The organism is Mucilaginibacter inviolabilis, assembly GCF_011089895.1.
GTDB lineage: Bacteria > Bacteroidota > Bacteroidia > Sphingobacteriales > Sphingobacteriaceae > Mucilaginibacter > Mucilaginibacter inviolabilis.
Window position 1 is genome coordinate 922024 of record NZ_JAANAT010000001.1, and the last position, 57671, is coordinate 979694.

The window sequence follows — 57671 nt, forward strand, 5'->3', positions numbered from 1 at the left end:
ACCTCGTATCATAGCGCTAGATGAGTTCTGGAGTGTAGCTCAATATAGTTTCGAACTGTTTAAGTAAAACCAGATTTGCAAATGTGCGGATATGCAGATGTGCAAATAAAACCGGATGTGCAAATATGCGGATATGCAGATGTGCAAATGAAGGTAATGATTGATGATTTGATTTCTTGATCTGGTGCGTTTACGTATTCAATCTCATTAGCGCATCTAACCTCATCTGCACATCTGCATATCCGCACATTTGCACATCTTCTACATATCGTCTCAATTAATCGTCAATTTAACGCTTTTTGTGGTGGGGTATCTGTTTTAAGGCGGAAAATGCAAATATTTACGGCTCTATAATTCCATATTGTATAAACCATTTATAAAAACATGAAAAGGTTCCCATTAGTTGCTTGCCTTGCATTGGCCGGTTTTTTGGCCAGGGCACAGGCTACCAAAGCTCCTGCTTATCCGCTTATCACACACAATCCTTATTTCAGTATCTGGTCGTTCACCGATAACCTGAATGAATCTACCACTCATCACTGGACAGGTAAAGATCAATCAATGCTGGGTTTGATTAAAGTTGATGGCACCGTTTACCGTTTTATGGGCAAAGAGCCGGTTGAATATAAAACTGTACTGGCTGCAGCTGATGAAAAACCTTATGCCTGTAAGTTTACAGAGACAGAACCTTCCAAAGATTGGGCGTCTGCCAAATTTGATGATAGCAGCTGGAAAACGGGGACTGCTCCATTTAGTAATGATAAACAGGCTGCCAAAACCTTATGGACAGGTCGTGATATCTGGGTACGCCGCACTTTTACCCTGAACGATTTGAATTTTAATAAACTTTGGCTAAGGCTGCACCACGATGACGAAGCCGAGGTTTACATCAATGGTAAAAAAGTAAACGAACAAGGGGGCGCCAATGGCGATCTGCAATATTTTATACTTTCTGACGATGCAGTAAGCGCATTGAAAAAAGGCGAAAATGTATTGGCTTTACATTGTACCAACACCGGTGGCGGTGCCTGGCTTGATGCCGGTTTGGCCGATGAGCTTAAACCAACAGGCCATACTGCTTTGGAACTGGCAAAACAAACCAGCGTAACCATAAATGCTACCCAAACTATTTACAATTTTAAATGCGGGAAGGCCGATCTGCAGCTTACCTTCACCTCGCCATTGCTGATGAGTGATCTTAATCTTTTATCACGTCCGGTGTCTTATATCAGCTATAAAGTAAAATCAAATGATGGGGCATCACATGATGTAAAAGTTTACTTTGGTGCATCGGCAGATATTGCACGCAATACAGCACAACAACCGGTAACCACGCAACAATACACATCGGGTACGCTGTCGGTTTTAAAAGCAGGCACCATAGAGCAGCCCATATTGCAAAAGAAAGGCGACGATCTGCGTATCGACTGGGGATATATGTATGTGGCCGTACCAAAAGCAGCCAATGCACAACAATATGTAAGCACCGGTAAACAAGCTGTCGATTCATTTTTTAGCGGCGACAGCAAATCAACGGTAAAAGAGGGAAGCAACCTGGTTTTAAATACCGTGATACCTTTTGGTAAAGTGGGTAAAACAGCCGTGGCTAAATTTGTGGAGCTGGGCTATGATGATATTACACCGGTACAATACTTTCATACCAATTTAAAACCATGGTGGCAAAACGCGCAAACTAAAACCATAGAACAGGTACTGGCAAAAGCTGCCGTGGAATATCCTGGTATTCTGCAAAAATGTGCTGCATTTAATACCTCTATGTATAAAGATGCTCAAAATGCTGGTGGTACTAATTACGCTAAACTGTGTGTACTGGCTTACAGACAATCTATTGCTGCTCATGTACTGGTAAAAAGCCCGCAAGGTGAAATCTTATTTCTGTCGAAAGAGAATTTCAGTAATGGCTCCATCAATACTGTTGATATTACTTATCCCTCGTCGCCCTTATATTTGCTTTACAACCCTAAATTGATGGAAGGTATGATGAATGGGATCTTCTATTTTAGCGAAAGCGGTAAATTTGCCCATGATTTTGCTGCCCACGATCTGGGCACCTATCCTTTAGCCAATGGTCAAACTTATGGGGAAGGTATGCCTGTAGAAGAGTCTGGTAATATGCTGGCATTAACTTTGGCTATAGCGAAAGCGAATGGCAATAACCCTGCTTATGCCAAAAAGCACTGGAAAATATTAACCACCTGGACAAATTACCTGGCTAAAGAAGGCTTAGATCCTGCCAATCAGCTTTGTACCGATGATTTTGCCGGTCACCTGGCCCGTAACGCCAATTTATCGGCCAAAGCTATTGTGGGGGTAGGTTGTTATGCCCGCCTGGCTGATTTGCTTGGTCAGAAGGACGTGGCTGCAAAATACAGGGCAATGGCTAAAGATATGGTAAGCAAATGGATGAAAATGGCCGACGCCGGCGATCATTATTCGCTGGTGTTTGATAAAAAAGATACCTGGAGTCAGAAATATAATATTATCTGGGATAAGATACTGGGCTTAAATCTGTTCCCGCAATCGGTTTATGACCGGGAGGTAAAGTTTTATCTAACCAAACAAAATCAGTACGGATTGCCATTGGATAGCCGTAAAACCTACACCAAAAGCGACTGGATCATCTGGACAGCTACTTTAGCCAAAAACAAAGCCGATTTTGAGGCGTTGGCTAACCCGGTTTACAAATATGCTATGGAAACACCAACCCGTGTACCCCTGAGCGACTGGCACGAAACTACCAATGGTAAACAGGTAGGTTTCCAGGCACGTAGCGTAGTGGGTGGCTATTTTATGAAGCTTTTACAACAAAAATGGAGCGCTAAATAAACCCCACAAAAGCCCTCTCGAAAGGAAGGGCTTTAAATAAAAAAACACACGTCATTGCGAGGAACGAAGCAATCTCTATGCTGTACAGAGCCAACATCCAAAGTTGACCAGCCTTAGTAGAGATTGCTTCGTGCCTCGCAATGACGCTTTTTAGTTTTGCCCTATGTTCATCGTTACATCCCTGCGGGTACACTCCAGGTATCCGCATTAAAGCCGGGATTGATCTCAAAGCTATCGTATTGAATAACCAGTTTTTTGATGCCTGATGTAACCACTTCATGAAAAGGGATCAGGATACCTTGTACCGGGCGCAGATCTGACAGGACAGATATGGATGTTCTGCCCGATGTTTTATTGGCCTCGGCCACTAGTTGGGTTTGATCGTTAATGGCAAAAATATAATCGTTACCGTCAAGCCTGCATAAAACCGAATAAGTGTTATTATTCTTCAATTTTTGCATACTCACTACCTGCATCTGGTTGATGGCCGGTTTGCGTAACCCCAGCAAACCCGAATAGAAAGTACTCTTCATTTCCGCTATCCTTGCAGAAGGCATAGCCGCTTTTCTGCCGTTAAGCCATTGCCAGCCGTTGCCATTTTCTTCCTGTTCAACAGAAATCATCTTACCGTTTTCCCAAAGTTCTATCCGGATTTTGTTGCCGGGTATATCCAAATAAGATATTGCTTTTACGCCCATAATAGTAGCCGAATAGCGCATGGTTTTAATCACATCGAGCTTAGTGCCGCCATGTATGCTGTTGGCCTTTAAAAGCAATGCTTTTGCTTCGGTGTTACCTGTTGCATCGGTAGTTGTGGCAATACTTGTTTTACCGGGTTGATTCATCGTATTTGTAGTTTTGGCAGGTTTGTCATCATCGCCCTTCATAAAATATATCCCTCCATCAATCGCTGCCATAGGCTTTCTTCCGCCCGTTTGACAAAAAAAGTTATGTATTTCTGTCCTTCCGTCACTGTAGGTGAGGGTAAGCGTACCATTATCTATTTTATAAATACCGCTACCGCTGCTGTTTTTGGTGCTTCCGCCACCTACATTATCGCCCGAAACTATAGTCGCAGCCGATTTGGAATTACTAAAATGTCCTTTTCCATCAAAAATTAAACCATTATTGCTGGATACCCCAACAGCAACCATGCCCGAGCCTGCTCCACCGGCACCTGCCACATGTTTCATTTCATAATATCCCGGGGGAATAGCCGATCCGCTGAGCTTAAATAATACTGAACCGCCACCATGAAGGTCACCGTCCTGTATGTCAAACTGGTCAGTTCCGCGGGTATAATTCACCGTTACTTTTGATCCGCTTACCTGGTAATGTCCACTCACCCTGGTTTTCCAGTCGGGTTTATTTAATTCGTTATTAAACGAACCGTCAGGCCTAAACAATATCACCATATCCGTTCTGTTCATGCCGCCGCCGATAAGCGGACTAACCGAAAATCGCATACCTGCATACACACCATTAAGTGTAGGAGTTTGCGCCACAAGATTAAAAACGATAAGGAGGCTGAATGATAACAGCCAGGCGGCTCTTCTCATAAGGGTTAATTTTTTAGTTAAACCCCTTAAATATCAACTTGTTTCTGCAAATAATTAAATTAACAGGTAATTAAGCCCGGCTTAAAATATCTGCTTTTTGCAAATACTAAAATTTGTATACTTTTATTGTTCAATGGAAACCAAAAATAATAAAAAAACCATCAGGGCCTGGGCCTTTTTTGATTGGGCCAATTCTGCTTACAACCTCGTTATCACTTCTACCATTTTTCCGGCTTATTATGTGGCTATTACCAAGGCCAATGGCGGTAGGGTAACGTTCTTTGGCAAAAGTTTTATCAATACCGCATTGTCTGATTATGCCTTATCGGCCGCATACCTGATCATTGTTTTGCTGCTGCCCATACTATCGTCCATTGCCGATTATAAGGGGAATAAAAAGATATTCATGCAGTTTTTTACAGCTGTAGGCGCCCTGGCGTGTGGCGTACTTTATTTTTTCGATGCCAGTCATATCGAACTGGGTATTATAGCCTTCGCACTGGCGGCTATTGGCTACAGCGGTGGTTTTGTGTTTTATAACTCTTACCTGCCCGAAATTGCTACAGTTGACATGCAGGATAACGTAAGCGCCAAAGGATTTACCTATGGCTATATCGGCAGTGTATTGCTGCAGCTTATTTGCTTTGTGTTTGTACTGAAACCAGAACTGTTTGGTATTGTTGATCAAACCTTCCCGGCCCGTTTATCTTTCCTGCTGGTAGGCGTATGGTGGATGGGGTTCGCCCTTATTCCGTTTATTGTATTACCCAAGGGAAGCCCCAATGCGGTAAGTCACGATCATAATATCATCAAAGGAGGCTTTATAGAACTGGGCAAAGTTTGGCGAAAAGTAAAAACCATGCCTTTGCTCAAAAGATACCTGCCTGCGTTTTTCTTTTACTCCATGGGGGTACAAACTATTATGCTGGTGGCTACAGGCTTTGCGGCTAAAGAACTGCATATGCCTACTTCGGCATTGATCACTACCATTTTAATAATTCAGCTGGTAGCCATTGGCGGGGCAACATTAATGTCGAGGCTTTCCGGGAGATATGGAAATGTAAAGGTGCTTATAGGGGTGGTGATCATCTGGATAGGTGTATGCGCCGCAGCTTATTTAACTACTACAGCTACTGAGTTTTATGTGGTGGCAGCAGTAGTAGGTTTGGTAATGGGCGGTATCCAGTCCATGTCGCGTTCCACCTATTCTAAATATTTACCCGAAAACATTACCGACACTGCATCGTTCTTCAGTTTTTACGATGTTACCGAAAAGCTGGCGATAGTGGGCGGGGTGTTTAGCTTTGGCTTTTTTGAGGAGTTGACCGGCAGCCCGCGTAATTCGGTATTGGTATTGGCCATATTTTTTATAATAGGTTTAATATTATTGTTTTCTTTGTTGTCGGCAGAAAAAAAAGTTAAGCAAAATGCGGAGCTAAGCGCTGTGTAATTGTGTAATAGATGAAGATTGAGTTATTTGTACCCTGTTTTATAGATCAGTTATTCCCTGATACCGCTTTTAATACCGTAAAAGTATTGGAAAAAGCAGGGTGTAAAGTAAGCTTTAATCCTAACCAAACCTGTTGTGGTCAACCAGCCTTTAACGCCGGTTTCTGGGACGAAGCCAAAGCAGTGGGCAGCAAATTCCTGAATGATTTTTCGGACGACAGTGTGATCGTAACGCCATCGGCTTCTTGTACAGGCATGGTGAAAAATTACTATAATGACCTGTTCACCAATACTGCTGTACATAATAAATGCCGGGCCGTACAGGGCAATATCTACGAACTCTCTGATTTCCTGGTAAACATCCTGCAGTTTGATTATTTTGGCGCTGAGCTCGATGGTAAAGCCGTTTACCATGACAGCTGTGCCGGACTGCGTGAATGCAAAATCAAAGACGAACCCCGCCAGCTACTCTCTAAAGTGCTTGGCCTGGAACTGCTCGATCTGAAAGATAACGAAACCTGCTGTGGCTTTGGCGGCACCTTTGCCGTTAAATTCGATGGTATATCTACCGCAATGGCTCAACAAAAAGTTGATAATGCACTGGCCGTAGGGGCGGAGTATATAATCTCTACCGATGCTTCCTGCTTGCTGCACCTGCAAAGCTATATCGACAAAAATAGTCTTCCCATACAAACCATGCACTTGGCCGATGTACTCACATTGGGCTGGGGGAATGTGTGATTTGGGCTAGGGAGGTGAGATTTTGCTAATTTGTATGGTGATTTATATTTGTGATGAAGAAAAGGATAATATTTTGGTTAATTGGATGGGCAATAATCTATGCTGTCTTTTTTCAGGTTTTACCTTACCTCACTGATAGATATCATGGATGTTATATACATCAGGATGTTTACGCCCAAAGTATTAAATCAGTTGTTTTCAAGAAATTTATTGATCATGCCAATCACAATGAAAAAACAATTGTTTATTTAGAAAACAACCGGGAAAAATCAATGATTTTTACTCCTGAATTTTATGGGATGTATGATTTTATAGATGTTACTGATTCAATCATCAAAAACATAAATTCGGTTAATTACAGGGTCAAAAATAAGACTACAGGAAAAGATACTACCATGAAGTTTGATACCACCTGTAAAGACAGTCTAAATAAAAAATAAAAAGCGTTGACCACTTTTATCTCCTCTAAATCTACTTAAAAGAGAGGTTATCTACAAACAACTTAAAGCTCGAGAAACCCCGAGAGGACAGGAATGATAGGGCTCATAAATCATATTGAAACAATTCCCGGTTTAAATAGTCATAATTACATGAAAAATTTAGTTGCAATTATGACGATCAGCCTTGCATTTGCCGGTGTGGTAAATGCAGCTAATTTAAGCCCCTTAAAAGTTACCGCAAGGCATATCGGTTTAAGGGATAGTATTACCCGCAAAAGAATATTCATGGCGGAGTTTCCTGTTCGTAATGTTTCGAGTGTTGATGTCCGCGAAATCACCTTTAAACCCAGACAAAAAACGGGCAGGCACCAGCACCCTATACCGGTGATGGGGTATGTTGTTTCGGGCACGGTATTGTTTGAAGCGGAAGGGCAGTCGGCCAGGGTTTTACATGCCGGAGATGCTTTTTATGAACCTGCCAATACCACTATCGAACATTTTGACAACCAATCAGATACTGAGCCGCTTAAATTTGTTGCCTACTATTTATTTAATGGCGAGAAAGAGCTAATAAAAATGCTACCCGAAAAGCCGGTAAGGCAATAAATAAATCACCTTAAATTTCGTATCTTTACATCATCATATTAAACGGCCCGTTGCTCTTTTATCAGAGTAACGGGCTGTTTAGTTAAGGCCAAATCAAGACCTGAAATCGATCTTTTTTTAATTAGTTATTTGATTTTCAATTATTTAAAACTTTTTAAAGTTTTTAAAACCTATCAAAATGGCATTGGAATTTGTTAAAAAGTGTTAAAATCGATGGTTTTGAATCAAATTTTAAGCGTTTTTAGGCCGATTTTGATCAGAAAAGTGTTAAAATTTAGGGTTTAAAAAGTTTTTAAAAGGGGTATGGGGATTTTGAAAATCCTAAATCAAAATAAAATCTTAAATTAGCGCCACAAAAATAAAGATCACTTTGTAGGTGATCGGCAAACGTAATTTTATAAAAATTTAAATCATAGTTGTAGATGATTAGTATTACACTCCCTGACGGATCCGTTCGCCAGTATGACAAAGGAATTACTTCCGCACAGATCGCACAGTCGATCTCCGAAGGATTAGCACGTAACGTATTAGCCGCCGAAGTTGATGGACAGGTTTGGGATGCCAGCCGCCCCATTGAACAGGACGCGCACGTTAAATTATTAACCTGGAACGATGCTTCGGGTAAATCAACCTTCTGGCATTCATCGGCCCACTTAATGGCCGAAGCACTGGAAGCACTGTACCCGGGCACCAAATTTGGTATCGGTCCGGCTATCGAAACCGGTTTCTATTATGACGTTGACTTTGGCGACCGTGAATTTTCTTCAGACGAGTTTAAACAGATTGAGGATAAGATCATTGAGCTAGCCAAAACCAAAGAAGAATATATCCGCAAGCCGGTAAGCAAAGCCGACGCGATTGAATATTTTACCGAGAAAGGCGATGAGTATAAGCTTGATCTGATCAAGGATCTGGCTGATGGTTCCATCACTTTTTATACTCAAGGCAACTTTACCGATTTATGCCGTGGGCCGCATATCCCTAACACAGGCTTTATTAAGGCTGTTAAACTGATGAGTGTTGCTGGTGCCTACTGGCGCGGTGATGAAACACGTAAACAGCTTACACGTATTTATGCAGTTACCTTTCCTAAAGCCAGTGAGCTGACCGACTATCTGCACATGATCGAAGAAGCTAAAAAGCGCGATCACCGCAAATTGGGTAAAGAGCTGGAACTGTTCACTTTCTCTGAAAAAGTGGGTATGGGTCTGCCTTTGTGGTTACCAAAAGGTACTGCCTTGCGCGAACGCCTGACTAACTTTTTACAAAAAGCACAGGTTAGGGCAGGGTATGAACAGGTAATTACACCGCACATTGGACATAAAAACCTGTATGTAACATCAGGTCACTACGAAAAGTATGGCGCCGATTCATTTCAGCCGATAAAAACACCGCAGGAAGGAGAGGAGTTCTTTTTAAAACCAATGAACTGTCCGCACCATTGCGAAATATACAAAAGTAAGCCTCGCTCCTACAAGGATCTACCGGTTCGTTTGGCAGAGTTTGGTACTGTTTACCGGTACGAACAAAGCGGCGAGCTGCATGGCTTAACCCGTGTGCGTGGCTTTACCCAGGACGACGCACACTTATTTTGCCGTCCCGATCAGGTAAAAGACGAGTTTAAAAAAGTGATCGATCTGGTATTATATGTATTTAAAGCTCTTGGCTTTGAGAACTATACTGCACAGGTGTCACTTCGCGATCCTGAAAATAAAGGAAAATATATCGGTACAGATGAAAATTGGGCTTTGGCAGAATCTGCTATCATTGAAGCTGCTGAGGAAAAAGGTTTGATCACTGTACATGAATTGGGTGAGGCCGCTTTTTATGGCCCCAAGCTTGATTTTATGGTGAAAGATGCCCTGGGGCGTAAATGGCAATTGGGTACCATACAGGTTGATTATAACCTTCCTGAGCGCTTTGAACTGGAGTACACTGGCAGTGATAATCAGAAACACCGCCCGGTAATGATCCACAGGGCGCCGTTTGGCTCATTGGAGCGTTTTATAGCGGTACTGATTGAGCATTGTGCTGGTAATTTCCCGCTTTGGCTATCACCCGAGCAGTTTATTATTTTACCCATATCAGAAAAATTTGAGGAATATGCAAAAAAACTTTCTGATGTGTTAAAAGATTCCGATATTTGCGGGCTGATTGATTTTAGAGACGAGAAAATAGGGCGTAAGATACGTGATGCTGAAGTCAAAAAGATCCCTTATATGCTGATTGTGGGTGAAAAAGAAGCTGCCGAAGGCTTGGTTTCTGTAAGGAAACATGGTCAGGGCGATTTAGGAAGTATGAGCATAGAAGATTTTAAAGAACAAATAACTAAAGAAATAAAAGTATAACTTGGCATTAAACAAACCCTTCAATAGAGGACCAAGGCTTCCTTTTAAGAAAAAAGAAGCTGAACACAACATTAATCAATTCATCAGGGCTCAGGAAGTTCGTCTGGTAGGCGACAATGTTGAGCAGGGAGTTTACTCCTTAAGAGACGCACTGGCCATTGCACAGGAGCAGGAGCTTGACCTGGTTGAAATATCTCCGAATGCTGTTCCACCGGTTTGTAAAGTAACGGACTATAACAAGTTCATTTACGAACAGAAGAAAAAGCTGAAAGAGATAAAAAACAATGCCAAGCAAACGGTTATTAAAGAGATCCGTTTCGGACCGAATACCGATGATCATGACTTTGAGTTTAAATTAAAGCATGCCATGAAGTTTTTGGAAGCCGGAGAAAAGGTGAGAGCCTACGTACACTTTAAAGGCCGTGCCATTGTATACAAAGAACAGGGCGAAATCCTGTTACTGCGTTTTGCACAGGCGTTGGAAGATAACGGTAAAGTAGAACAATTACCAAAGCTGGAAGGAAAAAGGATGTTTTTAACCCTGGCTCCCAAAGCAGTTAAAAAGTAAATAAAACAGGCTGATGTGTAAGGTTAAAATGCACAGAGGCAATAAAAGGAAAACGTTGAGAAACGTTAATATCTAAAAACAAATAAATAGAGTTATGCCAAAAATGAAAACCAATTCCAGTGCAAAAAAGCGTTTTAAGCTTACTGGAACCGGTAAAATCGCAAGAAAAAACGCATACAAAAGCCACATCTTAACTAAGATGTCAACAAAACGTAAGCGCGCCCTTGGTCACACCAGCTTAGTATCTGATGCTGACATGGGTAACGTTAAACGTATGCTTTGTATCGGAAAGTAATTCACAAATTTTTTAACCAGGTATTAGAGTTTTAAGTTCTGTTATAAAGCAGGCACTCACTACCAAAATCAAACAAGATGCCACGTTCAGTTAACGCAGTAGCGTCGAGAAGACGCAGAAAAAGGATCATGAACCTCGCCAAAGGTTATTGGGGTTCACGTAGCAAGGTTTACACCATTGCAAAAAACACAGTTGAAAAAGGTTTACAGTACGCTTATCGTGACCGTAAAACCAAAAAAAGAGAGTTCAGAGCTTTATGGATACAGCGTATTAACGCAGGTGCCCGTCAGCACGGAATTTCTTACTCTCAATTAATAGGTAAATTAGCAGCAAAAGAAATCGGCTTAAACCGTAAAGTATTAGCTGATTTAGCGATGAATCATCCTGATGCTTTCAAAGCCGTAATTGATGCAGTAAAATAATATAAAATACTAATCATTAGTATTTTACAAAAAACAAGAGAGGCCGCAATTTGCGGCCTCTCTTGTTTTTTGTATCTGATTAAAGTATAATCACTGTTGGGGTAAATTCCTCACTGTCATTATCAATATCCATGTACTGTTTAAAGTTCTGTACATCTTTATCAACCATCCTCTTAAATACCGGGTTTAGTAATTTAGCCACGCCAGTACCTAAGCCTCCAGCAGGAGGTTGATAACTAACAACGATGTCAACAATAGTACCTTTGCCATCCAGCGTATCCTGAAAACGCACTTTACCGGCATTGTTGATCATCGAATCGGGTAGAGAACTCCAGCCTATCATTTCATTCGGTTCGTCCTTTACAATTTCGGCATGCCAGCTCACTGTTGCAACCTCTGCCGGAAGCTTTAAAACCCAGTAAGAGTAGGTGGAGTCGATCATTTCAACACTTTCCAGGTGCTTCATAAATAGTGGCAAATTATCCAGCTTACGCCAAAAGTTATACACTTTATGACGAGGTTTGTTTACTGTAAATGACGAACGGATATTGATATTAACCGGGTTGGTTGAAAGTTTACCTATACGTTTATACAATTCACAATGTCCTGTGATTCCGCGGTTTAACAGGTAACCGCCGGCACCTAATTTAATAATACTGCCTATCGGGTTGGAAAAAATGTTTTTAAATCCGGATAACCCTAATTTTACACCCCCAATAATAGAAGTATAACGCTCGGGCCATTTTAAGTTTATGCGATTGTCTCCATAAAGTACAGGGAAATTATCAGTATATTTTATAATTGTAGTAGCCATAGTATTGTTTAAACGATTGTAAAATTTAAACAGTACACTCTAATCTAAGTTTTTTTAAAATGAAGTTATTTTACCTGAACGTAATTAAATTTAAATTGAGTTAAGTTTGATTGATACTTTTTAGGCCTTTTTAATTCATATTGATAAATGACTTGTCCCAGGTTTTTTAAAAATGGAAGGCAAACCGTAGCATATTCATATTTATTATCGTTGTAAACACCATCTTCATTTGATTGCACTACAGCTGTAAGTAAAAATTCTACGTTATGTTTAAAATCAACAATGTAAGCGTTATCAATATCATATCCATAGCTGTCGCCCACTTTGTTAAATATTCTGATGTTAGGTTCAATTGCAGCTGTACTGTCAGCCCCATAGTATAAAAACTTGCAGTAAGCTGGAAAATATTCAGGTCGGGTATAAGTAGGTTTTACGTTTTCGGTAGGGAATTTACTCATATAGCGATATATAAAAGCGTAATCAGCAGCAGTTAGGTTGTACCGCTGATCTGCTGGAAATGTTTGCGGAAAAAGTAGCCTTTTTAAAACCTGCTGCTGATCGTAAATGGAGTATACATTCTTTTCGCTCAGATTAAATGGCTTATTTACCAGACGGTCACTGCTGTCCAGATAAGCTTTGCCCATGATCATATTATCCAGATGCATTGGGTAATTCAAGCTATCATATAAAGCTTTTTTATAATAAATTGCCTTATCCCCATTGTAAAAGGTGACTGGATTGGTGTGCCTGGTGCTTTCACCGGCATCACCCACGGCCAGTCGGCCCACAATACGGGTGTGATATAACTGATATTTTTTTAGTTTACGATTAATCTCTTCACGGCCAACAAATTCATACAACCGATTGAAGGCATCATTATCGCTCACCAATAATATCTTTTTGATGTAATTCTCGATGCTTGGTAATCCGTTAGCTGACGAGGTATCCGCTTTTACTTTGGTCTGTTTGGCAAAGGCGCTGTCGGTGATCATCACAGACTTTCGGGTTAATCCGTGAATGTGCAGCTCATGCAGTTTTTCCAGTGCAAAAATAGCTGTCGGCAGCTTAACTGTGCTTGCAGGATAGAAATAATGCTGAGCATTTAAATGATAACTGTACGATTTAAAGTGCGGTACATTATTTTTATCCCGGTCGATTTGTGTATAAAGTATTTGCACCTCATTTTGGGTAGGGTGATTCAATATTCCACTAAATAGCTCCGGATGACTTTGTAAAAGTCCTTTTAAGAAAATGGTATCGGGTTGTTGGGCGAAGCAGGGAATAATACCGGTTGTGAGTAACAGAAGTGTAACATACAATTTCATTATTATAAATATACAGATTGTTACTTGTGGTTGTTAGTACTTAAAGTACTTTTGTCGATACTCCCGATTTTAATAACACTATATGGAAAAAAAGTACCTTAAATTTATTTTTGGATTCGGACTACTACAAACTTGTTTAATTATTACATCTGTGCAAGCACAGGATACTACACGTTTGCTAAATAACGTAGTGGTTACAGCTACACGCTCACCAAAAAAACTATCTGATATTGGCAGAGTAGTTACGGTGATATCTGCCGAGCAAATCAGCCGCTCTCAGGGAAAAACCTTGCCGCAGTTGCTAAATACTGTTCCTGGACTAACATTTTCCGGAGCTCAGAATGCCCCGGGTATTGCTACCTCTATTTTTCTACGCGGCGCATCTACGGGAAATACCCTCATATTGATTGACGGGTTTCCGGTAAACAACGCCTCTGCCATAGACGGTAGTTATGATCTGAATGCTTTTTCACTGGATATGATAGATCATATCGAGATTTTAAAGGGGAGCGGATCAACCCTGTATGGCTCGGATGCTGTAGCTGGTGTTATTAATATCATTACTAAAAAAGGAAAGGGGCAAGCACTTAAGGGGAGCCTGCAGCTAATAGGAGGCAGCTACAATACTTTCAAAGAGTCGGCTTCTTTAAATGGAACCGTAAGCAAAACGGGAGTGGCTGTAAATATTTCTAATTCAGATTCCAGGGGTTTTGCTGCTGCTACGGATACAACAGGTAAAGGCAATTTTAAAAAAGATGGCTTTCATCAACGTTCGGCCAGTGTAAATATCAGTCAGGCGGTTTCAAAAAAATTCAGTCTGAACGGAAACCTCCAAACCAGTTATACATCTGGTAATTTACCATACGGGGCATTTACTGACGATCAGAATTACACCTATAATAATACATTTCTATTTGGTGGTTTAGGAGCAAAATTAATATTACCGAAAGGGACACTGAATTTCAATGTTTCGCAAAACACAGTTTGGAATAATTTTAAAAATCTACCTACCGATAATGATTCTACCCATCAGGTAACTAAAAACATAGGGCGCATTACTAATGCAGAAGTTGTTTTAAATCAGGAATTGGGTAAATATTTTGATATTACCAGTGGGGTAAGTTTTAAATATAGCAACACCACCCAATATAGTTTATATGAATCAACAGGTTATCACCCAGGAGCCAGCACCATTGCTGATGATTTAGCTCATAATAATATATTCAGCGCTTACACTTCTTTATTTTTTAAGGATGATATTTTCCACATGGAATTAGGAGGTAGATATAACCACCATAGTACTTACGGCGATAATTTCACCTATACTATCAACCCCTCCTTGTTCCTGGCCGATCAGTTTAAAATTTTCGGTTCAATAGCGTCAGCCTACAAATCGCCGTCATTGTATCAATTATATTCTCAGTATGGTAATGTAAAATTGAAACCTGAAACCACTACCTCATATGAAGCTGGCTTTGACTGGGAGATTATCAAAGGCGCTTTGACATTTAATACCCAATTTTATAAACGGAATGCTAAGGATGTGATCTATTTCTTTACGGAATCGGTTTCTCCTTTTGCGTCTTTTTACCAGAACGGTCAGTTTCAGAAAGATAAAGGTTTTGAGAGTGAGTTAAATTATCATTCTGATAAACTTACAGCTTCGGCCTATTATGCTTATGTTACGGGTAAATTAACCGATGAAAAAGGTGTACAAACGGCCAATCTTTACCGCCGGCCAAAAAGCACATTCGGATTGAATTTTAACTATCAGGTTATTGATGATTTTTCAGTTGGGGTGAATTATAAATATACCGGTAACCGCACCGATCAAAACTTTGCAACTTTTCCATCTACTGTAGTTACGCTGAAACATTATAACCTGGCCGACTTACACCTGGAACTGAAGGCCACCAGGAACCTGCGTGTATTCGGCGACCTAAATAACGTACTGGATCAAAAATATACCGATTGGCTGGGTTACAATACCATGGGTATCAACTTCATGCTTGGGGCTAAATACCAGTTTAATTAACGGCTTTTTATTTAATACATTTATAAGTAATTTTACTGCACAAATTTTGATCATGAACTCAAAAGATAATACTACACGCAACATCGTATTGATACTGATGATTGTTGTGGCAGCTGCTTTCAGGTTGCTGGCTTTTAAATATAAAGAACTAAGCAATTTTAACCCGGTAGGCGCCATTGCTATATTTGGCGGTGTGTATTTTGCCGATAAATGGAAAAGCTACCTTACTGTATTACTGGCCCTGTTTGGTACAGACATTATCCTGAATTACTTCTACTTTCATAAATTAACTTTATGGTATAGTGGTGCTGAATGGACATACCTGGCCTTTATTTTAATGATCCTGGTAGGTAGTTTGATTAAAAAGGTAAACGTATGGAATGTGGTTTTAGCTTCAGTAGCTTCTGTATTGATACATTGGTTACTGACCGATTTGCCCGGTACATTGTATCCGCACACTTTAGCCGGTTATCGTACATCCTTGGTAAATGCTATTCCGTTTGAATATAACATGATCTATGGTAATTTAGTGTTTGGCTTCATCTTGTTTGGCGGTTTTGAACTGGCCAAAACCAAATACACCTTTTTACGCACCAAAAAACAACTGGCACTTTAAGCTAACTCAAGAATATAGAAAAGCGATTTGCCATCAGGGCAGGTCGCTTTTTTTATGGATATATAATTTCAGATACCTATATGAAAAAACTGGTAGTATTAACAGGCGCTGGTATTAGCGCTGAAAGCGGTTTAAAGACCTTCAGAGACAGCGACGGACTGTGGGAGGGTTACAATATAGAAGATGTGGCTACACCGCAGGCATGGCAGCGTAATCCGGCCATGGTACAGCAGTTTTATAATGAACGTCGCAAAACGGTACTGGAAGCCGAACCCAACGCGGCTCATTACGCATTGGCACAGCTCGAAGAAAAATACCAGGTCACCATCATTACTCAAAACATTGATGATCTGCATGAACGTGCAGGTTCAACCCATGTAATGCATCTGCACGGTATTATCACCCGCTCGCAGTCAAGTATCGATCCTGAGCTTACTTATCCTATTGACGGCTGGGAGATCAGAATGGATGAAGTATGCGAATTAGGTTCGCCCTTGCGAGCCCATGTGGTTTGGTTTGGGGAGGATGTACCCATGATAGGTCCAGCGGCGCATATTTGTGCCAATGCGGACATTTTTATACTCGTAGGCTCATCTTTGGCCGTATACCCGGCTGCCGGACTGATCAGTTATGTAAGACCGGAAATCCCAAGGTATATTATCGATCCTAAAATACCGGATGTAAGTGTGCGGGGCCAATTGATCAAAATACAGGAGAGGGCTACAGTGGGCGTTCCCGCATTAGTTGATCAGCTTCTGAAAGATCAGTAGTTCAAGAGGTAGGGCATGATCCCTGAACAGGCGGGGAGTTTTATTATAAAAAGTGGGTTTACATGGGTTTACACTTTTTATGGTTTAAATTGATGTATTTAATTGATAGTCAAATAGTTAAATTGAATACATGCCGATAAAGTGAGTTTACATGTAAACCCACTTTATCAGGCGAGAGAGCCTATGCAAACTTTAACGGCTCCCTTGAAATGATGATTGAAATTAGACTGTCTTTTCTTAAATACTAATTCACTAAATCAATAATTCAAATTAATGCAAAAGTGTATATTCAATTGGAGCGGGGGGAAGGATAGCGCATTAGCCTTGTACTATTGCCTGCAGAACCCTGATCTGGAGATCAGATATCTGGTTACCACCATCAATGATGCGGCCGACAGGATATCCATGCACGGCGTGCGTACAGAGCTTCTGATCAAACAGGCAGAAAGTATCGGCATCCCGCTATATCAAATCCGTCTGCCCGAGATGCCCGGTATGCAGGAGTACGATGAGGTGATGCATCGCCATCTGACACATTTTAAAAGCGAAGGCATCACCCATGCCATTTTTGGCGATATATTTTTAGAAGACCTGAAAGCTTACCGTGATGCCCGCCTGGGCGAGGTGAGAATGCAAGGGATATACCCATTATGGAAACGTGACACCAGCAAACTGATCAGCGAATTTTTGAGCCTTGGTTTCGGCACTGTTATAGCCTGCACACAGGAACGTTTGGAGCGCATAGTAGGGAAGGAGATCAGTCCCGAGCTGATTGATGCCTTACCCGACGATGTAGACGTTTGCGGTGAGAATGGCGAGTTCCATACCTTCACTTTTAAGGGCCCGATTTTTAAAAATGCTATACCCTACAAAACCGGAGTAAAGATTTTTAAGGAATACAAAGCCCCTAAAAATGCCGATGATTCCTGTGTTTCGCCAACCGATCAAAAACGTTCCGGATTTTGGTATTGTGACCTTATTTCGGCTTAACATCCCATTTATTTGGCAAAAATGGTCGCAGAATTAAATTTTTTGAAATATCATAACTACTTATTTTACAATATATTAAGTGTAAAATATAAAGTAATGATGTAATTTATTGGCAATAGAAGATTGTTTTTAGCCTGAAAATAATCATTTTGGCCAAATAAAATTCTGTTTTAAAGCCTATTTAAAATTAAGTATCTGTATTTTAAATAGTTGTAATTAGTAATTGTATCGATAGTACGACTCTTTGAAGTCTTTTCGCATTTCGGTAAAGCGGGTGGCTACTGTTTTCAGAAACTCTTCGTCGAGCAATTCAAAAACACTGTTCACGCCATCGGTCAAATCCATTTCGGGTATTTTGTAACTCTGTTCCAGTGCTCCCTGCTCTATCTTCACAATAAACTTTTGGTTCATATTCAGGATAGATATTTTAAAATCGGGGTGTGGTAGTTCGGCAATAATTCTCATGGTTATTAATTAGTGAATTAGTGATTGATTGAATTAGTGAGTTGTTTGTTGAGTAATGATTTTTGGACCAAGGAGTAAGGATTTTTGAATAAAACACTTTTATGATTTTGACCTTTATCCTCAATTCTTAAATCCTTGTTCTTTGTTCCCTGAATCCTTGCTCTCAAAATCTTTGCTCCCTGAATCCTTGTTCTTTGTTCCAATGACCCTTGCTCCAAGATCCCCAAGCGGATCTTTCCCGTGGAGCGATCCAAAACTTTCCAGTATTTTAAACCGGGCGAAAAGTTCTTCTTTGTACCAGTTTTCGCTGCGGGTAAGTTTGATCACTTCGGCATGCTCGCGGCTTTTGTAGGCAAAGTTTTTTACATCATCGAGGCTTTGCCAAATGGAAAACGTAGCCTGGCGGTAAACAGGTGCCTCGCCTATACCAAACGAAGTTATATAACCCGGCGCACCAGTCATCAGGTTAGCTACCTCATCCACATGCGACCAAAAGTTTTTTAACCGGCTTATCCTGATCGTGGCGCGGGTAAGTACGGCTACCGGACCGGTATGCTCTTTTGCTTCAGGATTGCCAAAAGGTGTTTTACCATCCCATTTGCCATGGCTTTGCAGGGGTTCGCAAAGTACTGTCCAGCCCTCATGGCCCAATATTTTCCACCAGTTGGCGACAAAAGAACTGGCCTGGAAACGATCGAAATCTTCCCGGCTGTCCCAGCAAGCGAGCAGGCCCCATTGCTGCCAATCGGGCTGAAGATCAAAAGTGCCATTATGGCCCGAACCTAGTAGCTTATAAAAGCTACAGCCTTTTTGCAACCACATGGGCAGGCGATGTATGGCCATGGCCAGTAATGCAAAAGGGATAAAAAGTTTCCGGTATCTGACAATGGTAAGGCTAACGATCATGTTTTGCTAAATAAAACATTAATTGCAAAACCCCGGCCGAAAAACTTCTTAAACCTAAAATTTTAACAATTTTCTGATCAAAAACAGGATGAAACGATTCAATAATTATCCGTTTTGATAAAGTTTTAAAGTTATTTGAACGGTTTTAACAAAATTTTGATGGTTTTGAAAACTTTAAAAAGATTTATCGGACTGATATCAAAGCTCGCCTTCTGCAGAAAGAGAGGCTAAAAAATATGTCATTGCGAGTGCAGCGTGGACAACCGACCAACAGGAGCTCATTAATGCCATAAAAACAATTAACAACATTAATAATCTCGTAGCTGTTTTTCGTCGATAAGAACGCGAGGAGATTGCTTCGTCGTTCCTTCTCGCAATGACATATAAGGAATGTACAGTGCTGATATGACAAGTAGGTATCACTTATTAAATCACAACTCTATCTGGTATTAGCCTAAATATGATACCCGGTTGATGTACTTTCTGCTATACATTGCTATTTTTGTATTATGGCAGAGGATTTAAACATAACCACATCAACCAATAAAACCGAACAGTATACTACACTTATTCCGCAGATAGAAGCCTTGTTGTATGGCGAGCCCGATTTGGTGGCTAACCTGGCTAATGTGGCCGCGGCTTTAAAGGAGCAATTCAAATGGTTTTGGGTGGGATTTTATCTGGTTAAAAACAATGAGCTGGTTTTAGGTCCGTTCCAGGGCCCTGTGGCTTGCACCCGCATTGGTTTGGGTAAAGGTGTTTGCGGCGCGGCATGGCAACAAGCCAAAACGCTCGTGGTGCCCGATGTAGAAGCTTTTCCTGGGCACATTGCCTGTAGCTCGCTTTCGCAATCAGAAATTGTAGTACCTGTGTTTCATGATGGGGAAGTGGTTGCTGTTTTGGATGTGGACAGTGAATTGCTGGATCAGTTTGATGAAACCGACGCTCAATATCTCGAACAAATTGTAAAGCTGCTGAACTTTGCATGAGCAGGATTTACCTGATAGCGGGCCTCGGTGCCGATACCCGGGTTTATAACAATATCGACCTGCATGATCACGAGGTGATTCCTGTTGATTGGATAGAACCTCATCAATCAGATACTTTAAACACCTATGCGCAAAAGCTTATCCATCAATACAATATACTACCAAATTCTGTTTTGATAGGTAACTCTTTAGGCGGAATGATTGCTGTGGAGATAGCTAAGCAGATTCCTGTAAAAAAAGTGATCCTGATATCGAGTATTAAAACCAACACCGAAGCGCCCGGGTATTTTAGCTTCTTCCGTACTTTGCCTGTTTATAAAATTATCCCGGGAAAATGGTTCACCTCAATGGGCTTTATGGTCAAGCCTTTATTCGGGCACATGAGCGCCGAAGACGCCTGGTTGTTTAGCGATATGCTGAAAAATTCATCACCCACCTTTGTAAAATGGGCTATGGGAGCTGTATTACATTGGAAAAACAGTGTTATCCCGCCCAATCTTTTTCATATCACCGGCGATAGAGACCTGGTGTTCTCTTTTAAGCGTATTCCCGATGCTACTGTTGTTAAAGGAGGTACCCATATCATGATATTTGATAAGGCCAAAGAGATCAATAAATTACTAAAAAATATCCTCAAAAAATGAAGTTACCCGAAGCGTTTTACCTGGGTACCGATGTGGTGGCTATCAGCAAAAGTTTATTAGGTAAGTATTTGTTTACCTGTATAGATGGTGTAACTACAGGTGGTTATATTGTTGAAACAGAAGCTTATAATGGTATTGTAGATAAGGCGGCGCACTCTTATGGTAATCGGCTTACGCCACGTACCCAAACCATGTTTATGCAGGGTGGCATTGCTTATGTATACCTGTGTTATGGCATTCACGAAATGTTTAATATCGTAACTTCAACAGAAGGTCACCCTACAGCAATTCTGATCAGGGCGGTGCGTCCGACGGAAGGTATCGAGGCCATGCAGGTGCGGCGTAATATGCCGGTGCTTAAACCAACCATCACTGCCGGTCCGGGTTCTGTGGCTAAAGCTCTGGGAATATCCCGAAACATCAATGCTATCAGTTTGCAAAGCGACACCCTTTGGCTGGAAGATCGCGGACTGAATTTTACCGATGATCAGATAACGGTAGGTTCGCGAATAGGGGTTGCTTATGCTGCAGAAGATGCTTTGTTGCCGTATCGCTTTTATGTGAAAGGCGATGTTTATGTGAGTAAGCCGAATAAGTGAGTGGTAGTTATCCTGAAAAGGATGTCATGCTGAGCTCCGTCTAATCATGGTGAGTAGGCCTCTGCGCTCAACCCTTCGACGGAGCTCATGGTGACAGGCCGCCGCCGTAAGTGAGTTATTTATCTACAATTTCTGACTGTTCACTAAGCGAAGAAGCTGGTTTTGGCGGATACTCAATCCCGGCTTCTTTGATCAATTCGTAGCCATATAGCATGATGTGCTCAATCAACGGTATAGCTTTCATGCCCTTGGCGGTGATGCGGTACTCTACCTTTGGCGGTACAACCGGGTAAACTGTACGCTCTATCAGTTCCTTGCTTTCCAGTTCGCGTAGCTGACTGGCTAGCATTTTATGGGTGATATGAGGGATATCCTTTTTTAGTTCGCCATAGCGCAGTACTTTGTATTGTAATCGCCAAAGTATAGGCATTTTCCAAGTTCCGCCTATATGATTCAGGGCGAATTCCATCGGCGTGTAATACAATTTTTTATCGTGAAAAAACTCTGGCATAAGCTAATGTTCTTAAAATCAATATACTTTCTATTTTGTGCGTATGCTACATAAAAGTGCATATCATACAGCAAAGCTGTTTCGACTTCAAATTTGCAGAAAAAACAAGTGAATGTTATGGATTACAATAAAATTTCAAAGGAAGCAACTATCGGTTATTTGTATAAATCGCACACAAGCATCAGGCAGTCGGAAACCGACAATCATCTGATCGCGCTTGCGGAACTACGGGTTTCGCAGATCAATGGATGCGCTTTTTGCTGTAAATTTCATGCCAATGAACTCCGTGAATTTGGATTTGAGCAAAACCTCGTAGATCAATTGCCGGGGTGGCGATTATCATCCGGATTTAACATCCGGCAAAAACTGGTACTGCAATGGGCAGAGGCGGTTACGCTGATGCAAAAAGATCTGCAGCTGTACAGAACGGAACTGGAAGCTCAATTTTCAGAAAAGGAGATCGTAGACTTAACCGCCAGTATCTCACTCATGAATGCCCTTAACCGCTTGCGCATAACGCTTGGGCATTAAAATTATTGAATTAGTGATTTAGTGAATTAGTGAGTGAGGAGTGAAAAATGTTATTTGAAATTTTGTGAGTTTCTGTGCAATTGGAAAAACGCGTCAGGTATTCTTTTGACAAAATTCACTAATTCACTAAATCAATAATTCAATAATTATCTTTGGCTCGATGAATTATCAGAATAGTTTGGCGTTTGCTTTGGAGCAGGACGCGCTTGATCCGTTAAAAAATTTCAGGAGTCGTTTTTTGATCCCGCAGCATCAGGGCGCCGACGCGGTTTATTTATGCGGCAATTCTTTGGGCCTGCAACCGGTTTCGGCAGGGAAATATATAGCCGACCAACTGGCTATCTGGCAGAACCTCGCTGTTGAGGGTTGGTTCCAGGGTGATGATCCCTGGCTTGATTATCATAAACAGCTTTTACCCTCGATAGCCAGGATTGTTGGCGCGAAGGAAAGTGAAGTTACGGTTATGAACTCACTTACAGTAAATCTTCATTTACTGATGGTAAGTTTCTATAAACCAAATCATAAACGATTTAAAATAATCATGGAAGGCGGGGCGTTCCCCTCAGATCAGTATGCGATGGAAAGCCAGGTTCGGTTTCATGGTTTTGATCCCCAAGAGGCTATTGTCGAGATATTTCCACGTGAAGGTGAGCTTACATTGCGTACCGAAGATATCCTCCAAACTATCTATAAACATGCCGATGAGCTGGCCTTGGTTATGTTCGCCGGTATCAATTATTATACTGGTCAGCTTTTTGATATGGAAGCAATTGCTGCAGCGGCGCACGAAGCTGGCGCATACGCTGGCTTTGATCTGGCGCATGCTGCTGGTAACGTTCCGTTGAAATTGCACGACTGGGACGCTGATTTTGCCTGCTGGTGCTCGTATAAGTATATGAACTCAGGTCCGGGTGGTATCAGTGGTGTTTTTGTGCACGAAAAGCATTTTAATAATCCCGAACTAGATCGCTTTGCCGGCTGGTGGGGCTATCGCGAAGACAAGCGTTTTTTAATGGCTCCTGGCTTTGATGCGGCCAAAGGCGCCAATGGCTGGCAGGTAAGTACCAGTCCGATATTGCTCCTGGCTTTATTTAAAGCCTCTATGGTTATCTTTGATGATGCGGGTGGTATCGATATCCTTCGAGAGAAAAGCGTGGCTTTAACGGGCTATATGGGGTTTTTGATCGATGAGTTGAATAAGGAGCAGGGAGAGGAGGTGTTTAAGGTCATTACGCCAACGGATCCGCAGCAGAGAGGTTGCCAGTTATCGGTAGTTTGCAAGCGGAATGCCAGAGCTATTTTCCAATACCTGGCAGATAACGGTGTAATAGGCGACTGGCGCGAACCCGATGTGATCAGACTAAGCCCTGTGCCGCTTTACAACACATTCCAGGATGTGTATCAGGCTGTGCAGCAAATGGCTGCGGCGATAAAGCATTGACTGCTGAACAAGAAATTTTTTGAATTTTGAATTTTTACTTAACAGAAAATGGTTTACTATAACCCCAAAGAGTGGTTTTCTTTTATTTTCAGGATCAATAAGGCTGATACTTTACGGGAGCTTTTTCCACTGATGCTGGCCGTGGGTGCCTATGCAGGCGTGGTTACTTATTTGCTGATAGATTTTTGGCATTTGCCTGATACTAATGTGCTGCGGAAGGTGAATTTTATTCATCAAACCATTGGCTTTGTGTTTTCGTTATTGCTGGCCTTTCGAATCAATTCGGCATATGACCGCTGGTGGGAAGGGCGCAAGATATGGGGTAGCCTGGTAAACAGCAGTCGCAATCTGGCCATTAAGCTGAAGCACCTGGTTGGTGAAAATGATGCGGCGTTTTTTAACTACGCCATACCACTTTTCGCGCGATCGCTTCGGGATCATTTAAGAGATAAATATGTACCGGAGGAATCTGAATTTATAACCATTGATCCGGGTAAGCATGTACCCAATCAAGTAGCCTCGGCTATTATCGAAAATGTGTACAGGCTCAATAAAAGTGGTGTAATTAACCCGGAGCAATTATTTAGTATAACTACAGAAATAACTTCATTTACAGATATTTGTGGTGGATGCGAGCGTATCAAAAAAACACCTATTCCTTTTTCTTATAATGTGTTTATCAAGAAATTTATTTTCACTTATATCATGACGCTGCCCTTTACCTGGGCCTTTGATTTGAAGTATTTTATTATCCCCGTGATTGCTTTTGTACTGTTTGTTTTTGCCAGTATTGAAATATTGGCCGAGGAGATTGAAGATCCATTTGGCTATGATGCCAACGACTTGCCTTTGGATAGTATCTGCGATAATATCAGGAAGCATGTGGGAGAGATATTGGCTTAGTAGGGTATGTTCAAAATAGCTTACGATACTATATACGCGCATCCACTACCCGAAGGTCATCGCTTCCCGATGCTCAAGTATGAGTTGATCCCGGCGCAATTGATGCATGAGGGGGTGATTAGCAGGGATAACCTGTTTTCGCCTGATGTGCTGTCTGAGGATATTATTCTGCAAACCCACGATGAAAGTTACTGGTGCCAACTACGTGATTTGACCTTGTCTGAAAAAGAGCAGCGTCGTATTGGTTTCCCTTTGTCGGCCCGGTTGGTGGAGCGCGAGATTAGGATAGCCAAGGGTACTATTGATGGCTGCAGGTTTGCTTTTGATAATCGAATCGCTTTTAATGTAGCCGGTGGCACACATCATGCAGGTAGTAACTGGGGTGAGGGTTTTTGTCTGTTGAATGATCAGGCTATTGCTGCTAACTGGTTATTAAATAATGGATTATCTCAATCTATCTTAATTGTTGATTTAGATGTGCATCAGGGTAATGGCACTGCCCAGATATTTGAAAACGACTCCCGGGTGTTTACTTTTTCGATGCACGGAGCCAATAATTTTCCTTATCGTAAGGAAACATCCGATCTGGATATCCCGCTGGCTGATGGGGTTGAGGATGATGAGTTTCTCGATATTCTGTACGATGTGCTGCCTGGTTTGATCCAACAACAAAAGCCCGATTTTATATTTTACCTGTCGGGCGTTGATGTCCTGGCCACCGACAAGCTGGGTAAACTGGCGCTGAGCAAAGAAGCCTGCAAAGCCCGCGACAAATTTGTATTTGAACAATGCATTGCCAATAATCTGCCCGTGCAGGTTAGTATGGGCGGTGGTTATTCTCCGCAGATTAAAGATATTGTAGAGGCGCATTGCAATACTTTTAAAGTGGCGGCTGACTTGTATTTTTGATGTTTGAAAATGCTTGTCATGCTGAACGGAGTGAAGTATCTATTATGAAGCTTTTCAATCGCAGAGTAGATCCTTCGTTCCTCAGGATGACAAAATAGCTGGGCTTTTTAATCCTTCGCCAATATCGGAATAGTATTATCGCGACGATGTTTTTTGCTAATGATATTAAAGCGAAGGAACAGCAATACCGAAGCCGTTGCCAGGCCTAAAGTTAAACCATACCAAACTCCGTTAACTCCCAGATTAAGCTTAATGCCCAATAGATAACCTGCCGGTAAACCTACTACCCAATACGCCAAAAACGTAAAAATGGTAGGGATGTTTACATCGCCCATGCCGCGGAGTATGCCCAGGCCAACTACCTGCGCGCCATCAAATAACTGAAAGAATGCAGCTATGATAAGTAACTGTGCTGCAATATTAATAACGGCCTGATCGGAAGTTATTATCCATGGTAGCAGATGCCTGCCGAAGGTAAATATCAGTGCGGTGGTAGCCATAAAGGCCAGCACAATATGATAATTGGATATGGCCGACATCCGGAGGTTTTGATGGTGACCTGCGCCAAAATAATTGCCTGATTTAATGGCGGCTCCCGCAGATATACCGCTGGCCATCATATAAGTCATGGCGGCTAAACTGATAGCAACCTGGTGCGCTGCCTGCTGATCGAGGCCGATAACGCCTACCAAAATAGCAGCTCCACCAAAGGCGCTTACCTCAAAGGTATACTGCAAAGCCACCGGGGCGCCAATCTTCATGATCTGTATACCCCGGATGCGGTCGATATTTCTGATAGCAAAGCTTTTCAGGTACTCCTTAAATATAGGCGATCTTAAAACATAAATGGCCATCACTATCGCCATCACGCAACGATCTATCAGGGTACTGTAACCAACACCTTTAATGCCCATAGGGTGAACACCGAACAGACCTTTCACAAAAATCACCCCAAGGCATATATTGAGCAAATTACCCCATATAGATATAAGCATAGCCTGCTTGGTAAAACCCAGACCCTCGGCAAATTGCTTAAAGGTGGCAAATACCAGTAACGGAATGAGCGATAAACTGAGCAGAAATAAATAAGGTTTGGCCTCGGCTACCACCTGCGGCGATTGATCTAAATGACCGATGAGCAGCATCGTTCCAAAATAGATTGCGGCAAATAATAGTATACCACTAATCATGTTTAAGAATAAACTATTAGAAAGCAGCAATCCGCATTCTTTAAAATTTTTACGGCCGTTATTTTGTGCTATGAGTGGTGTTAAGCCATAGGAGATACCCATGCCGATAACCAGCGGGGTCATGAAAAGGCTGTTTACCAACGACACGGCAGCCAGGGAAACGGTACCCGCAAAATGGCCCACAATAATAGAATCGGACATTTGAACCAGCGTATGCCCAAGCTGTGATATCACTACGGGAATAGCTAGTTTAAGGCTTTCGCCATAATAAGGTTTGTATTTCAGGAAAGTGCTTTTCATTATTTTAGGTATACAGGAGAGCAGAAAGCTTAAGGCAGAGAGCCTAAAGCTGCATTGCTGGTTATTAGCAAATTTACTATAATTTTTTTAGCTACCGCGTCAGCCCTGGCAATAGTTTATGGTATTAATAGCTTTCTGCCTGCAGTTTTCCGCTTTAAACTACTCAGCTTACGGTATAAAATTCTTCTTTTTCGGTGGTATTGATGCGAATAAGGCCCGATAATATCAGGTCAACCAAGATACGCTGTGCCCGTCGTCGGCCAATCTTTAATAACTCGGCACACTCCTTAATGGTGATGCGGGTGTGTAACTCCAAATATTGCAGCAGCGACTTTTCATTTTCGGAATATTCAATCAATACACCCTCATCACTTGACGATCGTTTAAGTACTTCGAGCACAATTTTACTGGCCAGCACGCTTTTATCCTTTACCCTTACGTATGCCCACCATTTGCCGTCTTCGGCCAGGGCATAGTGTGGTTTCAGGTCACTGGCAGGGGTATCAACAACCAATACCAGCTTGTCGTCTACATAAACCTCATCAAATATGGGTTCCAAAGCAGGGCGCGCAAAAAAGTGCGCTGCTTTGGTGATCATATAACGTTCTTCGTCTTCAGATTTTACACCTTTAATAGTACCATCATCGGCAACGCCTATTAATAGTTTGCCGCCTTTGTTGTTGGCAAAGGCTACCATGGTACGGGCAATTTTTTCGCAGCTGGTAATAGTTTTTTTAAAGTCGAGTGTTACACCTTCGCCCTCAAATATCAATTTTTTGATATGGTTCATGTTAGCGCTGTTATCCTATCTGTTAAACTGATTACTGAGGTTTAATATAGGGAGTAAATATTTCCATCCATCTTTCCGGACGGCTTATTTCTGTAAATCCAAACTGATTGTACAAGCCATGAGCGTCGGCGGTGGCTAATGACCATCTTCTTAATCCCTGCAGATCGGGGTGTTTAACAATAGTTTGCACCAGCCATTTGGACAGGCCTTTTTGACGGAAATCGGGCAAAATAAATACATCGCACAGGTAAGCAAAAGTAGCATTATCAGTAACAACGCGTGCAAAACCAGCTTGAATGTCTTGCTGGTACACACCAAAGCACATAGAGTTGACAATGCCTTTTTCCAGCGTTTCGCGCTGAATGCCCTGTGCCCAGTATGAGTCGTCGTTCAGGTAATTATATATCAGATCAATGTTTAATAAGCTTTTATCGGTTGATATCAGGAAGCCTTTTTTAATAAAGACCTCGTCGTTCATATAAGTAGCCATTACAATAGAATTATAAATTAGTACCTGTAAAATTTAAATTACGCAAATACACCTCAATCGTTACTGATACGCACATTTCGCCATCTTTATTATAAATCTCGATGGGATGGTGTACCATGTATTTGCCTTCCGTGTTTAGTATCATTTCGGCATGTTCAATCTCGGCATCGGTTAAAGTGATGCTAAAATAGAGATTTGACGAGCCTGGTTTTAAATAATGTATGGTTGATGATTTTGACCATACCTTTAATTTGTACCCTTTTTGAATAAGCAATTGGTGAAACAATACCGGGTAAAACGGGTCGGCGGCCGAAAAAATGGTGCCTCCGAATATAGCATTGTTGTAATTTTTATTCAGGATACTCTTAACAATTTTTACCTGAACTCCTTTAAAGCCTTTATCAAATTTCACCACCCAGATACGTTGAAATAAAAGGGGAGGGTAGAAACGCATCGCCCACTTTAACATTCGTTCAGATACTACCATAGCCCTTAAATATCTGAAATTTATAAGAAATTAATAGCATTTGTTATGTAAAATTAGCGGTTTTGATAGCTCAGGATGTTTGATGGAAATTTTAACTTAAACAATATTGTTGCTGTATGGTTAATAATGGGTACTAAATAAAACAGGCAATTCATTAAAATACAGATAACTATGAAAAAGCAAATTTTAAGTCTGGCACTTGTCGCGACCATGGTAGGTGCCATAGCAGCAGGTTGCAGTTCCGAGAAAAAAGCCGGAGGATCTGACAGCACCAGCACCGACACCTCAAAAATGGCAAGTCCTGCGGCAAAAACCGATACGGCCGCAAAGCCCGACACCGCTAAAAAGGATACGGCTACAAAACCTGTTCACTAAAACAGATTTATAAATAATCCCCGGACAAGTAATTTGCCCGGGGATTATTTATTAAAATGCGCTTTTGATCACGCCACCGTCGGCCCTTAGTAAAGCGCCATTGGTTGCTGATGATAGCGGACTGGCTATATAGGTAACCAGGTTGGCTATTTCGTCGGTTTCTGTAAAGCGCTGAATGATAGATGTACCACGCATACTCTGGAAAAATTCTTTTTCCATCTGGCCGGCGGTCAACTTTTTTTCAGCGGCAAGTTTATCAATAAAGCCGCCTACGCCTTCAGAACGGGTTGGGCCGGGTAAAACGGAATTTACGGTTACGTGAGTGCCTTTGGTTAATTCGGCAAGGCCACGCGCTACCGCTACCTGTGCGGTCTTGGTCATGCCATAATGGATCATTTCCTCGGGTATTTGTATAGCCGATTCGCTGGAGATAAAAATAATACGCCCCCAGTTTTTTTGCAGCATTTGATCAAAATAGGCCCTGGAGAATCGTACACCACTCAGTACATTCACCTCGTAAAACTTCAGCCAGTCCTCATCGGTAATATCCTTAAATGCTTTAGGTTCAAAAATGGCTACGTTGTTGATCAGGATGTCAACTTCGGGCAGGCTGCTGATGATTCGGTCGATATCGCTCTTGCTGGCCATATCGCCGCTTAAGCCATGAATATCGTTATTACCGGTTTCTTTTTTAATCTGGTCTACCGCGGCTTTAACACGCTCGTCGGTCCGGCCGTTCACATATACTTTTACGCCTTCGGCAGCTAATGATTTAGCTATGGCATACCCAATACCGGCGGTTGAACCGGTTACTAAGGCTACTTTGTTTTTGAGTTGAAGATCCATGTTTTTTCTATAGTTGAATTAAGAAATTAAAAGTACCCAATGTTTCGCTGGCATATATCATTACAAATAAAAGATGGAATGGTGCTGACAAAATGGAAATTTAAAACTGTGACAATACGATTATAATGGATAATACCAATAGGTATATTTTTACTTTCGTAAATGATCCTTTGGTAAAGCGTTCCTGAGGTTTTAAGAAGAGCTTGTTAGTCAAATAACAAGGGTGTTTTGATAGAGAGGGGGAGGGTTCTATGGCTATAGAACCGCTCCCCTTTATTTGTCAGGCTGTTATTAAATTAATGGATAGCAAACGTTTGTGTGAAGAAATATAACCGGAATAAGAGCCATTTATCCTGTAGGATGATATCTTCATACTATCATGAAGAAGATATGGATATTGATGATGGCCTGTGCGGCATTTTGCCAGACCCGGGCCCAGGATTATAGCCCGGTTCAGCAACTGATAGGCAGGGAGTTTCCTTTTTTAAAGGGAAAAGTGCAATTTCGGAAGATTACCAAAAAGGATAAGGGGGATGTGTTCCGGCTTTATCAGCATGGTGGTTCGCTAGTTATCGAGGCCAATACGACATCTGCCGCTGCCTATGCGGTAAATTATTACCTGAAAAATTACGGTCATATGTCGCTTTCTCATTATGGCGACAATATCAGCCCCTTGGCAAAACTGCCGGCTGTTCCTGATACCATCAACGTGAATACACCTTTTCAAATCAGGTACGCTTTAAATTACTGCACTTATAATTATACCTATAGCTTTTATAACTGGAAGGATTGGGAGCGTGAGCTGGACTGGATGGCCCTCAATGGCGTAAACACCATGCTGGCTCCTATAGGCACCGAAAAAGTGTGGCAAAAAATGCTGGCCGGTTTGGGTTATACCGATAGCGAGATTCGCGCCTATATCCCGGGTCCGGGCTTTAATGCCTGGTGGCTGATGGGTAATATGGAGGGTTGGGGAGGCCCGGCGAGTGATGGGATGATCAATAAATGGGTGGTTCTGCAGCAGAAAATATTAAAGCGGATGAAAGAACTGGGTATCCAACCCGTGTTGCAGGCATTCACCGGACTGGTGCCCGATAATCTGGCTGTTAAATATCCCAAAGCCAAAATTGTACGGCAAGGTAAATGGGCAGGTGGCTTTCAGCGGCCGGCGTTTTTGGCTCCTTCTGATAGCTTGTTTACTAAAATGGCCCATCAGTATTATACCGAAATGAAGGCTTTGTACGGTAGTGATATCCACTATTTTGGCGGCGATTTGTTTCATGAAGGCGGCAAGGCGACGGGTATTGATGTTCCGGTTGCGGCGGGCGATATACAAAAGATCATGCAGCAGTATTACCCTAACAGCACCTGGGTTCTGCAGGGTTGGCAGGATAACCCTCGGAAAGAGCTGTTAGCAGGGCTCAAAAAGGAAAATGTATTGATACTGGATTTAAAAGGAGAGGAGTTTAACGAATGGGAAAGCAGGAACGCCTTTGAGGGTACGCCCTATATATGGGGTTCGGTGAACGATTGGGGCGGTAAGATCACCATGATCGGCGATCTGAAACGATTGGTGAGCGAACCGCACCGGGCAGATGCATCAGCCCAAGGTAAATGGATGAGCGGTATAGGCGTTATCCCTGAATCCATCACCGCCAATCCGGTTGCTTTTGATCTGGCCTTGCAAACGGCCTGGTCTGAACCTGGAATTGATATGGATAAGGTGATCAAAAATTATATCAGTTATCGCTACGGGGCTTACAATAAAGATGTTGATGAAGGCTGGAAACTATTGCTTGGCTCCTTATATGGTGTAACGGACTCCAAAGGAGCCGAAGCTATATTTTGTGCCCGGCCTTCTGAAAATGTAACCAATACATCAACCTGGGGTTCTGATTCGATACAATATGATATTCAAAAACCGGTGCAGGCACTAATGCTTTTTCGCAGAGCAGCCACACAGTTTCAAAACTCGGCTACCTATAAAATTGATATGGTCGATCTGGCCAGGCAGGTAATGTCAAACCAGGGCAGGATAGTTTACGCCAATTGTATGAAAGCGTATAAAGCAAAAGATGAAAAAGCTTATCAAAAATGGAGAGACCAGTTCCTGCAGATGATCCGTCTGCAAAACGAATTATTAAATACCGAGCCAACTTTTATGCTGGGGCCATGGCTGGAGCAAGCTAAGGCCTATGGCACTACCCCAGAGGATAAAAAACTTTGCGAATGGAATGCCCGTGCTCAAATAACCTATTGGGGGCCCGACTATAATCCTCAAACCGATTTGCACGAATATGCCAATAAAGAGTGGGGCGGCATGCTGGATAGTTTCTACCTTCCTCGTTGGGAGATGTTTTTTAAGGAATTGGACAACCGTTTAAAAGGTAAGCCGGCAGCAACGGTAGATTATTTTACTTTCGAAAAAAACTGGGCACGGCAACAAAATAGCTTTCCAATCAAAGGATCCGGAAATTTTTTAACGGAGATTGACCGGGTGATAAAATTGATTAGCCAATAATAAGCTGTTTATCTGCGAATAAGGGGGGCTTTATATGCATATAAAGCCCCCTTTTATGTATTCAAACTATTATAATATAGTTTGTTTTTTATGATTAACAAACGTTTGTGTGCTATTTTTGGCCGATAATGATGTATCGTTGATTTATGTTGTTTAGATGATGGTTATTAACCTGTTATTTTGAATGTATATTGAATTGAAGTAGATTATTCAAGATTAATTTAATAAGACCAAACCTGCTTTCCCATGCAGTTAAATGATTTAACACAAACGTTTGTGTTACAAAAACAAATGTTTCCCGAAAATTTAATATTTATCTTGTTTTTGTAAGCCAATAAATAGTTGAATATTAATTCGTTGTGTCGTAATCTGAAAATGTTGTTTTGTTTTCGGCTACGTTGCTTTTGTTAAGTGTCATCGCTTAATTTCTGGTGATTTACGATCTGTATTTTGGGTATCTATTGGTTTGTAGAATAGTTCTTTTCTATGAATAACATATATTAAATATTAACAAACCAATTAAATTACCAAAATCACTATGAAAATGATGTTAAACAAACTCGCAACAATTGTATTGTTATGCGGGGCTGCATTTGTATGCTCCTGTAAAAAAGACCTGGTGAACACTTCGGCCAACGGTGCGAACAAATCAAACCTGCAGACCAAAGTAGTCAGCGGCGATTACACCTCAGAAAACGCCTACAGTCTCAATGTGGTCTATTTTGTACCTTCAGACCGCACTGCCATTACTGATTATCAAACCCGTTTAAGCAAATTATTACGCTGGGGTCAGGAGTTTTACAGGTCAAATATGATCCGTAACGGGTACAATTCAACATTTGGCTTATTTGTAAAAACAGCCGATACTTCGTCTGTTCGTATCATCGTTATCAATGGGCAAAGTCCGGCAAGCTCTTATACCTACAGTAATAAAGGAACGGTTGAGCAGGAAATCAACAGTTATTTTACGGCTAACCCAAGTTTGAAGGCAAGTGATCATTATCTGGTTATTATGCCTGTGCCCGATATTAATGCAGCCGATGTGCCTTTTTATGGAACCGGCAGATTCTGCTACGCGCTGGATTATGCCAAATTTGATATCCAGTATATGGGGCAGGCCACCACCGATGGCAACCTGCTCACCAAATGGTTTGGCGGTATGATGCATGAGCTTGGCCACGGTTTAAATTTGCCACACTCGCACGAAACTAATACCGAGCATGCCACTTTGGGTACTAATTTAATGGGTTCGGGAAATTATACGCTCGGTTCGGCGCCAACATTTATAAACCGTGCGGGTAGTGCCATACTGAATAATTGCCAGGTGTTTTCTAAAACGGTAAAAACATTTTATAATACATCATCTGCATCACTTACCTCTTTGAATGGAAGCGTAAGCGGCGGCAATTTTATAGTTTCAGGAACTTTTACTACTACAGATGCTATAACCGCGGTTAATGTTTACCAGGATCCGGGACCAACTTATGGCGAGCCAAACAATAATTATGATGCTGTGGCCTGGTCCGTTAATCCAACAGGAAATTCATTTACAGTGACTATGCCCATTTCGGAGCTTCAAAAGACTACGGGTGACTATGAATTATTTGTATCATTAATTATGAGTAACGGAAACCGGACTACGGTTGGTTATCTGTATACTTTCAGCAATAATTTACCGGTGATCGGTTTTAATTTTGATCAGACAACCGCTCTAACTGATGGTATCTATGAATTAAAAGCCGCTTGCGCACCTGGTCGTAACCTGGATGTAACCGGCAGCGGAACAGCTGATGGTACCAACGTGGCTGTTTATACTGATGGGAATACCAGTAACCAACGCTGGCAGATAACCAGCCTGGGTAACGGATATTACAAACTTGCTCCGCAACATACTACCGGCAAAGTGCTTGATGTTGCAGGTGGTAGCGGTGCATCAGGAGCCAATGTAGATATTTCTACGGATAGTGGTTCCAATGCGCAGAAATGGAAAATTGTGAGTGTTGGCTCGGGTTATTATAAACTACAGCCAGCTTGCGCACCAACACTATGTCTGGATGTTACCAGCGGAACCGATGCCAATAACAATGTGGAGATCTATACAGATAATGGGGGAGGCGCCCAACAGTGGAGATTTGAAAAGATAAATTAACCCCGTTGCTTAATATTGCGAAAAAAGGCGTATCTTACTATTAGGATACGCCTTTTTGTATTTTAAAAGGAGTAGTGTTTTGCCCCCTGCAGAAAAGCAAGTTAAACCAAATGAATCCAATACTGTCCTATTACAAAAATATCCTCTAAGATGAAAAAAGTAATTTTTGCAGCAGCTTTACTCATAAACTGCTTTGTATTCAAAATAGCCAATGCTCAAATTAGTGTTAATTTGGGTATAAATATTGGTAGTCAGCCAGAATGGGGGCCTGTAGGTTACGATCATGCCGAATACTATTATATGCCTGATATTGATGCCTATTACTCAGTTCCAACACACCAGTACATTTATTATCAAAATAATGCCTGGATACGCACAGTATCCTTACCCGTAAGATATCGGAATTACGACGTGTACAGTGGCTATAAAGTGGTAATCAATGACCGGGATCCATGGTTGAGGAACGATGTTTACAGAACCAGGTATGCCAATTATCGTGGCAGGAGAGATCAGGTGATCATTCGTGATAGCAGGGAAGAGAAGTATCGTGACCACTGGGATAATGGTAAACACAAAGGCTGGTATAAAAAAGATAAAGGTTGGAAAAAAGACCATGGTGATGATGATCGAGACCATGATAAACACCATGGACATGATGATTGATAATTAGGGATGAAGAATCTTCAACAAAAAGCCTGAAATATAACTTCAGGCTTTTTTGTTGAAGCTGATAAAGATATCATAGGGCTTTCGTCTGCATAACGAAAGCTTTTTTTGTATACAGATTTTGAATTTAGGATACTCTTCTCAAGAGCAGGATATTACTTTTTATTATAGATTAGGTTGGTTTTTCATAAGAACTGTATATATTATAATACCTATAAGTAATAATGGTTATTGTGAATTCTACACCTTGCCAAGCAATCTCTTGCATCAAAAACGCCCCTGTTTGAATAATTTAAATGAATTTATTTTTATTTATGTCAATAAAATTTCTTCACGAGAAAGTAAAGTTCATTATTTATTAATCTAAAAGAAATGTAAAATTACTTGTTGTTATATAAAAATATCATACATTGCGCTTATTATTTACCTAATAAAACGTTTTATTAAGTTATTATAAGATAATATATTCTAATTTATTTGTTTATGGAGCTGAAAATGAACCATATGGAATTTTATTGCCTAATAAATAATTAATAAAAATTTATACAAACCAAATATTAACCACTTTCTAACTTAAAAACATGTCCAACAACGTCACTTTTACAAAAGGTAGTGGCATTCGCCTCTACACCCCCGAAAATGAAGAGTACATAGATGGGGCTTCAGGAACATTTAACCTCTCGCTGGGCTATAGTCACCCCGAACTGGTGGAGGTATTGAAACAACAGGTTGAAAATCTGATCCATGTATCATCGGCATTTACTGCCGAACTGGCGCAGGAAGTGCTTGACCGTATTTTGGATGAAGCGCCAGAGCATATTACCGATGGCTGGATGCGCGATATCATCGGCTCAACAGCCAATGAGGGTGCAGTGAAGATTGCCAATAAATTTAATGGTAAAAACGAGGTAGTTAGTTTATCGCTATCGCATCACGGTCAAACATTGTATACTACCAATATTTCGGGTAATGCGTTCAGGCGGAAGTCTTTTTCCAATACTATTTCAACCAAAAATGCCATTGTGCCTGCACCATATTGCTACCGCTGCCCGTTTTCGGCTAAAGGACCCGGTCAATGCGGTTATTTATGCGCCGAAGCTATTTATGATTATGTAGAATACGGCAGCTCTGGTAATGTATCGGCCATGGTAATGGAGCCTATACTGGGTAATGGAGGCAATATCATACCTCCGGATGGTTATTTTGAAAAAGTACGGCAAATATGCGATGAACTGGATATCACTCTTATTGCAGATGAAGTGCAGACAGGTATCGGTCGTACAGGGCATATGTTTGCCAGTGAGCATTATGATATTAAGCCCGATATTATTACGCTGGCCAAAGGCCTGGGCGGTATTGGTATCCCGGCAGCGGCCATTCTATATAAACCGGAGTATGCGGTATTGGAAAAATTCGAACACTCTTATACCTCGGGTGGTAATCTCTTGTCGCTCACGGCATCACAAAAAACCATGGAAGTGGTATCCCGGGAAGGTTTCCTGGAAAATGTACGTAGTACTGGTGTTGTTCTGGGCGAATTACTAAACAAACTTAAAGAAAACTATCCACGCATTATAGGCGATGTACGTGGTATTGGTTATATGTGGGGACTGGAGATCATCGATAAAGATGGCGCTCCTGATCCGGCTTTAACCAACAAGATCATTGATGTTGCTTTTGAAGATCATAGCCTCATTTTAAGAAGCTCCCGTTACGGCTTTGGTAATGTAGTTAAAGTGCGCCCTGCACTGACCGCTACTGTTGATGATATTGAAGAGATCTATTCCCGTTTAAATAAACTTTTTAGCCAGATATAAGACATGAAAGCAATTGTGTATAGCGGAGCCTGGGATATTGATATCCAGGACAAAGCAGAACCGGAAATTACCTTACCGGATGAGGTGATTGTAGAAATTAAAGCGACAGGTATTTGTGGTACCGATCTGAGCATTATCTCGGGTGAATATAACGCAAAACCCAGTGTGATCATCGGGCATGAATCGGCCGGTATTATTGTAGCCAAAGGGAGCGGGGTTGATAACTGCATCGAGGGGCAGCGTGTGATCATCGACCCAACTTATTTTTGTGGGTATTGCGAAAACTGTCGCAGAGGACAGCGTAACCACTGTCTGCATAAATCAAGTACCGAAGTCGGTGTATCTATAGATGGTACGTTTACTAAGTACTTTAAAACCACCAAACATTTCATCTATCCGCTTAATGACAATATCCCGTTTGAGCAGGGTGCCATGTCTGAACCGTTGAGCTGTGTGTTAACGGCAGTAAAAAAACTGGCGGTAACTCCCTTTATGCGTACGGCCATATTAGGCGGCGGCCCTATCGGTTTATTATTTTATATGGCGCTTACCCAACACGGCATACAGGAAGGTGTGATCTATGAAGCATCACGCCAAAGGATCAAACTGATAGAGGAGAACAACGTGTTATCCAAACATTGGAAAATTGAACCGGCCTTTATTCCGCAGAAAAATCAGTACGACCTGATCATCGATACAACCGGTTCTTTACTGGAAAAATCGATGCAGGCTATTGCTGATGGTGGTAAAATATCCATGATGGGTTTGCGTAACAATCAGCAAACCATTAACCCGAGGGAAATAGCCGATCGCAGTATTTCTATTATCGGTTCCATTGACTCTATGGATACCTTCAAACACGCAGTTGATATGATCAACGGTGGCAGGATGGGCCTTGAAAAGATCATCACGAATGATTATAACCTGGACGATTTTAAACTGGCTATTGAGCATTTAGGTGTTAACGTGGGCACGCGTGAACGCAGCAATAATATTTCGAGCCTAAAATCAGTGATTACTATCTAATTCATACGTTATTAAAAATCAACTCATGAAATACATTATTTTTGATATCGACGGAACTTTAACCGATACGACAGAGGTTGACGACCGTTGTTTTACCCGGGCCCTGGAAGATGTTTTTGGGTTCAAGGGCTTTGAAACCAATTATGGTCATTATGTAAATACCACCGATTCGGGTATTATTGATCAGTTATTCCAGGAGCAGCATCAACGCACTTATACCGAAGCAGAACGGGAGCGTTTTATCAGTCATTTTTGTAACTTGTTAAAAGCGGCTTACACACAGGAAAAACATTGCATGAAAGAAATACCCAAAGCAGCTCAGATCTTCCATACGCTTTGCGGACAGGAGGGTGTAAGTATTGGCCTGGCTACCGGCGGCTGGCGCGAGTCGGCTTTATTTAAACTCCGCTGTGCCGGTATCAATCTGGAAGGCTGCGTTGCTGCTTCTTTTGCACAGGATGCCAAAGCTAGGCGCGATATTATTAGCAACACCATCAGGCAGATGAACGAGCAGCATAATATAGAGGTACCTATGACCGATATTGTTTATGTAGGCGACGGTCGCTGGGATTATGAAGCTACCAAACAACTGGGTATCCGTTTTATTGGCATCAACAATAAAAAACTAGCCGAGATCAGTGATATTGTAAAACTGGATGATTATGATGAAATTCATCAGCATCTCTGGAATCAGGCTGTGCCTGCTTAATACTTAATGGATAATACCTGTCTGGAGTAATAAAATATTCCGGACAGGTAATTTTACTACCGCCCCCGGGCTTTTAAATAAATGTATGTTATCATCACCCGTATCTACCTCATCTATTGATATCAAGCGCTCGCATCGCATTGCTACCTGTATATTTTTCTTTATCTGTGGTTTAACCTATTCCAGCTGGACCTGCCGCATCCATGACCTGAAAGCATTTTTTAGCCTGAACAATGCCGAGCTGGGAAGCGTACTATTCGCTTTACCCATAGGTTTGCTCACCAGTTTGCCTATTTCGGGCTGGATGGTTACCAAATATAAAAGCCGCCGGGTGTTGATAGCCGCGGGGATACTTTTTCCGCTGATTTTATGTATGATTGGCTTGATAACCCATATCTGGCAGTTGGTTATCGTACTGTTTTGCTTTGGCTTTTTGAATAATGTTTTTGAGGTAGCCATGAATACGCAAGCGGTTGGTATTGAATCATTGTACGGACGATCGATCATGGCATCATTTCATGGTTTGTGGAGCTTGGCCGGCTTTAGCGGCGTTGCTATAGGCACGCTTGCTATCAATCTGCAATGGCCACTTTGGATGCATTATGTGATCATTGGTGTATTATGCTGGATCATGGTTATGATATCCTATAAAAATTTGTTGCCCGAAGACGAAGCTTCAGAATCACAACCGCTGTTTGCCAAGCCCGATTATAATATCCTGAAACTGGGCTTCATCGCTTTCGCAAGCCTGATAACAGAAGGAACGATGTTCGACTGGAGCGGTGTTTACTTTCAGAAAGTGGTAACCGTACCCGAAACGCTCACTACGGTGGGTAGCATAGCCTTTATGGCCACTATGGCGGCTGGCAGATTTACTGCAGATGGCCTGGTAACAAAATATGGCGTTAGCAAAATTCTGCAGTTCAGTGGTGTTATCAGTACATCGGGTTTGTTGCTGGCGGTTATATTTCCTAATATCTATACGGCAACCATAGGTTTTTTAATGGTAGGAGTAGGGGTGTCATCGGTAGTGCCTTTGGTACTGGCTATTGCAGGTAAATCAAAAACGCTGGCACCCGGAATTGCTATCGCGGCAGTGTCCACAGTTGGTTTCCTGGGTTTTCTGATAGGGCCGCCATTGATTGGTTTTATTGCCCAGGCAACAAGTCTGCGCTGGTCTTTCACATTGATCGCGCTATTGGGTTTGGGTACAAGTTTTATGGCCTCTCAAATCAAAAAAATGATATGATGCTTACTACTGTATGTTGCCGGACAGGACTCTCGTACAAACTATTGTAAAACTTCACTTCATTTGCTGAACCCATTGGCTACGCCATGCCGGTGCCTCGAAAGCATCGGCAAAATACTGTGTTTCGTGTACCACCTTGCCATTACGAAACTCCATAATACTTATGGTATATGCCGATTGTCCCTGGTAGATGATAGTGTATTCTGTGACCCAAAGGTGGCCTTGACCGAGAATGCGCTTAACCTGGAAGCCTGAAGGTTTACCGGGGTGATGGCTTCGCAGGGCCTGCAAATTATTTCGTCCGATAATCCGCTCTCCCGATTGGGGATAATCACAGATGGCATCGTCGTCATAAATATCATGTTCGGCGTTTGCATCGCCAGCTGCCGATGCCTGCCAGTGCGCATTTAGCGCTTCAAGTATTTGCTCATCTTTCATGATTACTTATATTATTGAATTTGTTCGTCTAAGTTACGTTTGGGGATGAAACCCGGTACGCCTGTACTCACTACTTGATTGAGTCTTTGTCTGGTCTTAATACCGTTGATCTCATCAAAGGCGTCATCAGGCAGGGGAGAGATATCAAAATTCTCTTTCGCTCGGGCTGCGGTTTTGGGTGTGGTAAGTATAGCTGTACCGCGTTGCAGCGCCCAGGCCAATAATACCTGAGCCGGTGTTTTTCCAATTCGTGCAGCAATGGCCAAAATAACCGGATCTTCCAGCAATCCCGGCCGCATTCCGTGACCTAATGGCGCAAAAGCTAAAAACACAATTCCTTTCTCCCGGCAAAATTCCAAAAGTTCTGTTTCCGGCAGATAGGGATGTGATTCTACCTGCACTACGGCTGGTTTAATTCTCGCCGCTTCGTATAGTGGGATCAGGTCTTTCAAGGTAATATCTGACAGCCCGATGGCCCGGCATTTGCCGCCGTCTACCAAACGCTCCATTGCTCTCCAGGTGTCGAGCAAAGTTACTTCCGGATCATAAATAACATTGCCGTTTTGATCCCGCGGGTCCTGATCATCACCCGGCTGAAATGCAAACGGTGTGTGGATAAGATAGAGATCCAGGTAATCAAGTTGGAGCCTTTTCAAACTCGCTTCGAATGCCGGTTCTACGCGCTCGGGCCGGTGATTGGTGTTCCATAACTTAGTGGTCACAAAGATATCTTCGCGGGTTATGTTTCCAGCAGTGAGCCCTGCCTGTAGCGCTTCGCCAACCTCGCTTTCATTCAGATATCGTTCCGCAGAATCAAAGTGTCTGAATCCGGCTTCCAGCGCATCTCTGGTAGCGCTTATAGTCAAAGCTTTATCTGGAATCAAGGTACCAAAGCCTAGCCAGGGCATATGAATGGGATTGTTTGTTGTTTTCATTTCTATGTTTTTAGATTGTACAACAAAGTACGTCAGAAAACTTCACGCGGCTGTGTGACCTATATCACATTTGAACAAAGGAGTGGATTTATATTAAAGTGGTCCTGTGATATAACTAATTCGGCCCGCTGATGAAACCTATGCCGGGTGGATTTGTAAGAACTTTGTCTTATTAAATCTTTAGCAGATGGAAAAGAAAAGAGTAGTATTGGTTACAGGGGCTTCGTCCGGCATCGGTGAGGCGACAGCCTTGTTGTTAGCCAATAGCGGATATATAGTATACGGTGCCGCACGCAGGGTCGAAAAAATGAAACACCTTGAATTAGCGGGTATTCACATTTTACCGATGGATATTTCCAATGACGAGTCGATAGTGCTTGCGGTAAACGAGGTCATCACGAAGGAAGGTGCGATTGATATCCTCATTAACAACGCCGGCTTTGGTTCTTTCGGCGCCGTGGAGGATGTCGCGATGAAAGATGCGCGCTATCAAATCGAAGTAAATGTGATCGGTCTTGCTAGGTTAAGCCAGTTGGTTTTACCTTACATGCGGAAACAACACTACGGAAAAATCATTAACGTTACTTCTATCGGCGGTAAAATGGCCACGCCTATGGGCGGATGGTACCATGCCAGTAAATTTGCCGTAGAGGGATTAAGCGATAGCCTGCGTATGGAAGTGAAGCAATTTGGTGTAGATGTTATCCTTATTGAGCCCGGAGGGGTAAAAACAGAATGGGGAACCATCGCGGCCAATTATGTTAGCGAAATTTCGGGCAATACTGCCTATAAAAAAATGGCAGATAAAGCCAAAGAGATGGATGCGGCACAGGAAACATATTCGGAGCCTATTGAAATTGCCAGGGTCATCAAAAAGGCGATGGAAGTTTCAAAACCTAAAGCACGATATTCCGCGGGGCGTTTATCGGGTTTAATCCTCTTTTTAAAAAGGTGGTTAAGCGACGCCGCTTTTGACAAATTTACCATGCGGCGTTTTAAATAATTGCCGATATTTAACTTAATCCATGGAGCAAACTGAGCGTCAATACAATATCATTATGTCTACCTGTCCGGCGGTAGGGCATCGGGGAGGGGAAGACCTCGTACCTGAACATGCCCTGGCTTACCGGATCAGCGGGGTATCGCACACCTTTATAGGCGATGATATGCATGTTTCCGGACCCGGCTCTATAGCACTGGCCCGGCGCAATACCTTATTAAAAACGATCAAATACCCGGAGCGCGACAGTCCGCCGTTTCGATCTATAGCTGTTTTTCTGGATCAGGCCATTTTGAAGAAGATAAGCATGGAAGAAAATATTATAGCCGATAATATCTACAACGGAGAGCCGGCTCTGGATCTTAGCCATAGCCAGTTTTTGAAAGGATATTTCGAATCTTTAATTCCATTCTTCAACACAGGCGCCACATTAACACCCGGTTTGGCAGAACTAAAGACCCGGGAAGCTGTCACATTATTACTTCAGCATAACCCGGGCTTGAAAAATATGCTTTTTGATTTCCGTGAACCGGGTAAGATCGACCTGGAGGCATTTATGCACAAAAATTACGTTTATCATATCCCGCTTGCCCAATTTGCCCGGCTTTCTGGACGAAGTATGACCACATTTAAACGGGATTTCAAAAAAGTTTTTGACGGCACACCAGAACAATGGATCAGGAATAAAAGACTGGAGCGTGCACATTTTTTAATTGCAGAACGAAAGCAATCTCCTGTATCGGTATTCGCCGAAGTTGGCTTTGAAAGTCTTTCCCATTTTTCCATCGCCTTCAAAAATCACTATGGTTATAACCCATCAATATTGACTTCGGGTTAGGTTTATTTCACGACATTTATACTTGAAGGTAAGCAATATATTTAAGATGCCTCAATATAAGATACAGCAATCCGGTTGCTATTAATTTTTATTCCAATGCCTTTGTGAATTAAGTCTTTACCAATTTTCCATTTAAATTCATATGCTTCTTGATCTTTTTTTTGAGTGATTTCTAAAGTACAATATATTGCTTTCTTGGGTTCTCCAAGTGTTTCAATATATCTTGCCTTATAATTTCCAACAATATCCTTTTCATGATTATTAGTGATTTCTCTTTTTGCAATCTCGTTGCTGATTTTAAAATCAGCAGAGGTTGAATACATGCCGTTTAATATTAGCACGTTGCCATTATCAATAATCTCGTAAACCATAATACCATGAAATAAAGCCATATTTTTATATTAGATCATAAAGCTAATATAAAAACTACACGGTAGGAATATTTTTTTTGAGTTTTAATGAAGCATTTTCGCTAATATTCTTACAATAGTATAAATTTCACATAATTAACATTATGTTAAGTAATAGAATTAAAAAGAGAGGCTTTATTAAAAAGCCCCTCTCCTGTATGATATCTTATTGACCGTTTAAAGCGTCAATTTTCTTTTTGGTTGCTTCTGCATTAACGTTATCTTTTTTACCTAAGTAATAAGTTCTAAGATTTGTTAAGGCATCAACAGATTTTGGATTCAGATCAGCTGCTTTTACCAGATATGGTTTTGCTAAATCAAATTGCGCGTTAGCTTTAGCTATAGCGGCATCATATTCTTTTTGTTTGTTGGCCGGTAATTTATTTGCAGCGTTGTACGCATCAATTGCCGGGTTAAGGATTACATAGCCCAGGTTTAAGTTAGCTTCAAAATAGTTTGGATCAATTTCCAGGGCTTTTTTGTACATCTCGGCAGCTTTATCATAATTTTCAACTTTTTGCTGTTGCAAAGTGTTTTTAGCTGCTGCGTCTTTAGCTTTAGCTTGTTCTTTAATAATAGCTTCGGCGGTTTGTGAGTAAGTTAAACCTGCGTAGTAGTACAAAGTTTTGTTTTTAGGATCAGCAGTTAAAGCGGCTTGTATTTTTTGAATTACTTCTTTTTCTTTTCCTGTTTGCAGGCTTATTTCGATCTCTCTTTTACGCAGATCGGTATTTGAAGGATATTTGGTTATACCCTCGCTAACAGATTTAAGCGCGTTGGTAGTATCTTTATTAGCCAAATAAAGTGATGACAGATCCATATAAACACCCGCGTTTTTGGAGTATTTAGTGGTAACCAGCTTGTTGTAATTGGTGATGGCTGCCGGATAGTTTTTGGCGTTGGCCGCTGCTAAACCTGTATAGTAAATAGCATTGGTATCCTCTGGTAAAACGGTACGGTAGTAATCAAATGAATGATAAGCCTGATCGTATTTTTGAGCACCATATTCAGCAACACCTTTGGTTAACTGGTATTGGGCCAGATTTAAATAAGCGTTATCAATCACTTGTTTGTTTTCGCCTTTGGTATCCAGTTCTTTGGCTTTTTTTAATGACTCATCCGCAGTTGTAAATAAAGGCAATGAAGTAGCCGCAACAGTATCCTGAACAGCTAATGCAGCGTAAATAGCTCCTTTTAAAGCAAAGGTTTGTGGTAAGGCTGATGTTTTTTCGTTAGCAGCTGCTTTGTCAATGGATGTTTTGGCTGTTGCAAGGCTTTTGGTAGCCACGGCTAAGGTAGCTTTTGCTCCTCTTAGTCCTTCGTAGTTGTCATATTCACTTTTTGCAGTGCTCAATTCACCTTTTTGTGCAAACGTTGTTGCTGAAACTAAGCCTAACAGGCCTGCCATCAAAAGTTTGATTTTCATAGTTTATTTTAGTTGGTTAACTGTTTTAGTTTACTGTTTATTTTATCTAGTTGATCTTTATTACCGGTTTTAGCATAAACCAGTTGCAGTGCTTTTAAGCCCTGTACATTATTAGGGGATATTTCGTTAGCTTTTTCAAGCCATTGTACAGCGCGACCTATGTCCTGATCTTCGGTCCCTCCTTTTGCGTTGGCGCTTTGTTTTAAATAAAGCAAGCCTAAATTAAAAACGGGATCATAAGCAGATCCATTTAATTCAATTGTACGCAGATAAAGTGATTCAGCTTTGTCAAATTTATTTAAATGATCATAACAATTAGCCGCTACAAATGCAATATCGGCGTTATTTGCATTAATGTCAAGCAGTGGGCCTATTAATGGCTCCAGGGCCTTATAATTTTTCTGATTATTATAAATGTTGGCTTCGTCAAGTAACAGGAAACGATCATTCGGCAACACCTTCCTCCCCTTTTGAAGTATCTCTAAAGCTTTGGATGTATCTCCCAGCGATTTATAGATGCTGGAAGCTGTTTCTATATATTCAGCCCTGTTGCTGTCAACGGCTAATAACCTGCTGTAGTACTTGGCTGCATCTACCAGGTTACCGGCCTTATTGTTTGAATAAGCGATGTAATCATTAATCTGCTTAAAATTTGGGGCATATTTGCGTGCATTGTCAAATGCTTCCCTGGCTTTGGTGAAATCTGAATTGTTGGTAAACTCAAACCCCTTACGGATGTAAACATTAGCTAAACAGCGCTTGGCATAATCAATTTCTGCCTGAAATTTATATTCCTTTTTATTGGCCGAAAGTTTATCAACCAAGGTTGAAGTCTCTGGTAACAATTTCTCGGGCTGGTTGAGTTTATTAAGCGAATCTATGTAAAGAATGCTCGAATTAACCAATGCCCGGTAGGTGTTTTTCTCGAGATCGGCCGTATCAGATTTGGTGATAATGAGGCTATCTGCCGATTTTTTGGCCGCTGCCAGGTATTTAAGATCATTTTTCTGCTTGTAATAAGCCAGATTATTAACTACAACCTTTAACGCTTCGCTTTGGGCAAAGGCAAAGGATGTAGTCATTAATGATATTAAAACCGCCAGGATAATTTTACGGTAACCCATATTTTTTATTCAGTAGTTTCGGTACTTGATTCCTCGCTGTTGTCAGCTGCATCATCACCATCGCCTGCTCCATTTACTGCATTTTCATCCAATTCCGCTTCTTCATCCTCGTCATGCTCAATTTTGGCAACAGATGCTATCTCGTCATTACCTTTTAAAGTAATCAATCTAACGCCCTGTGTGGCACGGCCCATGGTTCTTAGCTCGCTAACCGCGATACGTATAATAATGCCCGATTTGTTGATGATCATCAAATCTTCTTTATCTGTAACACCTTTTATGGCTACAAGGTTTCCGGTTTTTTCGGTAATATTTAAAGTTTTTACACCTTTACCGCCGCGATTGGTTACCCTGTAGTCGTCAATATCGGTACGTTTACCATAACCTTTTTCAGATACTACCAAAACAGTTGTTTCTGCATCGTTAATACTGATCATGCCTACTACTTCGTCGTTGTCGCTATCTAATGATATACCGCGAACACCGGTAGCGGTACGTCCCATCGGTCTAACAGTCGACTCGTTAAAGCGGATGGCCCTACCCGATTGTAATGCCATTACTATTTCGCTGCTGCCTGTAGTTAGGGTTGCTTCCAATAATGAATCGCCTTCGTTGATGTTGATGGCATTGATACCGTTAGCGCGCGGACGTGAGTATGCTTCCAACGACGTTTTTTTGATGGTACCTTTCTTGGTACACATGATAATGAAGTTGTTCTCCAGGTAATTCTGGTCTTTAAGGCTAATCAGTTTGATATAAGCCTTGATGTTCTCTTCCTTAGGAATATTGATGATATTCTGGATAGCGCGCCCTTTTGAGGTACGTGTGCCTTCCGGAATTTCAAATACCCGGAGCCAGTAACATTGGCCCGATTCGGTAAAGAACAACATATAGTTGTGGTTCGAAGCCACTAATAGGTGCTCAATAAAATCGGCATCACGGCTGTTACTGCCGATTGAGCCTTTACCACCCCTGCCCTGACGACGATATTCTGTTAAAGGTGTACGTTTGATGTAACCTTCGCGCGATATGGTAATTACCACATCCTCATCCTCAATAAAGTCTTCTGTTTGCATTTCGGCCGATGAGTGAACCATTTCTGTTCTGCGCTCATCACCGTATTTTTCTTTTATTTCTAACAGTTCATCTTTGATGATCTGCATTCTTAAGCCTTCATCATTTAAAATAGATTTTAAATAATCAATCAGCTTCATTAACTCGGCATATTCATCCTTGATCTTATCACGTTCCAGTCCGGTTAACCGGCGAAGCGTCATATCCAATATGGCACGGGCCTGTATGTCTGTTAGGCCAAACTGGCTCATTAAGCCTTCGCGGGCCTCGTCAGGTGTCTGGGATGCACGGATCAGGCGGATAACTTCATCCAGGTGATCGAGGGCAATCAGTAAACCTTCTAATATATGGGCGCGTTTTTCTGCTTCGGCCAGTTCAAATTTGGTACGGCGTACCACAACTTCATGCCTGTGCTCTACAAAATGGTGGATCAGATCCTTCAGATTAAGCATCATCGGACGGCCATTAACCAGCGCGATGTTGTTTACACTGAACGATGTTTGCAGCGCGGTATATTTGAACAGGTTATTCAATACAATAGCTGCATTGGCCTCCCGTTTAATTTCATAAACTATACGGATACCTTCACGGCTCGATTCGTCCCGGATAGAAGATATGCCTTCCAGTTTTTTATCATTCACCAGATCGGCGGTACGCTCAATCATAAGCGCCTTGTTTACCTGGTAAGGTACTTCGGTTACCACAATGCGTTCGCGGTCGCTGCCATGTGTTTCAATCTCGGCCCTGGCGCGGATCACTACCCTGCCACGACCTGTTTCCAGCGCTTCGCGCGGGCCTTCAAAACCATAGATGATACCACCTGTAGGAAAATCCGGACCTTTTACAAATTTCATCAATTCGGCAACCTCTATCTGGCGGTTATCGATCAATGCAATGGTAGCATCAACCACTTCCGACAAATTATGCGGCGCCATATTGGTAGCCATACCTACCGCGATACCGGATGCCCCGTTAACCAACAGGTTAGGGAACTTGGATGGCAATACGGTTGGCTCCTGCAGGGAGTCGTCAAAGTTTAACTGAAAATCAATGGTGTCTTTGTTGATATCGGCCAGCATCTCTTCGGCTAGCTTTTGTAAGCGGGCTTCTGTGTAACGCATAGCCGCAGGCTCATCACCGTCAATTGATCCGTAGTTACCCTGGCCTTCAACCAGCAGGTAACGTAAGCTCCATTCCTGGGCCATACGAACCATGGTATCATATACAGATTTATCACCGTGTGGGTGATATTTACCCATCACTTCACCTACAATACGGGCAGATTTTTTATAGGGTTTGTTGTTATTTAAACCCAGATCAAGCATGCCGTATAACACACGCCTGTGTACAGGTTTCAATCCGTCGCGGACATCTGGTAATGCCCTGGAAACAATCACCGACATTGAATAATCAATGTACGCCGATCGCATTTCCTCGTCAATATTTATCGAAATTATTCTGTCTTCCTTGCTTGAATTATCGTCAGCCATTTTTATTTATTTGTAGAACCTTCTCTTATAATTGCGCGTTAAAAAGTGTTTTTTAAACGACCTGCGAAGTTAAGAAAATAGTTGGTTATTTTCGGATGTGCAGATATGTAAATGTGCAAATGTGCAGATGATAGATGTGTTAAATTATCTGCACATCTGAAATCTGCACATCCGCACATCTGAATAATCATTTTACCTTAACCCAATGGTCTTCGATCTTGTTGCCATTGGGTAATATAGCCAGTAATTTAAGCGTATCGTTACTCACTGTATAAATGTATCTTACAGTTTTACCTAATAATTTTGATGGCTGGTTGCAATAGGTTTGGGTTTCAAAACAAGTATCCAATTGTAACCGGTAATCGCCTTTTTCGTAAATAAAAGTTTTCTGCCCTTTTTCAATTACTTTGGCCTGATAATGCAGATCGTCATAGGTACGCTGCAGTTTATAGCTGGTTGATACGCTATCCTGCTTACCATTAAACAGGCCTCCCCTATACTCCCAAACGCCCTTTAACGGACTTTTATTAGGAGTGAACGCGCAAAACAGGGTTATCAGTAATAAAGGGACGATCGCTTTTTTCATGGTATCTATTTTGGAGTATCAAAATTAGTATCGAGTAGCTAGTATCAAGTATCAAGATTTTTTGCAATATTCAATATCACGTTTAGAAGTCGTGATACTTGATACTAGCTACTTGATACTAATTCTACGCCCAATTAATGCCTTTTTTGAGTAAAGACAGTGTTCTTTCTTCTTCGCTGCCTGGTACTGGCTGAAAGTTATAAAGCCATTTGGCAGTAGGCGGTAAACTCATCAGTATAGATTCTATACGGCCATTGGTTTCCAGGCCAAATTTGGTACCTGCATCATACACCAGGTTAAATTCGGTATAACGGCTGCGGCGCTGGTATTGCCATAGCTGCTGTTCATCAGTAAAAGCGGTGTTTCTGTTACGATCAACCAGTTCGGTATAGATGGGAATGAATGACCGGCCCAGCGCTTTCGAAAATTCAAAAATGCTATCCCATGACAACTCATCATTGGCAGTTAAGCGATCATAGAATATACCACCAATGCCCCGGGTTTCGTTACGGTGTTTGATATAAAAATAATCATCGGCCCAAAGTTTAAACCGGTGATAAAAATCATGGTAATACTTATCGCAAACGGCTTTAATATTGCTGTGGAAATATTGGGCATCCGCATCGATAATATAATGAGGCGTAAGATCGATACCGCCGCCGAACCATCTTTTGGGCTGCTGCTCGCTGCCGGCAGGTGTTGGCATTTCAAAATACCGGATATTCATGTGGATGATAGGCACCAAAGGGTGGTTCGGATGAATTACGATGGATACGCCGGTAGCAAAAAAATCGTCAGACTCAACCTGCAGGGCTTTTTGCATATTTTCGGGCAGTTTACCATGAACAGCCGAGAAATTTACACCGCCCTTTTCAAATATATTGCCATTTTGGATGATGCGTGTACGACCCCCGCCGCCGCCGTCACGTTCCCATACTTCTTCTTCAAATCGGGCTTTGCCGTCGGTTAACTCCAGCGCCGCACATATCTCGTCTTGTATTTGCTGGTAATCGGTGGCTATTTGTTCTTTGCTTATCACGGGGATTAATTATTGAATTAGTGATTTAGTGAATTATTGAATTGCAATAATGGTAAAATTAGTAAACTATTGGTTATAGTGAATTATTGAATTACCGATTTATTGAACTGCAAAATTCAAGCTGTCCAATCACTAATTCACTAAATCACTAATTCAATAATTAACTGATCTCCGCATAATCCAGGTCCTTTCCAAAAGTTTCCTTTAGCTGACTTAAAGAAAGCAGGGAGATCAGCGTTAATATACCCATCATAATGTAACCGCTGGTGATCATTCCGTTATGTTTTACCAATGCATCAAATGCCCAGTTGATAGGAATTAAAGAGCCCCGCACAAAGTTAGGAACGGTTGTGGTCACTGTTGATCGTATATTGGTACCAAACTGCTCGGCGGCTATGGTAACAAACGTTGCCCAATAACCAACGGTACAGCCCATAAAAAAGCTCAGCCAGATAAATTGCGACGATGTAATGCCTTTACAACTCAGATAAGCAGTAACGCTCACTAAGGATAACACCAGAAATACAGCCATCGTTAGCTTTCTTGATTTGGTAATTTGGGCCAGTAAACCGGCAAACAAGTCGCCAACTGCTATACCTACATAGCTGTATAAAATACCAGAACCCGCGGTTAATACCTCTTTTGAACCTAATGCCGCTCCAAACTCTTTGGCCTGGGTTATGAGTATACCTACAACATACCAAAGCGGGGCACCAATTAAAATACAGTACAAATATTTTCTGAACCTTTTGCCGTTGTTAAACAGCATCAATAAATTTCCTTTAGATACCTCACTCTGGGCTACGTTTTTGTACATGCCCGATTCAAACGTACCCAAACGTAACAATAATAATACAATGCCTAAGCCACCACCAACAAAGTAAGCATTGCGCCAGCCGTATTTGGCAACTGTGGCAGCGGCTACGGCTCCAAAAAGACCAATTACAGCAACCATCATAGTGCCATAACCACGTTTTTCTTTACTCAGGGTTTCGGTTACCAGAGTAATACCCGCGCCTAATTCGCCGGCAAGCCCTATGCCTGCTATTAAACGTACTATAGCATAGGTATTGATATCATGTACCAGTCCGTTGGCAAAATTGGCTATAGAATACAACAGTATCGATCCGAATAAAACTTTTATCCGCCCGAATTTGTCGCCGATAACACCCCAGATAATACCACCCAGGAGCAAGCCAAACATTTGCATATTGATGATATAAACCCCTTGTGGCCGTATATCAGCCTCGGAAATGCCTATTCCACGTAAACTATCAATCCTCACGATGGAAAATAGAACCAGGTCATAAATATCAACGAAATAGCCAAGTGAGGCAACAAGAACCAGGAAAATCATATTCCGGGTAGCCCTGGCAGTGGTAGTTGTAGTAGATGTCATAAGTTTTATATAGGCATTTGAACGGCTAAAGTAGCAGAATTATATAAAATCAAAAATTTAAACACAAAAAAACCCCTGTGTATGCAGAGGTCTTTTTTTAAGAATTTTGGTTAAACTATGCTTTTTTTACGTTTACAGCCTGTAGTCCTTTTCTGCCTTCTTCCACTTCGTAAGTTACGTCGTCATTATCTTTAATGGCGTTTACGCCGCCTTGTACATCTTTAAAGTGGACAAAAAGATCTTTACCATCCTCGGTAACGATGAAGCCATAACCTTTTTGTGTGTTAAACCATTTTACTTTTCCAGTTTTCATAATTATAATTATCGTATTAAAAAAAAATTCGTATATAAGATTAATAACTAAAGCCAAACTGAAAATAAAACGGTTTTAATAATCAGAAGGAATAGATAAACCCATCTTTACCAAATATATAAAATTATTGATAAACCAAATAAAATTATTTATTTGGTTGTGGGGTTATCCTTAAATAGGGTTTTATAGCTTTATAACCCTTTGGAAATTTGGCCGGGATATCTTCTGTTTTTATAGCAGGCACCACTACCACGTCTTCTCCGTCCTTCCAATCTGCTGGTGTTGCTACTCCATAATTGGCTGTTAATTGTAAGGAATCAATCACCCGCAGAATTTCCTGGAAATTACGACCTGTTGATGCAGGATAAGTAATAATGAGCTTAACCGCTTTATCCGGACCGATAATGAATAACGACCTTACCGTGGCGTTAACAGAAGCATTCGGGTGGATCATATCATAAGCTTCGGAAATTTTGCGATCCTCATCAGCAATAATCGGGAAGTTTACTTCTACGCCTTGTGTTTCGTTGATATCCCCTATCCAACCGTTATGTGATTCTACCGAGTCAACACTTAGTGCCAATACTTTTACATTACGTTTGCTGAATTCGTCCTTCAAAGCGGCTGTTTTACCCAATTCGGTAGTACAAACCGGGGTATAATCGCCGGGATGCGAAAAAAGCACGCCCCAGCTGTCGCCAAGATATTCGTAAAAATCAATTTCACCTGCTGATGTTTTTGCCTGAAAATTTGGGGCTTTATCGCCTAATCGTAAACTCATGATTATGTTGTTTTATTTATAAAGAATAAATGACTACTAAGTTACTATACATTGTTTGATAAATCAAAATGTAAAAAGTGTAAACTGGTGAAAATTTACAGAATAATGTGATGAGCCGAGTTATAGATTGGTGATGAGGTACATTTCAGGTGTAAGCAGCTCACCCTGTCATCGCAATGCCTGGTATTCCTCTCCCCAACTCCAGCGCTAATAGGAATTCATGATAAAGTTTTAAGAGTTGATTGTAAGCTTATATCCTTTGCCGCGTATAACAATAATATTAATATTGGGATCAAATTCCAGTTTTTTTCTGAGTTTTGATATGAACATATCCAAACTACGCCCCACAATAACACCTTCATCTTCCCATATCTCTTTTTGCAGCCGGCTTCGCTCTACAGGCTCGTTAGGCGACAACGCGAAAATGCGCAATACACGGGTTTCCGTTCCGGTTAAGTCTATCATCTTTCCATTGATGATGAGCTTACGATTTTCCGCGTCGAACAAAGCCGAGCCTAAAGTGAACGTGCCGGTATCCTGACCTTTAGGTAAGGTTCTTCGTGGCTTAACAGATCTCATAAAAATAAAACCAATAAATGCTAAAAATGGCAGGCTGCCCAGGAGATATCCGTTTTTTACTGTAATTATGCCTGCCGGTTTAAACTTAATGTTGATCATGTAACATCCTCTGGGCTGCGTTCTTCCCAGGCATGCCACTATATCATCTTTTTTATTTTGGGAGATAGCGTATCCATAGGCTACACTGGAGTTGCCGCAGTTCAGAACATTAACAACATAATCACCTGCGAGCGGGTTTTTGGTCAGCACACGCCGGGTAGTATTCACCAGGGAGTCTGGTTGAAAAGTCAGATCATTTTCAAATCTGATCTGGTATTCATTTTCTGCAATCTTTTTTACCGGAAGCACCCTTGATTTACTATCGCCCGATTGTAAGAGCAGCTCATGTCCGATCCTGCGGAGCAAAATCTCTCTTCTTGCCATATCAAAATCGTTACTGCCGGTGATACTGAAAGCCACGCAGATTACAGAGATAAACGCCAGTGGTATCAGTGCGAGTAGATACTTGCGTTTCCCGGAGAGGAGATTTTGGCTAAGGTGCATAGTGTCAATATTTTATTTACAAAGTTTACAATTTTATTTACAATCCAAATTCCTCCAGCCGAAAAACATCAAAGTAGATTTGCTGAATCAAATTAAAAGGATATGAAACCATCATGAGCCAAAGGTTCACAAACCAGAACGAGTAAAAACAGCTCATGATAGCTTCATCTCCTTTAAAAAACAATTTACTCTAATGAAAATTAAAAAAATGAAAAGATTATTGGTATTTGTTCCGGCTACCCTGGTGGTATTATTTCTACTGAATTCTTTTGTACTGAAAGAAAAGAAAGCGGTGAAAAAAGCAATAGAAAAAACTAAATCAGCGCCTGTAGCTATCGTTTTGAGGTCTGCCGATGGCGGACAAACATGGCGGGACATTAGCGAAGGGTTGCCCGAAAATCTGCACAGAGAAGGTGTATGGAGCCATGGTTTATTTGCAAATGACCGAGGGCTCTATTTACGTGCCGGCAATGGGGTTTATCACAATGAACCCAATTCCACAACTTCCTTTTGGACAAAAGAGGTTGTGCCTGATGGGCAGCGTGAGATTGCCCCTGCCAGGAATGGGATATTTGCATATAATTTCAGGGGGCAGTTTTTACAAAAAATAAATGGAAAGAGTGATTGGTTGCCCATGTACACCAGTTTTCAGGAGCAAGCCGTACGCATTAACAAAACGGTAGATTGGATGTACAAGAATTATAAAGAGAAACAAGTATGCAGCGTTTTTGAAACTACGGGGGGCACAGTTTTCATCGGCTCCAATAACGCCCTTTTTAAATCCACTAACAGTGGCAAAACCTGGAAATATGTGCATGTTAGCGGTTGGGTAATGAAGATGGTAGAGTTAAACGGTGTACTCCTGGCTGCCAGCACACAGGGAATATTAAGGTCGACCGATGATGGTGAAAACTGGGATCGTGTGATTAGTGAAGGGGGTGCCGGCATCGCTGTAGAACGTATAGATGGAGGGTTTGCTGCTATAGTAAACAACGCCATAACCCAAACAAACAGCATACACATTTCACTAGATAATGGAAAAACCTGGAATGCAATAGGTGAAGAACTTCAGCCTTCCTGGAGTAGTTTATTAATGAAAAAAATAGGTTTACTTCAATCTCCATTAAATATTTCATCCATCAAACAAGTGGGTAAATATTTAATATGTGGTCGCTCAGATGGTATATTCCGGTCGGCGGACATGGGCAAAACATGGGAAAAGCTGTTACTTCCTGCTATAGAAAATCATGGCTTCAATTTATCTGTTTCAGGCAATGTGATTTATGCCATACCCAATAAAGGATGCTGAAAAACGCCAGATTCAGAAATAATGTGTGATGTCGGCCTCGCAAGATAAGTTGAAATATACGGGTGGTTAATTGCAAAGGCCATAAATATTTTGTATATTTATATATAACAAACAACGGCCCTGCTTACTTTGAAAAACGTAAGCAGGGCCGTTTGGTTAAAGGAATAAAATAGACCAAAAACCTACCGTTTTGTATGTAGTTATTTGAATGTCAATAATTTAATACTTTTTAAACTTTTCAAAACCCATCGATAATTTGTTAAAAAGTGTTAAAATCAATGGTTTTGAATAAGTTTTCAGCAGTTTTTGATCTGTTTTTGCCCCATTTTCGATCGGAAAAGTGTTAAAATTGGGGTTTAAAAAGTCTGGTTCCCCTACTCTGTTGTTTGAATTTTATAATCGGGCTTCAAAATTAAAATCAATTATTAATTCGGCTGGATTTACGCTTTGAAATTTTGCCTCAACATTACGCGGCAAATATTGTTGAACCTATTGACTAAGCACAAAACTGAATGAGCAGACACACCTATGATACCGGAATAATTGGAAATTGCGCCTTTTTGGCCCATATTAATAAAAATACCAATGTCGACTGGCTTTGCTGGCCCAAGTTCGACAGTACGTTTATCTTTGGCGGATTACTGGATAAAACCAAAGGCGGCGAGTTTTCCATCCGTCCGGAAGGTGAATATACTTCGGTACAGCACTACCTGGAAAATACCAATGTGCTGATAACCGAGATAAGTCCTAAAAGTGGTGGTAAATACCGTATAACTGATTTTGCGCCCAGGTTTTATCAGCATCAACGCTACTACAAACCTCTGATGCTGATCAGGAAAATTGAAGCCATAGAGGGCTCACCAAGGGTAATTGTGAAGTGTGAGCCGGTATCGGAATATGGCGCGGTAAAACTAACGGTGAACCGTGGAAGTAACCACATACAATACCTTGGTGGTGAAGAAAATATACGGCTTACTACCAATATACCCATTAGTTATGTATTTGATGAGCAGGCTTTTGTATTGAATGAAACTAAATACCTGGCCTTAACTTATGGTGAACCGCTGGAGGCTGCACTGATATCCACTGCCGACCGATTTTTGGCAGAAACTGTTCAATACTGGCGCACGTGGATCAAGCACTCCTCTATCGCTACGTACTATCAGCCCTTTGTGATTCGCTCAGGCTTGGCTTTGAAAATACACCAGTTTGAGGATACAGGAGCCATTATAGCGGCAAGTACCACCAGTTTGCCCGAATCGCCGGGAAGTGGCCGTAACTGGGATTATAGGTACTGCTGGCTCCGCGATACTTATTATGTGATTACGGCGCTGAATCATATTGGGCATTTTGAGGAAATGGAGAAGTATTTTAGCTATGTCACGGATATTTCTTTTTCTGAAGATGAACGCTATCAACCGCTTTATGGCATAACTGGTAAAAGAAACCTTGTGGAGGAGATCCTGACCGATTTGGAGGGTTATATGGGTAATCAACCCGTACGTATTGGTAACCAGGCTTATGAGCATATTCAGAATGATATTTACGGACAGGTAATGATCTCCCTGCTCCCGCTGTACACTGATCATCGTTTTGTTTTCTCAGAACGGAAGGACTCTGTACGCTGGATAGAGTCCTTATTGAATAAAATTGACCGTACCATTGATGAAAAAGATGCCGGGATCTGGGAGTTTCGGAATATGGCTAACATTCACTGTTACAGCAACCTGTTCCAATGGGCCGGAGCATCCGCTGCCGAGAAAATGGCTCGCACTATCGACAATAAAGAGCTCATTGATAAGGCTATCGAATTGAAAGAGCGGGCTGCTGCGCATATCGAAAGTTGCTATGACCCAGTGAGAAAAGTGTATACTAATTCGGCTGGCAGTTCCAATCTGGATGCCAGTACGCTGCAACTGATCATGATGAATTATCTTGACCCTGAATCGCAAAAGGCAAAAGATCACTTACTTGCACTGGAAAAAGAGTTAAGGACGCCTAATGGGTTATTTTACAGGTATTTATATACTGATGATTTTGGAAAGCCTA

56 protein-coding genes (2 of these 56 only partly in view) are annotated in these 57671 nt (G+C 41.5%); 33 read left to right on the top strand and 23 right to left on the bottom strand.

What is annotated here, in order from left to right; all coding sequences use genetic code 11:
* Together G7092_RS03565 and G7092_RS03570 are read left to right on the top strand one after the other, a co-directional pair.
* A protein-coding gene (locus G7092_RS03565) for a DUF4268 domain-containing protein (protein ID WP_166086254.1) crosses the window boundary here: on the top strand, window positions 1-67 show its 3' portion. The gene continues 395 nt to the left of window position 1, outside the view; only the last 67 of its 462 coding nucleotides appear in the window; its start codon lies off the left edge, out of view; the stop codon is at window positions 65-67.
* Between the two features lie 317 nt (window positions 68-384).
* Entirely contained in the window at window positions 385-2847 is a 2463-nt protein-coding gene (locus G7092_RS03570; protein ID WP_166086256.1) for a glutaminase family protein, read from the top strand.
* A gap of 173 nt (window positions 2848-3020) precedes the next feature.
* Here the strand turns inward: G7092_RS03570 and G7092_RS03575 are convergent, their stop codons facing one another.
* Complete coding sequence (locus G7092_RS03575) at window positions 3021-4406, bottom strand: hypothetical protein (protein WP_166086258.1); 1386 nt, start codon at window positions 4404-4406, stop codon at window positions 3021-3023.
* A gap of 133 nt (window positions 4407-4539) precedes the next feature.
* Between G7092_RS03575 and G7092_RS03580 the strand changes: the two genes are divergently transcribed.
* The 8 genes from G7092_RS03580 to rplT all read left to right on the top strand — a co-directional run bounded on the left by G7092_RS03580 (window position 4540) and on the right by rplT (window position 11275).
* Window positions 4540-5856, top strand: coding sequence for an MFS transporter (locus tag G7092_RS03580; protein WP_166086261.1), 1317 nt, complete (start codon window positions 4540-4542; stop codon window positions 5854-5856).
* A gap of 11 nt (window positions 5857-5867) precedes the next feature.
* The gene (locus tag G7092_RS03585; protein ID WP_166086263.1) at window positions 5868-6596 is read left to right on the top strand and encodes a (Fe-S)-binding protein; all 729 of its coding nucleotides are present in this window, start codon (window positions 5868-5870) and stop codon (window positions 6594-6596) included.
* Window positions 6597-6649: 53 nt separating this feature from the next.
* The gene (locus G7092_RS03590; protein WP_166086265.1) at window positions 6650-7036 is read left to right on the top strand and encodes a hypothetical protein; all 387 of its coding nucleotides are present in this window, start codon (window positions 6650-6652) and stop codon (window positions 7034-7036) included.
* A 150-nt stretch (window positions 7037-7186) separates the two neighbouring features.
* Window positions 7187-7642, top strand: coding sequence for a cupin domain-containing protein (locus G7092_RS03595; RefSeq protein WP_202985212.1), 456 nt, complete (start codon window positions 7187-7189; stop codon window positions 7640-7642).
* A gap of 422 nt (window positions 7643-8064) precedes the next feature.
* On the top strand, window positions 8065-9990 hold the full coding sequence (thrS, locus tag G7092_RS03600; protein WP_166086267.1) for a threonine--tRNA ligase: 1926 nt from the start codon (window positions 8065-8067) through the stop codon (window positions 9988-9990).
* A gap of 1 nt (window position 9991) precedes the next feature.
* Window positions 9992-10558 (top strand): translation initiation factor IF-3, encoded by a 567-nt coding sequence (gene infC, locus G7092_RS03605; RefSeq protein ID WP_090470682.1) that lies wholly within the window; start codon window positions 9992-9994, stop codon window positions 10556-10558.
* Window positions 10559-10652: 94 nt separating this feature from the next.
* Entirely contained in the window at window positions 10653-10853 is a 201-nt protein-coding gene (gene rpmI, locus G7092_RS03610; RefSeq protein ID WP_022829872.1) for a 50S ribosomal protein L35, read from the top strand.
* A 77-nt stretch (window positions 10854-10930) separates the two neighbouring features.
* On the top strand, window positions 10931-11275 hold the full coding sequence (gene rplT / locus G7092_RS03615; RefSeq protein WP_078346323.1) for a 50S ribosomal protein L20: 345 nt from the start codon (window positions 10931-10933) through the stop codon (window positions 11273-11275).
* A gap of 79 nt (window positions 11276-11354) precedes the next feature.
* Here the strand turns inward: rplT and G7092_RS03620 are convergent, their stop codons facing one another.
* Window positions 11355-12089, bottom strand: a complete 735-nt coding sequence (locus G7092_RS03620; RefSeq protein WP_166086269.1) for an SRPBCC family protein — start codon at window positions 12087-12089, stop codon at window positions 11355-11357.
* A 65-nt stretch (window positions 12090-12154) separates the two neighbouring features.
* On the bottom strand, window positions 12155-13414 hold the full coding sequence (locus G7092_RS03625) for a serine hydrolase (RefSeq protein ID WP_166086271.1): 1260 nt from the start codon (window positions 13412-13414) through the stop codon (window positions 12155-12157).
* A gap of 82 nt (window positions 13415-13496) precedes the next feature.
* On the opposite strand from G7092_RS03625, the gene G7092_RS03630 reads away from it, so the two are divergent.
* The 4 genes from G7092_RS03630 (at window position 13497) to G7092_RS03645 (ending at window position 17825) form a co-directional block, all read left to right on the top strand.
* Window positions 13497-15449, top strand: coding sequence for a TonB-dependent receptor plug domain-containing protein (locus G7092_RS03630; RefSeq protein WP_166086273.1), 1953 nt, complete (start codon window positions 13497-13499; stop codon window positions 15447-15449).
* 52 nt (window positions 15450-15501) lie between these two features.
* Window positions 15502-16065 carry a DUF6580 family putative transport protein gene (locus tag G7092_RS03635; RefSeq protein WP_166086275.1) on the top strand — a complete coding sequence of 188 codons (564 nt, stop codon included), beginning with the start codon at window positions 15502-15504 and terminating at the stop codon, window positions 16063-16065.
* Window positions 16066-16145: 80 nt separating this feature from the next.
* The gene (locus G7092_RS03640; protein WP_166086276.1) at window positions 16146-16835 is read left to right on the top strand and encodes an SIR2 family NAD-dependent protein deacylase; all 690 of its coding nucleotides are present in this window, start codon (window positions 16146-16148) and stop codon (window positions 16833-16835) included.
* Window positions 16836-17108: 273 nt separating this feature from the next.
* Window positions 17109-17825, top strand: coding sequence for a Dph6-related ATP pyrophosphatase (locus G7092_RS03645; RefSeq protein WP_166086279.1), 717 nt, complete (start codon window positions 17109-17111; stop codon window positions 17823-17825).
* Window positions 17826-18041: 216 nt separating this feature from the next.
* On the opposite strand, the gene G7092_RS03650 is transcribed toward G7092_RS03645, so the two are convergent.
* Complete coding sequence (locus G7092_RS03650; protein WP_166086281.1) at window positions 18042-18290, bottom strand: hypothetical protein; 249 nt, start codon at window positions 18288-18290, stop codon at window positions 18042-18044.
* 120 nt (window positions 18291-18410) lie between these two features.
* Window positions 18411-19196: a DUF3291 domain-containing protein gene (locus G7092_RS03655; RefSeq protein WP_166086283.1), complete on the bottom strand. Its 786-nt coding sequence runs from the start codon at window positions 19194-19196 to the stop codon at window positions 18411-18413.
* A gap of 509 nt (window positions 19197-19705) precedes the next feature.
* Here G7092_RS03655 and G7092_RS03660 point away from each other — a divergent pair.
* The 3 genes from G7092_RS03660 to G7092_RS03670 are packed head-to-tail and all read left to right on the top strand — an operon-like array spanning window position 19706 to window position 21428.
* Window positions 19706-20185 carry a free L-methionine (R)-S-oxide reductase MsrC gene (locus G7092_RS03660; protein ID WP_166086285.1) on the top strand — a complete coding sequence of 160 codons (480 nt, stop codon included), beginning with the start codon at window positions 19706-19708 and terminating at the stop codon, window positions 20183-20185.
* A complete protein-coding gene (locus tag G7092_RS03665; protein WP_166086287.1) occupies window positions 20182-20829 on the top strand; it encodes an alpha/beta fold hydrolase in 648 nt (215 codons plus the stop codon). Before G7092_RS03660 ends, G7092_RS03665 begins: the two co-directional genes overlap by 4 nt.
* Window positions 20826-21428: a DNA-3-methyladenine glycosylase gene (locus tag G7092_RS03670; protein WP_166086289.1), complete on the top strand. Its 603-nt coding sequence runs from the start codon at window positions 20826-20828 to the stop codon at window positions 21426-21428. The genes G7092_RS03665 and G7092_RS03670 overlap by 4 nt, the downstream gene beginning before the upstream one ends.
* A gap of 115 nt (window positions 21429-21543) precedes the next feature.
* On the opposite strand, the gene G7092_RS03675 is transcribed toward G7092_RS03670, so the two are convergent.
* Window positions 21544-21939 (bottom strand): winged helix-turn-helix transcriptional regulator, encoded by a 396-nt coding sequence (locus G7092_RS03675; RefSeq protein ID WP_166086291.1) that lies wholly within the window; start codon window positions 21937-21939, stop codon window positions 21544-21546.
* 117 nt (window positions 21940-22056) lie between these two features.
* Here G7092_RS03675 and G7092_RS03680 point away from each other — a divergent pair, with 117 nt between their 5' ends.
* From G7092_RS03680 to G7092_RS03695, 4 genes are all read left to right on the top strand, one after another.
* Window positions 22057-22470, top strand: coding sequence for a carboxymuconolactone decarboxylase family protein (locus tag G7092_RS03680; RefSeq protein ID WP_166086293.1), 414 nt, complete (start codon window positions 22057-22059; stop codon window positions 22468-22470).
* Between the two features lie 160 nt (window positions 22471-22630).
* Window positions 22631-23911 (top strand): kynureninase, encoded by a 1281-nt coding sequence (gene kynU / locus G7092_RS03685; protein WP_166086295.1) that lies wholly within the window; start codon window positions 22631-22633, stop codon window positions 23909-23911.
* Window positions 23912-23959: 48 nt separating this feature from the next.
* Window positions 23960-24814: a bestrophin family protein gene (locus G7092_RS03690; RefSeq protein ID WP_166086297.1), complete on the top strand. Its 855-nt coding sequence runs from the start codon at window positions 23960-23962 to the stop codon at window positions 24812-24814.
* A 6-nt stretch (window positions 24815-24820) separates the two neighbouring features.
* The gene (locus G7092_RS03695) at window positions 24821-25723 is read left to right on the top strand and encodes a histone deacetylase family protein (RefSeq protein ID WP_166086299.1); all 903 of its coding nucleotides are present in this window, start codon (window positions 24821-24823) and stop codon (window positions 25721-25723) included.
* Window positions 25724-25830: 107 nt separating this feature from the next.
* Here G7092_RS03695 and G7092_RS03700 read toward each other — a convergent pair whose 3' ends face one another.
* From G7092_RS03700 to G7092_RS03715, 4 genes are all read right to left on the bottom strand, one after another.
* Window positions 25831-27213 carry an MATE family efflux transporter gene (locus G7092_RS03700; RefSeq protein ID WP_166086301.1) on the bottom strand — a complete coding sequence of 461 codons (1383 nt, stop codon included), beginning with the start codon at window positions 27211-27213 and terminating at the stop codon, window positions 25831-25833.
* 163 nt (window positions 27214-27376) lie between these two features.
* Window positions 27377-28003: an RNA-binding domain-containing protein gene (locus G7092_RS03705; RefSeq protein ID WP_166086303.1), complete on the bottom strand. Its 627-nt coding sequence runs from the start codon at window positions 28001-28003 to the stop codon at window positions 27377-27379.
* Between the two features lie 31 nt (window positions 28004-28034).
* Complete coding sequence (locus G7092_RS03710) at window positions 28035-28493, bottom strand: GNAT family N-acetyltransferase (RefSeq protein ID WP_235953770.1); 459 nt, start codon at window positions 28491-28493, stop codon at window positions 28035-28037.
* A 10-nt stretch (window positions 28494-28503) separates the two neighbouring features.
* A complete protein-coding gene (locus G7092_RS03715; RefSeq protein WP_166086305.1) occupies window positions 28504-28980 on the bottom strand; it encodes a DUF4442 domain-containing protein in 477 nt (158 codons plus the stop codon).
* Between the two features lie 171 nt (window positions 28981-29151).
* Here G7092_RS03715 and G7092_RS03720 point away from each other — a divergent pair, with 171 nt between their 5' ends.
* Window positions 29152-29355 carry a hypothetical protein gene (locus G7092_RS03720; RefSeq protein WP_166086308.1) on the top strand — a complete coding sequence of 68 codons (204 nt, stop codon included), beginning with the start codon at window positions 29152-29154 and terminating at the stop codon, window positions 29353-29355.
* A gap of 51 nt (window positions 29356-29406) precedes the next feature.
* Here G7092_RS03720 and G7092_RS03725 read toward each other — a convergent pair whose 3' ends face one another.
* Window positions 29407-30201, bottom strand: coding sequence for an SDR family NAD(P)-dependent oxidoreductase (locus tag G7092_RS03725; RefSeq protein ID WP_166086310.1), 795 nt, complete (start codon window positions 30199-30201; stop codon window positions 29407-29409).
* A 379-nt stretch (window positions 30202-30580) separates the two neighbouring features.
* Here G7092_RS03725 and G7092_RS03730 point away from each other — a divergent pair, with 379 nt between their 5' ends.
* The 7 genes from G7092_RS03730 to G7092_RS03760 all read left to right on the top strand — a co-directional run bounded on the left by G7092_RS03730 (window position 30581) and on the right by G7092_RS03760 (window position 40338).
* The gene (locus G7092_RS03730) at window positions 30581-32722 is read left to right on the top strand and encodes an alpha-N-acetylglucosaminidase (protein ID WP_166086312.1); all 2142 of its coding nucleotides are present in this window, start codon (window positions 30581-30583) and stop codon (window positions 32720-32722) included.
* A 538-nt stretch (window positions 32723-33260) separates the two neighbouring features.
* A complete protein-coding gene (locus G7092_RS03735; RefSeq protein ID WP_166086314.1) occupies window positions 33261-34871 on the top strand; it encodes an RICIN domain-containing protein in 1611 nt (536 codons plus the stop codon).
* Between the two features lie 150 nt (window positions 34872-35021).
* On the top strand, window positions 35022-35534 hold the full coding sequence (locus G7092_RS03740; protein ID WP_166086316.1) for a hypothetical protein: 513 nt from the start codon (window positions 35022-35024) through the stop codon (window positions 35532-35534).
* 584 nt (window positions 35535-36118) lie between these two features.
* A complete protein-coding gene (locus G7092_RS03745) occupies window positions 36119-37354 on the top strand; it encodes an aspartate aminotransferase family protein (RefSeq protein WP_166086318.1) in 1236 nt (411 codons plus the stop codon).
* A gap of 3 nt (window positions 37355-37357) precedes the next feature.
* On the top strand, window positions 37358-38380 hold the full coding sequence (locus G7092_RS03750; protein WP_166086320.1) for a zinc-dependent alcohol dehydrogenase: 1023 nt from the start codon (window positions 37358-37360) through the stop codon (window positions 38378-38380).
* A 25-nt stretch (window positions 38381-38405) separates the two neighbouring features.
* A complete protein-coding gene (locus G7092_RS03755; protein WP_166086322.1) occupies window positions 38406-39089 on the top strand; it encodes an HAD family hydrolase in 684 nt (227 codons plus the stop codon).
* Between the two features lie 85 nt (window positions 39090-39174).
* Window positions 39175-40338 carry an MFS transporter gene (locus G7092_RS03760; protein WP_166086324.1) on the top strand — a complete coding sequence of 388 codons (1164 nt, stop codon included), beginning with the start codon at window positions 39175-39177 and terminating at the stop codon, window positions 40336-40338.
* A 54-nt stretch (window positions 40339-40392) separates the two neighbouring features.
* Here the strand turns inward: G7092_RS03760 and G7092_RS03765 are convergent, their stop codons facing one another.
* Together G7092_RS03765 and G7092_RS03770 are read right to left on the bottom strand one after the other, a co-directional pair.
* Window positions 40393-40776, bottom strand: a complete 384-nt coding sequence (locus tag G7092_RS03765) for a nuclear transport factor 2 family protein (protein ID WP_166086326.1) — start codon at window positions 40774-40776, stop codon at window positions 40393-40395.
* Window positions 40777-40787: 11 nt separating this feature from the next.
* Window positions 40788-41684, bottom strand: a complete 897-nt coding sequence (locus G7092_RS03770) for an aldo/keto reductase (RefSeq protein ID WP_202985213.1) — start codon at window positions 41682-41684, stop codon at window positions 40788-40790.
* A 214-nt stretch (window positions 41685-41898) separates the two neighbouring features.
* Between G7092_RS03770 and G7092_RS03775 the strand changes: the two genes are divergently transcribed.
* Both G7092_RS03775 and G7092_RS03780 read left to right on the top strand, forming a co-directional pair.
* A complete protein-coding gene (locus G7092_RS03775; protein ID WP_166086330.1) occupies window positions 41899-42714 on the top strand; it encodes an oxidoreductase in 816 nt (271 codons plus the stop codon).
* Between the two features lie 22 nt (window positions 42715-42736).
* A complete protein-coding gene (locus G7092_RS03780; RefSeq protein WP_166086332.1) occupies window positions 42737-43549 on the top strand; it encodes a helix-turn-helix domain-containing protein in 813 nt (270 codons plus the stop codon).
* Window positions 43550-43590: 41 nt separating this feature from the next.
* On the opposite strand, the gene G7092_RS03785 is transcribed toward G7092_RS03780, so the two are convergent.
* From G7092_RS03785 to G7092_RS03830, 10 genes are all read right to left on the bottom strand, one after another.
* Entirely contained in the window at window positions 43591-43941 is a 351-nt protein-coding gene (locus G7092_RS03785; RefSeq protein WP_166086334.1) for a hypothetical protein, read from the bottom strand.
* A gap of 184 nt (window positions 43942-44125) precedes the next feature.
* Window positions 44126-45385, bottom strand: coding sequence for a tetratricopeptide repeat protein (locus tag G7092_RS03790; RefSeq protein ID WP_166086336.1), 1260 nt, complete (start codon window positions 45383-45385; stop codon window positions 44126-44128).
* Between the two features lie 8 nt (window positions 45386-45393).
* On the bottom strand, window positions 45394-46509 hold the full coding sequence (locus G7092_RS03795) for a tetratricopeptide repeat protein (protein WP_166086338.1): 1116 nt from the start codon (window positions 46507-46509) through the stop codon (window positions 45394-45396).
* A gap of 5 nt (window positions 46510-46514) precedes the next feature.
* Window positions 46515-49073 carry a DNA gyrase subunit A gene (gyrA, locus tag G7092_RS03800; RefSeq protein ID WP_166086340.1) on the bottom strand — a complete coding sequence of 853 codons (2559 nt, stop codon included), beginning with the start codon at window positions 49071-49073 and terminating at the stop codon, window positions 46515-46517.
* A 187-nt stretch (window positions 49074-49260) separates the two neighbouring features.
* Window positions 49261-49659, bottom strand: a complete 399-nt coding sequence (locus tag G7092_RS03805) for a hypothetical protein (RefSeq protein WP_166086342.1) — start codon at window positions 49657-49659, stop codon at window positions 49261-49263.
* A gap of 124 nt (window positions 49660-49783) precedes the next feature.
* Window positions 49784-50698, bottom strand: a complete 915-nt coding sequence (hemF, locus tag G7092_RS03810; RefSeq protein ID WP_166086344.1) for an oxygen-dependent coproporphyrinogen oxidase — start codon at window positions 50696-50698, stop codon at window positions 49784-49786.
* 160 nt (window positions 50699-50858) lie between these two features.
* Window positions 50859-52097 carry an MFS transporter gene (locus G7092_RS03815; RefSeq protein ID WP_166086346.1) on the bottom strand — a complete coding sequence of 413 codons (1239 nt, stop codon included), beginning with the start codon at window positions 52095-52097 and terminating at the stop codon, window positions 50859-50861.
* A 115-nt stretch (window positions 52098-52212) separates the two neighbouring features.
* Window positions 52213-52410: a cold-shock protein gene (locus G7092_RS03820; RefSeq protein ID WP_076372898.1), complete on the bottom strand. Its 198-nt coding sequence runs from the start codon at window positions 52408-52410 to the stop codon at window positions 52213-52215.
* 145 nt (window positions 52411-52555) lie between these two features.
* Window positions 52556-53191: a peroxiredoxin gene (locus tag G7092_RS03825; protein ID WP_166086348.1), complete on the bottom strand. Its 636-nt coding sequence runs from the start codon at window positions 53189-53191 to the stop codon at window positions 52556-52558.
* A gap of 231 nt (window positions 53192-53422) precedes the next feature.
* On the bottom strand, window positions 53423-54313 hold the full coding sequence (locus tag G7092_RS03830; RefSeq protein WP_166086350.1) for a winged helix-turn-helix domain-containing protein: 891 nt from the start codon (window positions 54311-54313) through the stop codon (window positions 53423-53425).
* Window positions 54314-54506: 193 nt separating this feature from the next.
* On the opposite strand from G7092_RS03830, the gene G7092_RS03835 reads away from it, so the two are divergent.
* Window positions 54507-55622 (top strand): sialidase family protein, encoded by a 1116-nt coding sequence (locus G7092_RS03835; RefSeq protein ID WP_166086352.1) that lies wholly within the window; start codon window positions 54507-54509, stop codon window positions 55620-55622.
* Between the two features lie 512 nt (window positions 55623-56134).
* A protein-coding gene (locus G7092_RS03840; RefSeq protein ID WP_166086354.1) for a glycoside hydrolase family 15 protein crosses the window boundary here: on the top strand, window positions 56135-57671 show its 5' portion. It continues 248 nt past the right edge of the window; 1537 of the gene's 1785 nt are visible here — the first part of the coding sequence; it begins with the start codon at window positions 56135-56137; its stop codon lies off the right edge, out of view.

Bases quoted from the DNA above. Each gene is read 5' to 3' on its own strand.
- G7092_RS03570 (WP_166086256.1), top strand. From the start codon at position 385: ATGAAAAGGTTCCCATTAGTTGCTTGCCTTGCATTGGCCGGTTTTTTG.
- G7092_RS03575 (WP_166086258.1), bottom strand. From the start codon at position 4,406: ATGAGAAGAGCCGCCTGGCTGTTATCATTCAGCCTCCTTATCGTTTTT.
- G7092_RS03580 (WP_166086261.1), top strand. From the start codon at position 4,540: ATGGAAACCAAAAATAATAAAAAAACCATCAGGGCCTGGGCCTTTTTT.
- G7092_RS03585 (WP_166086263.1), top strand. From the start codon at position 5,868: ATGAAGATTGAGTTATTTGTACCCTGTTTTATAGATCAGTTATTCCCT.
- G7092_RS03590 (WP_166086265.1), top strand. From the start codon at position 6,650: ATGAAGAAAAGGATAATATTTTGGTTAATTGGATGGGCAATAATCTAT.
- G7092_RS03595 (WP_202985212.1), top strand. From the start codon at position 7,187: ATGAAAAATTTAGTTGCAATTATGACGATCAGCCTTGCATTTGCCGGT.
- thrS (WP_166086267.1), top strand. From the start codon at position 8,065: ATGATTAGTATTACACTCCCTGACGGATCCGTTCGCCAGTATGACAAA.
- rpmI (WP_022829872.1), top strand. From the start codon at position 10,653: ATGCCAAAAATGAAAACCAATTCCAGTGCAAAAAAGCGTTTTAAGCTT.
- rplT (WP_078346323.1), top strand. From the start codon at position 10,931: ATGCCACGTTCAGTTAACGCAGTAGCGTCGAGAAGACGCAGAAAAAGG.
- G7092_RS03620 (WP_166086269.1), bottom strand. From the start codon at position 12,089: ATGGCTACTACAATTATAAAATATACTGATAATTTCCCTGTACTTTAT.
- G7092_RS03625 (WP_166086271.1), bottom strand. From the start codon at position 13,414: ATGAAATTGTATGTTACACTTCTGTTACTCACAACCGGTATTATTCCC.
- G7092_RS03630 (WP_166086273.1), top strand. From the start codon at position 13,497: ATGGAAAAAAAGTACCTTAAATTTATTTTTGGATTCGGACTACTACAA.
- G7092_RS03635 (WP_166086275.1), top strand. From the start codon at position 15,502: ATGAACTCAAAAGATAATACTACACGCAACATCGTATTGATACTGATG.
- G7092_RS03640 (WP_166086276.1), top strand. From the start codon at position 16,146: ATGAAAAAACTGGTAGTATTAACAGGCGCTGGTATTAGCGCTGAAAGC.
- G7092_RS03645 (WP_166086279.1), top strand. From the start codon at position 17,109: ATGCAAAAGTGTATATTCAATTGGAGCGGGGGGAAGGATAGCGCATTA.
- G7092_RS03650 (WP_166086281.1), bottom strand. From the start codon at position 18,290: ATGAGAATTATTGCCGAACTACCACACCCCGATTTTAAAATATCTATC.
- G7092_RS03655 (WP_166086283.1), bottom strand. From the start codon at position 19,196: ATGATCGTTAGCCTTACCATTGTCAGATACCGGAAACTTTTTATCCCT.
- G7092_RS03660 (WP_166086285.1), top strand. From the start codon at position 19,706: ATGGCAGAGGATTTAAACATAACCACATCAACCAATAAAACCGAACAG.
- G7092_RS03665 (WP_166086287.1), top strand. From the start codon at position 20,182: ATGAGCAGGATTTACCTGATAGCGGGCCTCGGTGCCGATACCCGGGTT.
- G7092_RS03670 (WP_166086289.1), top strand. From the start codon at position 20,826: ATGAAGTTACCCGAAGCGTTTTACCTGGGTACCGATGTGGTGGCTATC.
- G7092_RS03675 (WP_166086291.1), bottom strand. From the start codon at position 21,939: ATGCCAGAGTTTTTTCACGATAAAAAATTGTATTACACGCCGATGGAA.
- G7092_RS03680 (WP_166086293.1), top strand. From the start codon at position 22,057: ATGGATTACAATAAAATTTCAAAGGAAGCAACTATCGGTTATTTGTAT.
- kynU (WP_166086295.1), top strand. From the start codon at position 22,631: ATGAATTATCAGAATAGTTTGGCGTTTGCTTTGGAGCAGGACGCGCTT.
- G7092_RS03690 (WP_166086297.1), top strand. From the start codon at position 23,960: ATGGTTTACTATAACCCCAAAGAGTGGTTTTCTTTTATTTTCAGGATC.
- G7092_RS03695 (WP_166086299.1), top strand. From the start codon at position 24,821: ATGTTCAAAATAGCTTACGATACTATATACGCGCATCCACTACCCGAA.
- G7092_RS03700 (WP_166086301.1), bottom strand. From the start codon at position 27,213: ATGAAAAGCACTTTCCTGAAATACAAACCTTATTATGGCGAAAGCCTT.
- G7092_RS03705 (WP_166086303.1), bottom strand. From the start codon at position 28,003: ATGAACCATATCAAAAAATTGATATTTGAGGGCGAAGGTGTAACACTC.
- G7092_RS03710 (WP_235953770.1), bottom strand. From the start codon at position 28,493: ATGGCTACTTATATGAACGACGAGGTCTTTATTAAAAAAGGCTTCCTG.
- G7092_RS03715 (WP_166086305.1), bottom strand. From the start codon at position 28,980: ATGGTAGTATCTGAACGAATGTTAAAGTGGGCGATGCGTTTCTACCCT.
- G7092_RS03720 (WP_166086308.1), top strand. From the start codon at position 29,152: ATGAAAAAGCAAATTTTAAGTCTGGCACTTGTCGCGACCATGGTAGGT.
- G7092_RS03725 (WP_166086310.1), bottom strand. From the start codon at position 30,201: ATGGATCTTCAACTCAAAAACAAAGTAGCCTTAGTAACCGGTTCAACC.
- G7092_RS03730 (WP_166086312.1), top strand. From the start codon at position 30,581: ATGAAGAAGATATGGATATTGATGATGGCCTGTGCGGCATTTTGCCAG.
- G7092_RS03735 (WP_166086314.1), top strand. From the start codon at position 33,261: ATGAAAATGATGTTAAACAAACTCGCAACAATTGTATTGTTATGCGGG.
- G7092_RS03740 (WP_166086316.1), top strand. From the start codon at position 35,022: ATGAAAAAAGTAATTTTTGCAGCAGCTTTACTCATAAACTGCTTTGTA.
- G7092_RS03745 (WP_166086318.1), top strand. From the start codon at position 36,119: ATGTCCAACAACGTCACTTTTACAAAAGGTAGTGGCATTCGCCTCTAC.
- G7092_RS03750 (WP_166086320.1), top strand. From the start codon at position 37,358: ATGAAAGCAATTGTGTATAGCGGAGCCTGGGATATTGATATCCAGGAC.
- G7092_RS03755 (WP_166086322.1), top strand. From the start codon at position 38,406: ATGAAATACATTATTTTTGATATCGACGGAACTTTAACCGATACGACA.
- G7092_RS03760 (WP_166086324.1), top strand. From the start codon at position 39,175: ATGTTATCATCACCCGTATCTACCTCATCTATTGATATCAAGCGCTCG.
- G7092_RS03765 (WP_166086326.1), bottom strand. From the start codon at position 40,776: ATGAAAGATGAGCAAATACTTGAAGCGCTAAATGCGCACTGGCAGGCA.
- G7092_RS03770 (WP_202985213.1), bottom strand. From the start codon at position 41,684: ATGCCCTGGCTAGGCTTTGGTACCTTGATTCCAGATAAAGCTTTGACT.
- G7092_RS03775 (WP_166086330.1), top strand. From the start codon at position 41,899: ATGGAAAAGAAAAGAGTAGTATTGGTTACAGGGGCTTCGTCCGGCATC.
- G7092_RS03780 (WP_166086332.1), top strand. From the start codon at position 42,737: ATGGAGCAAACTGAGCGTCAATACAATATCATTATGTCTACCTGTCCG.
- G7092_RS03785 (WP_166086334.1), bottom strand. From the start codon at position 43,941: ATGGCTTTATTTCATGGTATTATGGTTTACGAGATTATTGATAATGGC.
- G7092_RS03790 (WP_166086336.1), bottom strand. From the start codon at position 45,385: ATGAAAATCAAACTTTTGATGGCAGGCCTGTTAGGCTTAGTTTCAGCA.
- G7092_RS03795 (WP_166086338.1), bottom strand. From the start codon at position 46,509: ATGGGTTACCGTAAAATTATCCTGGCGGTTTTAATATCATTAATGACT.
- gyrA (WP_166086340.1), bottom strand. From the start codon at position 49,073: ATGGCTGACGATAATTCAAGCAAGGAAGACAGAATAATTTCGATAAAT.
- G7092_RS03805 (WP_166086342.1), bottom strand. From the start codon at position 49,659: ATGAAAAAAGCGATCGTCCCTTTATTACTGATAACCCTGTTTTGCGCG.
- G7092_RS03815 (WP_166086346.1), bottom strand. From the start codon at position 52,097: ATGACATCTACTACAACTACCACTGCCAGGGCTACCCGGAATATGATT.
- G7092_RS03820 (WP_076372898.1), bottom strand. From the start codon at position 52,410: ATGAAAACTGGAAAAGTAAAATGGTTTAACACACAAAAAGGTTATGGC.
- G7092_RS03825 (WP_166086348.1), bottom strand. From the start codon at position 53,191: ATGAGTTTACGATTAGGCGATAAAGCCCCAAATTTTCAGGCAAAAACA.
- G7092_RS03830 (WP_166086350.1), bottom strand. From the start codon at position 54,313: ATGCACCTTAGCCAAAATCTCCTCTCCGGGAAACGCAAGTATCTACTC.
- G7092_RS03835 (WP_166086352.1), top strand. From the start codon at position 54,507: ATGAAAATTAAAAAAATGAAAAGATTATTGGTATTTGTTCCGGCTACC.